We start from the raw sequence: 57,671 nt of genomic DNA on the forward strand, positions 1-57,671 counted from the left end.
TCTGGAGTCTCTGGAGTCTCTGGAGTCTCTGGAGTCTCTGGAGTCTCTTCTAGTGTGGTTTGTCGCTCTTGTTGAGCAAGCAAATCTTCTTCAACAATCGTTGGTTGTTCCGCACCAGATTCAGGGCGAGCCTGCTCTAATGGTGATTGCGCAGCCTCTTCAACCTGAGCTGGCTGCTCATCAACAGCGGATCCATTTTCGACTTCATCAATTGCTGACTGGAGCCAATCATCCTCATCATCGTCATCACTCTCAGGCAAAGGCGGTGACACCAACTCCTCATCCACCTGCGAGGATTGCTCGTCAGGCGTCTCTGGCAGCTCATCGACTTCACTGTCGAATGAATCGCTCTGAGGGTTCTCAACTTCATCGATCGCCGCACTTAACCAGTCATCATCTTCATCATCTTCTGGCTCTGGCTCTGGCTCTGGCTCTGGCTCTGGCTCTGGCTCTGGCTCTGGCTCTGGCTCTGGCTCTGCAAGCTGAGTATCTGAGTCTTGCGTTGTCGGCGCAACCTCTTGCTCAAAGGTCTCTTCTTGTAAGTCATCTAAATCAAGTTCATCGAGCAGCGGGTCGCCATCTGGTGCCGCGCTCAACATATCATCGATAAAGTCCTCGCTAACAAAGTCTTTATCTTCAATGTTTTGTGTTTCCTGCTCTGGTTGCTCTGCAATGGGTTCGTCGCTTTGACTTTCAATTTCAAGCAGTTCTTCAAACAAGTCCGTTGCATCATCACCTAAATCTTGTTCAGGGTCAGTTTCAACAACCTCTTCGAGTAAATCTGTGCTCTGTTCAAGCGAGATGTCAGGTTCAATATCAACACTATCGGAAAGCAACTCATCAAGCTCAGCATCAAGGTCGAACTCATCCTCATCTTCAACACCGACTACATCATCAAGCAGATCGGTGCTGTCCGCGTCGATTTCCTCGTCAGCAGCAATTAATTCATCAAAAACATCGTCGATTGGCTGACTAGAAGGCGTATCCGCGACTTTATTCTCTTCGAGAAGTTCATCAAGTAGTTCGGTGCTATCCGAGCTGAACTCAACATCGTCTTCCTCAAGCAGCTCATCCAGTAGTGCGGTATCATCGACCGCATTCGCTTCCAACGTTTCCAGATCAGCTTGTGCTTCCATCTGGGCAAAAATGTCATCTATATCGCTGTCTGAAGCAAAACCCGGTTCGGCAATGGGTTCACTGGGGTCATCACTTAAATCGAACGAGTCTTCGCTATCGTCTTGAGCTTGATTGAACAAATCATCCAGTAAAGACTGATCCAGTTCATCACTGCCAAGATCTTCCGCATCATCATCGCCAGCAAGCAAAGAATCGAAATCATCTTGAGAGAAGCCACCCTCATCAGAAAGGTCGAAGCCCTCTTCTTCGTCGTTATCATCGATAACCACTTCATCAAGCGCACGTTCCATCTCTTCAAGGCCAAGCGCTTTATCTTCACTATTAACGCTGATGCCATTTGAGCTCAGGTCACCATCAGCTAACGCTTCATCCAACTCGCCATCATCACCGATGCCAGCGAATGGGTCATCGTCATCTTCGCCCTCTAAATTGAAGTCAAGATCATCATCATCTAAACCAGCGAAGACATCATCTTGATCGGATTCACCGATACCATCTAACTCGCTATCATCGCCAAACAATAATTCACTGTCTTTATCTGACTCACCAAACAGGTCGTCATCTAGCAACAAGTCATCGTCAATATCGTTATTGAGTGCTTCTGGTGCTATTGGCACGACAGGCTGAACAGGCGCTTGCTCTTGCGGAGCTTGAGGTGCCGTGGTCTCTTTAGAGCGTCGACCAAGCAACATCACCACCATTAAGCCAATTAACAGGCCGGGGATAATCGCTAATGCTGCCAACAACCAAGTGTTAGAGAAAAGTTTATCCAGTTCTGATGGTGCGAGTTTTTGCTCTTCAGCCAAACGACGACGTTCCTCTTCGAGAAGCTTCTCAACTTCGCGGCGAACACGATCTTCGTCACTCAAGTCGTCTTTCAACACATCAACTTCAGACTGAACTTCCGCCAACATTAAACGTAATTTATGGTTTTTCTCTTCAAGTGCCATCAATTCACTTTCAGAGCTCTCCAATTGGTTTTCCAACGTTCGAACTTGTTGCTTTTTCTCACTATCAACGAGCGCTTTTAGATCATTGGCCACCGGAGGAGTGATGGTTTGCGGCGCTGGCGTCTCGCTTTGGGACGACGTTGATTGAGGCCGTGGTTTGGCAGTCGGTGCCAAAGTTTGCGTCGTCGTCGGTTGAACCGGTTGTTTTCCTAACCGCGCCTGGTGAGCTGCCATGACGTTAACAGCGTCTTGGGTTGAAACGCCACGCACTTGCTCTAACGACGGAATACGTAAATTGCTTTGTGGGATCAGTTCGTGAATATTTTGGTTGTCAAACGCCTGAGGATTGAGTTGAAAAATGGCATAAAGCGTTTGTTGAACCGTGACTGAGTTAGCAGGTCGAAGCTTGGACGCTATGGCCCATAAGGTTTCTTGTTCGGTCGTTGGTCCGTAGAAACGAGAAGGTTCTGCTGTAGCACGCGCGTTGCGGGAAACTGGCTCTGAGAATTGGGGAGCCGTTTGGATTTCGCCATTCGGCCCTTTAAGGCGAATGCTCTCCGCATTAACAACAGATGTTTGAATCACGGCAACCATTGCTAAAGGCAATAGTAGACGCTGTAGAAGTCGACGCATATAAGGCTCAGCTATGTGCTCAATTAATTAAAAATACAATGATCTGTTAAATATATCGGATAAACCCATCAAAACTATAGGTGTAGAGGCAAAAAATGTGTGTCCAACGCCATATTCGCATTAATCTCACACAATTTTTCTGAATTCGATTAAAAAAGCCTCACACTAAGGTGAGGCTCTACAGACTAAATCATTCGTTGTGATCAGTAGTAATCACGAATAAGAATTTCGGCAATCTGAACCGCGTTGGTTGCCGCGCCTTTACGAACGTTGTCTGCAACCACCCATAAGTTAATGCCACTGTGATGGCTGATGTCGTTACGAATGCGTCCAACCATCACGTTGTCTTTGCCACCAGCATCGCGCACTTGGGTCGGGTAGTCATCATTCTCGAACACTTGTATTCCATCGGTCTGCTCAAGAAGAGTTGTCACTTCTTGTGCATCGATTGGTGCACAGGTTTCTACGTGAATGGCCTCAGCGTGGCCGTAGAAAACCGGAACGCGAACACAAGTCGGGTTAACGGTAATACCAGGATCGTTCAAGATTTTTTGCGTTTCCCATACCATTTTCATCTCTTCACGGGTGTAGCCGTTTTCCATGAATTGGTCGATCTGTGGAATACAGTTAAATGCGATCTGTTGCGAGAAGTGTTCAGTGTCTGCCGGCATACCATTGAGCAACTTAGCCGTTTGACCCGCCAGTTCATCAATACCAGCTTTACCCGCCCCAGACACAGATTGGTAAGTAGAGACGTTAATACGCTCGATCCCCACTGCATCATGAATCGGTTTCAACGCCACCAGCATTTGAATCGTTGAGCAGTTCGGGTTGGCGATGATATTGCGGTTACGAAATTCGGCAATCGCTTCTGGATTGACTTCTGGAACCACTAATGGAATGTCAAATTCGTAGCGAAATTGTGAAGTGTTATCAATCACGATTACGCCTTCATCCGCCGCGATAGGTGCCCATTTAGCCGACAATTCACCACCAGCGGAGAACAGCGCAATGTGCACTTGCGACCAATCGAAATCTTCAACACTTTGTACTTGGATAGTTTTACCGTTGAAACGGTAAGCCTTACCTTCGCTGCGCTCACTGGCAAGCAAGAACAGTTCACCGACAGGAAATTCGCGCTCTTTCAGCACTTCTAAAATCGTCTCACCGACTGCACCTGTCGCACCTAAAATCGCAACATTATATTGTTGGCTCATTGACTTACCTCAATCTGAAAACCTAGTTTTTCTAGTGGCGACAAACGACATGTATGATCACCCACTATTGTGACAGCGCTGTACTCACGGCGATCCCAGTAATTTTTTCGCATCAGGTCAAAGGCGCCTGGCTTACTGATTTCACGACGAAACAGCGCATCGTCTCTACGCACATCATAGACAAGCTGCGTGATATTATGCAGTGTTGCTTCATCCCAATTACGATCCAGTTCCACACGTGGCACGGGCGCAGTTGGAAGCAGCTCACTGGCATGCGCAAATAAATCTTTATCTAAAAACTCGCAGTAATGATTAAATATCATCGTCGTCCCGCGCGCTTTACCCTCCAGACCATAGCCTGCAACATGAGGGGTGGCGAATGCTAGCAGAGGCAAGAGCTCCATATCAACCTCTGGTTCAAATTCAAACACATCGAGCGCGGCGGTAAAGCCATCGTTTTTCGCCAATCGAGCTTTTAACGCCTGATTATCAACAATCGGCCCACGAGCCGCATTGATTAATATTTGGTCACCGCGTAACGTATTCAGCACCTTTTCGTCCACTAAGTGATGGGTTGGATACTCACCATCTCGCGTGATTGGGGTATGCAAAGTAATAATATCCGCTTGTGAAAGAAGTTCATTCAGCGGAGTAAAACTTCGTTTGTCACCTTGAGCTTGCTTAGGTGGATCATTAATCAACACCTTAATGCCGATACCTTGCAAACACTTTTGCAGATAACTGCCCACCTGACCAGCGCCGATAATGCCCACTGTTTTATCAAATACAGAAAACCCATGCTGCTGCGCCAACACCATCATCACGCTAAATACGTATTCAGCCACACCGACCTTATTGCAGCCCGGGGCCGCGGTGAAATAGATGCCTTTTTGCGCCATTAAAGTTTGGTCAACATGGTCCATGCCCGCTGTCGCGGTACCAACAAATTTGAGTTTGTTGGCTTTGGATATCAGTTGCGCATTCACTTTGGTTACTGAGCGAATCATTAACGCATCAACATCAATAAGGTCATCGGCGGTTAATGTACGACCAGATTTTAAAATCACCTCACCGAGCTGGCTGAAAAGCTGCTCAGCATACGGCATGTTTTCATCTATCAGGATTTTCATCACAATATCGGCTTGAGTTTGAATTGGTTTGATTGTGCAGAAAAGCGCACTGGGTGTCGAGGACTAATCTGCCTTGCTCAGCGCAGTTAGAAAAATGCCCGACATAGCGCCGGGCAATAGTCCAGAACAAAAGGATCTTAACCCGCTCTCCAGGAGTTAAAGTCTGCGTCTGTTTGATTGCTCTTTAATACTAAAGATCAATCAGCTCTGGAAAACGGGACTGCAGAGTTCGTTGAACACTGCATAATCCATTAGCCTTGGTATTTTTTGATCACAAGCGTGGCGTTTGTGCCACCAAAGCCAAAACTGTTTGACATAACAGTTGTTAACTCGGCATCGCGCATTTCAGTCACAATATCAAGACCTTGCGCCGCTTCGTCGAGGTTTTCAACGTTAATACTTGGGGCAACAAAGTTGTTCTCTAGCATGAGGGTTGAGTAAATTGCTTCGTGAACACCGGCCGCACCTAATGCGTGACCTGTCATCGCTTTCGTCGCAGAAATTGCCGGGCTGTTACCACCAAAAACTTCTTGAATCGCACCAAGCTCTTTAACATCACCGACAGGTGTTGAAGTACCGTGAGTGTTCACGTAATCAACGCCATCAACATTTTGCATTGCCATCTTCATACAACGCACCGCGCCTTCACCTGAAGGAGCAACCATGTCGTAGCCATCAGACGTTGCGCCATAGCCAACGATTTCGCCGTAAATTTTTGCACCACGGGCAAGCGCATGCTCAAGCTCTTCGACAACTAACATGCCGCCACCACCAGAGATGACAAAACCGTCACGAGCCGCATCATAAGTGCGTGATGCTTTTTCTGGGGTTTCGTTGTATTTGGTTGATAGCGCGCCCATTGCATCAAACATCATGGTTTGAGACCAATCAAGCTCTTCACCACCACCTGCAAATACGATGTCTTGTTTACCCAATTGGATAAGTTCCATCGCATGGCCGATACAGTGTGCAGAAGTCGCACAAGCTGAACTCATTGAGTAGTTCACGCCACGAATTTTAAATGGTGTTGCCAGACACGCAGAGACAGTTGAAGACATAGTACGTGGCACCATGTAAGGACCGACACGTTTTACCCCTTTCGCACGCATCGTATCAGTTGCTACGGTTTGGTTTAATGCTGATGCACCACCAGAGCCTGCAACAATACCTGTGCGATCGTTTGAAACTTGGTCTTCAGCCAGACCTGCATCTTCAATCGCTTGCTGCATCGATAGGTATGCATAAGCGGCCGCATCACCCATAAAGCGCATCTGTTTACGGTCAATGTGCTCTGCTGGGTTAATCTTTAGATCACCCCAAACCTGTGAACGAAGACCGTGTTCTTTAAACTGCTCAGAGGCAGTAATACCAGATTTACCTGCTTTTAGAGACGCTAAAACTTCTTCGACGTTGTTACCGATACTTGAAACAATACCCATACCGGTGATTACGACTCGTTTCATTATGACATTCCTATAATTCAAAAATCCGCTAGATGATAACGAAGATAACGGGGAAAAGTGGTCAGCTTTCCTTTAAATCCGTACAATTGCAATCATAATATCGTTTCTTTACACACAAATCCGACACTATGACCTCGATAACCAATGCCCAGCTAGGCTGGAATGAAGCAGGTACCCCTGTTTCTGACCAGTTCGATGACGTTTATTTCTCTAACGTTAACGGCCTCGAAGAGACACGTTATGTGTTTCTTGAGCAAAATCATCTGCCACAAAGGTGGCAACATTATGACCATAGACGTTTTGTCATCGCTGAAACAGGGTTTGGAACCGGTCTCAATTTCCTAGCTGCATGGCAATGGTTTGATCAATTTAGGCAGCAACACCCCGAAGCGCCACTAAAAGAGCTTCATTTCGTGAGCTTTGAAAAGTACCCACTGAGTAAAGAGGACTTGATCAAAGCGCATCAAGCGTGGCCCGAGTTGGCTGACTATGCTGATAAACTACAGCAATACTACCCTATTGCCGTCCCTGAGTGTCATCGGATTATTTTAGCAGACGGTGCCATTACCTTAGATTTATGGTTTGGTGACATTAAAGATTGTCTGCCCAAGGTGCCTGTCACTGAGCAGGGCTTCGTCGATGCATGGTTTTTAGATGGCTTCGCGCCAAGCAAAAACCCTGAAATGTGGAATCAAGATCTGTTCAATGGTATGGCTCAATTAGCCAAACAAGAGTGCACTTGCGCCACTTTCACGGCTGCTGGCTTTGTTCGTCGAGGACTAATAGAAGCAGGCTTTAGTATGAAAAAGGTCAAAGGCTTTGGTACCAAACGCGAGATGATTGCTGGCTCACTCGATGATAAACAAGCCTACAGCAATATCGCGCCATGGTTCTACCGCCCGGCGAGTCAGTCGAGTGAATCGATCGCGATTATTGGTGGCGGCATCGCCAGCGCCGCACTGGCCAGAGCGCTGCGAAATCGACAAAAGAAAGTCACGCTATACTGCCAAGATGAACAAGCCGCCCAAGGGGCATCGGGTAATCGTCAAGGCGCAGTGTATCCATTACTCAACAGCGAACATAGCGGCATATCACGCCTATTCGCTCCGGCGTTTTTGTTTGCTCGTCAGTTTGCCGATCAAATCGCACAGCACGTCGAGTTCGATCATGATTGGTGTGGCGTGACCCAACTGATGTGGAATCAAGACGCACAAACTAAACTCGACAGAATGCTGAAAGGCAATTTTGACCCGCAGTTAATTCATCGTTTAGATGCCCAGCAAACCAGTAACGTAATTGGATTACCGCTTGATATGGCGAGTGTCCACTACCCGCTTGGCGGCTGGATCTGCCCTGCTCAGTTAACTCAAGGGTTAATCTCGACATTGAGTGAACATGAAGGGTTTAGCGCCAAATTTTCGACCAAGATTGAACGCCTTAGCTGGAATGAAAGTGAAAAACACTGGACGCTGCATAGCGCCAATGACACCTTTGTCCATGACGCGGTCATTGTCGCCAATGGTCATCAGTTCGCCGAACTCGCCCAGTGTGCTGATGTTCCGCTGGGGCAAGTAAAAGGCCAAGTCAGCCATGTTCCGACCACTGCCGAGCTCGAAAAGCTCAAAACGGTGCTGTGTTACGATGGCTATATGACGCCTGTCAACCCAAGTAACCAGCATCACTGTATCGGAGCGAGCTACGATAGGAACAACATCGATAATCATTTTGATGCCAATGCTCAGCAAGAAAATGGTGACAGACTACGTCGCTGTGTTGCCAACCAACCATGGCCAAAACAAGTCGATACTTCGACGAATCAATCACGCCAAGGAGTACGTTGTGTCAGTCGCGATCATCTGCCTTTCGTCGGCAGTGTTGGCGACTTGGCCAAAACAAAAGTGGTCTATCAATCACTGCAGAAGACTCGCGCCGAAGACGCTGAGCAAGTGCCTAGCTATCCGAACCTGTTTTGCTTGCTAGGGTTAGGCTCTCGGGGTTTAAGCTCTGCTCCGCTCGCAGCAGAGCTATTGGCATCGCAGATTTGCAATGACCCGCTGCCGCTGCCGACCGATGTTTTAGAAACCCTACACCCAAGTAGAATGTGGGTACGTAAACTGCGCAAAGGCAAAGCGATCTCTCAATAACCAAATCGAAAAAAGGGTTGCCGAAGCAACCCTTTTCTTTGCGATAACGCTGTTTGTTCTTAGACGTTATTGACTAACTCTAACCATAAATCATTGACGATGGTGCGATCGGCAGGCGTTAGCTCCGAACGAGCGACATCTAAGCTGTGCTGAATACGCGCTTTAAACTGTTCGATATCATTGATGCCTTCTTCTTCACATGCGGCAGCAGAAAGAGAGATATGACCACGTAAATAGCCACCTGCAAATAACTCATCATCCGATGCGGCTTCAATCCGTGCATCAATTAGTTCAAGTAGCTGTTCTTCAAATTCAATAATCATGTTGCGTTAGTGCCTAATCAGTTTGCATCTCAAAAAGAAAGCCAAGCTTCTCACATCAAGAAAAGCAACGCAAACCCTGTAACAACAAGGGGTAGATGCATATCATACAAAGTCATTCATCAAGATAATAAACGTACGTATTGTGCGTAACTGTAACCAATTTTGTTGTTTTACTTAACTTCAAACATTGAGTATTCGAGCTCAGGTGTTTGATAATATTCCCTTAATGCCTGCGATAACATCGCAACGCGGAGAGGAAGTCCCTTTGCTAAAATAGTGCCGACTTCTTGATGAACCTTAGTCATAAAGGCCAAACGATCCGGTTCAAAATCTCCATTGAGATTGTCGCAACTGACCGTAAACGCAAAGCCCGCACTCATGGATAAAATCCACTCATACGCTTGAGGTCGAATCTCAACCTGTTCAAATTGCGCTTGGACGGCTTCGGTACGGCCATCTGGCTGATACCAATAGCCAAAATCTTCCAATAAACGGCGCTCTGGCCCGGCAACACACCAATGACTGATCTCATGTAACGCCGAAGCGTAAAATCCACGAGCAAAAATAATTCGATGATGGTCGACGTTGTCATCAGCCGGCAGATAAATAGGCTCATCAGCACCAAGCTCTAACTTGGTATTGTAGCCCGAATAGAAGGTATGATTAAAAATACCAATTAAGTCTTGATATGCGTGGATCATGGTCAATTCGTTGAGAGTGAAATATCGCGCTCGGCATTCTCGCATTTTTACTCTCATTTGCAAATCCATACTGGCTGCATTGACATTAGATATTGTTATCCAACAAACGTTTTCGTCTTCACAAAATCTCATTCGTCACTGGTAATATTTCCGACTACACTCTCGGCTTAAAATTTGTCGTACCTGTGGGTCGTTAAACGCGTTTCTTGAGGATTCATCATGCTGCTCAGTGTCTTGTATATTATTGGTATTACAGCGGAAGCGATGACAGGAGCCCTAAGTGCTGGTCGTCGTAAAATGGACTGGTTTGGCGTTATGTTAGTCGCAAGTGCCACCGCGATTGGTGGCGGCACTGTGCGCGATATATTGCTCGGTCACTATCCCTTAGGCTGGGTAAAGAATCCGGAGTTTTTAGTCATCACGTGCATCGCGGGTGTACTGACGACTGGTCTTGCAAAATGGGTCATCAAACTGAAAGGGCTATTTATTCGCCTTGATGCACTTGGCCTGATTGTCTTTAGTATCATCGGCACCAAAATTGCGATGGCAATGGGCCACCATGCGCTTATTTGTATGGTGTCAGCTTTAGTGACAGGAGTATTCGGTGGTCTGCTGCGCGATCTAATTTGTCGTCAGGCGCCGTTAGTGCTCCATCAAGATCTATACGCTTCGGTCGCACTTGCCTCGTCAGGGCTTTACTTAGCTTTGCTAGAGCTAGGTATCAACGATGTGACCGCGACGGTTTCAACGCTGATCTTCGGCTATCTACTGCGCATGGCCGCCGTGCGCTTCAAATGGCGACTTCCTTCGTTCCAGTTAGAGGCAGAAAGTTCCGTTCACTAATCTAAATACAAAACGGCTTCCGATAGGAAGCCGTTTGATTTTACATCACCGATTACGATTAAATGTGCGGTGTTTCTGTTGTCACGCCATGGTTTTGACCACGATGACGCAACAAATGATCAAGCACTACAATAGCCAGCATCGCTTCTGCAATTGGCACCGCTCGAATACCGACACAGGGGTCGTGGCGACCTTTTGTGATCAGTTGAGTTGACTCACCTTGTCGAGTAATGGTGGCACCTGGCACAGTGATGCTGGATGTTGGCTTTAACGCAATGTTAGCCACAATATCTTGGCCGGTTGAAATGCCACCCAAAATACCACCAGCGTGATTGCTAGCGAAACCATCTGGTGTCAGTTCATCACGATGTTGGCTACCTTTCTGGCTCACAACATCAAACCCATCACCAATTTCAACGCCTTTAACGGCATTAATACTCATCAATGCATGAGCAATATCGGCATCTAGGCGATCGAATACAGGCTCACCTAAGCCGACAGGTACTTTAGTCGCCACCACTTGCAGTTTAGCGCCAACTGAGTCACCTTGCTTTTTCAAGTCACGAATCAGTTGATCAAAGGCGTCCACTTTGTCGACATCTGGACAGAAAAACGGGTTATTTTCAATCTCATTCCAATCAACTTTATCGATCGCTACGTCACCCATTTGTGACAAATAAGCGCGAATTTCAACGCCAAACTCTTGCTTGAGGTATTTCTTAGCAATCGACCCCGCCGCAACGCGCATCGCCGTTTCGCGAGCAGAAGAACGGCCACCACCTCGATAATCACGGACACCATACTTCTGGTGATAGGTGTAGTCAGCATGACCTGGACGGAATTTATCTTTTATTTCTGAGTAGTCTTTTGAACGTTGATCGGTATTTTCAATCAACAATCCAATAGAAGTTCCGGTGGTTTTCCCTTCGAATACCCCTGAGAGAATTTTTACCTCATCGGGTTCGCGACGCGCAGTGGTATAACGAGAAGTACCCGGACGACGGCGATCAAGATCGATTTGAATATCTTCAGCGGTGATTTCAAGACCCGGAGGACATCCGTCGACAATACATCCTAGTGCGATACCATGACTCTCTCCGAATGTCGTCACCCGAAAATGTTGTCCGATACTGTTTCCTGCCATTACTTCCTCAAACTTTGTTCGCTCATGCATACCTATCACATGTATACAGAGCTTTACACTTCAATTATTGGTAAATTCATAGTCGCTTTATTGCGGTTTGATGTAAACCCCTAAACACCATTTTACTCGCATAAAAAAGCCAAGCCCAACATCGAGTCGGGCTTGGCGATTATCTGCGCATTGAGAGACGTTGTGATTAGTCTATATACAAAGAGAACTCATCTTTATATTCAATCAGCTGCTCTCGGGTCAACATGAATACGCCATGCCCGCCATTTTCAAACTCAATCCAAGTAAATGGAATCTGTGGGTACTGCTCTATCATATGCACCATAGAGTTGCCCACTTCACAAATTAGAATACCGTTGTCAGTCAGATAATCCTCAGCATTGGCTAAAATACGGCGTACCAGTTTCAGACCATCCGTACCTGCCGCCAAACCGAGTTCAGGTTCATGAGTGAACTCGTCGGGCAAACTGTTCATATCTTCTTGATCCACATAAGGTGGGTTCGATACGATCAGGTTGTATTTCTCTTTCGGTAGATCACGGAACAGATCAGAACGAATAGGGAAAACTTGCTGTTCCATTCCGTGGTCTTGAACATTTTGCTCGGCAACTTGCAGTGCGTCGGTAGAGATATCAATCGCGTCCACCTCTGCATCAGGGAACGCGTAAGCACAAGCAATCGCAATACAGCCACTACCGGTACAAAGATCCATAATTCGTGTTGGTTCTTCGACTAGCCAAGGTTGGAATTCGGCTTGAATCATTTCACCAATCGGTGAACGTGGCACCAAAACACGCTCATCGACAAAAAACTCAAGACCGCAAAACCAAGCGCGGTTGGTCAAGTAAGCCACGGGGGTACGATCATTAATACGCTTAACAACACGCTCAACAATACGCATACGCTCGCTGGTTGTCAGACGAGAATTCAATACATGTGGAGGCACATCGATTGGAAGGTATAGCGTTGGCAGTACCAGCTGAACGGCTTCATCCCAAGAGTTATCCGTACCATGGCCGTAAAAAAGGTTCGCGGCGTTGAAACGGCTCACGGTCCAACGAATCATATCTTGAAGCGTGTGAAGTTCTGAAACTGCTTCTTCTACAAAAATCTTATCCAAAATTGCCTCCGAAAAGCGCTACAATACTGCTTATTATATTGTTCAATATTAATGAATAATCCCATGAGCAAAAAAGACACCGAGATGAATGATGACTTCGCCCTGTTTAGGGATGCAGTACAAGGCGTTAAAAAGTTGGCACAGGATACCATAGTCCGACAGCCAAAAAGAAACAGTAAGCAAAAAGAAATTCGCCGCGACGCCCGTGAAGCAAGCGATACAGAGTTCTATTTTTCTGATGAGTTTGTGCCATTGCTCAGCCAAGATGGGCCCACACGTTATGCGCGCGACGGTGTCTCTCATTATGAAGTCAAACGTCTACGTCGCGGTGTTTATGTTCCGGATGTGTTTTTAGATATGCACGGCATGACTCAGCAAGAAGCCAAGCGTGAACTCGGGGCAATGATCGCTTACTGCATTAAAAACGAAGTCAGTTGTGCGTGCGTACAGCACGGCATTGGCAAACACATCCTTAAGCAAAAAGCGCCACTATGGCTGGCCCAACACCCTGACGTAATGGCCTTTCACCAAGCGCCGTTAGAATATGGTGGCAACGGTGCTTTATTGGTCTTACTGTCTATTCCAGACAAATAAAGCACCAACCAGACAGGTAATAATCTAACTGCGAAAATCTGGAGGAATCGGTAGATCTGACGTTTTCAGATTTGGCCGTTGTCCACCGCGCTTACGATATTGCTTAAGCTGGAAAACATACGCAAGAATCTGTGCGACGGCAGTAAAGAGGCCATCTGGAATCTCTTGTTCGAGCTCTGTGGAGTGGTATAGCGCTCGAGCTAATGGCGGCGCCGGAACGATGTAGATATCGTGTTCACGAGCAACTTCACGGATTTTAAGTGCCATATGATCAGTGCCTTTGGCGACCACAATCGGCGCGCGATCACTGTCTTGCTTATAACGAAGGGCGACCGAAAAGTGCTCTGGGTTGGTCACAATCACGTCGGCTTGTGGGACTTCCGCCATCATGCGGCGCTGCGCAGCTTCACGTTGCAACATGCGGATACGCCCTTTGACTTCAGGCTTACCTTCGGTCTCTTTGTATTCGTCTTTGAGCTCTTGTTTGGTCATTTTTAACTGATCGGCGTGTTGCCAAATCTGAAATGGAATATCGATTGCGGCAACAATCAACAAGGTACAACTAATCAATAAAATAAAGTCGAGCAAAATATCAAGGGCGTGGAAAATGTTTTGCGGATAGACATCCATGCTGAGCTGAAACAGATCTTCTTTAGCAGCATTGATCAAATAGAACGCCATGCCCGACACCAAGGCAACTTTTAGTATCGATTTAAGCAGTTCGACCCAACTTTGCAACCCCACCATACGTTTGAGGCCACTAAGTGGGTTCATCTTCGACCATTTAGGCATCGCCGCTTGCGCTGAAAAGCTAACGCCACCCACGCCCGCAGCCCCAACCAAAGCCGCAACAAACAAAGTGATCAGAATCAGTAGCAGCGGTAACAGTAAGCTGCCTAACGAGCCGAGAGCAATATCATACAACTTAACTTGATCAAAGATTTCCTCACGCGACAGACTAAATAGCCGTCCCATCGCGTCAAAAAGTGCGCGTGCCAGCCCCTCACCAAACCACATTAATGCGATGGAACCGACCACTAATACCGACACCGACGCGAGTTCCTTAGACCTTGCAACCTGCCCTTTTTCACGAGCCTGTTGCAAGCGCTTGGGCGTCGCGTCTTCGGTACGTTCTTGACCATCTGACTCTGCCATTGCGCCTCCTAGCAGTTAAGCCTGATTAAGCGGCAAATCTGTTGCTCGCCTTGAACCCAAAACAGCTCATAATGACTATATAGACCACTAATGATGTACCAACAAATCAGCAAGCCAACCATAAGCGCAAACGCGAAACCGAGTGAAAAAATATTTAACTGCGGCGCTGCACGAGTCATCACACCAAAAGAAAGGTTTATCGTCAGTAGCGCGATAATGCCGGATAACGACATACTGAGCGCGACTTTAAACATAATCCCAAGCCAAAGCGCTAACTCACGAAAATCAACAGTTGTTAGCGAGCCCGAACCAATCGGTAGCGATTTGAAACTCATCACCACCAGCATGATCATTTTTAAATGGCCGTCGGTGGCAAGAAAAAACATCGTCGCCAAGAACATAAACAATTGACCGAGCAAAGGCGTATTCTGACCATTAGCCGGGTCGACCATCGAGGCAAAACCCAAGCTCGCTTGCATACCGAGTATTTGACCAAGGATAACAAAAGTTTGGATCATAAATTGGGTGACGGTCCCCATCGCAACACCAATGATTACCTGCTCAAGCAAGGTCATGAAACCTGCAAAAGAGAGCAGCTCGATGGTGTCGGGTACCGCAGGAATAGCAGGCATGACCGCAAAGGTAATTGCTAAACCTAAATAGAGTCGCACTCGGGTAGAAACAAAACGCGCGCCCGTCACCGACATAACCATTAACATCGCCGCGATGCGTGTATATGGCCAAAAGTAGTTGGCAATCCAATCGAGTACAATGCTAGCAGGATACTCCATAATAAGACCTAATAGAGAACCTGAGGTAAGCGTTCGACCATGCTAAAGAAAAATTCCATCAACATTTGTGTCATCCAGTGACCAAACATCATTAACGCCAGTAAGGTGACAATTAAACGTGGCAAGAAACTTAGCGTTTGTTCGTTGATCGAGGTAGCGGCTTGGAAAATCGCCACCACTAGACCGATCATTAAACTGGGAATAATAATCGCGCAGACCATGATAAGCACCATCCACAGTGCTTCACGAAACAGCTCGACAAACATCTCAGGAGTCATAGATTTTCTCCCGTCACAAGGCAAAGCTGCCGGCTAAGGTCGACAAGATTAAGTTCCAACCATCAACCAGAACAAACAACATTAGTTTAAAAGGCAGAGAAACGATCATCGGCGACAACATCATCATACCCATCGCCATCAGAACCGAGGCAACCACCAAATCGATAATCAAAAACGGTAAGAACAACATAAAGCCAATCTGGAAAGCCGTTTTTAGCTCAGAGGTGATAAAAGCAGGAATTAATACCGCCATTGAGACATCTTCTGGTGCGGTTGCGGTTGAGCCAGAAATATTGACAAAGGTTTCGAGGTCTTTGACTCGAGTCTGCTTGAGCATAAAGTCTTTCATTGGTACTTGAGCAACATCAAAGGCCTGCCTAGCGCTTATTTGCTCGTTGATGTAAGGCTGGATTGCGTCATCGTTGATTTTGTTCAGGACCGGCGACATGATGAAAAAGGTTAAGAAAATGGCGATACCGATAATGACCTGATTAGATGGCGTCTGTTGTAAACCCATCGCTTGGCGCAATATCGACATCACCACCACAATACGCGTAAATGACGTCATCAAAATGACCATGGCAGGCAAAAAGCCGAGCATGGTCATGAGCGCTAAGATCTGCAGATTAATCGAGTAATCTTCGGTGCCGTCTGGATTGGTTGTCATGGTAAACGCAGGAATACCCGATCCACTGCCAGCAACAACGCTGCTCGACGTGGTTCTTGATGCGCCCTGATCACGCTCCATCGCCGCCACCGTTACCGAATCAGCCGGAGCAATATTTGCCGGAACTGGCGTCTCTAGCTCTTGCTGCGCCGATGACATGGTTGCAAACAGAGCGAAGGCTAACGCTAGCAACAGCGTTACAAAATTAGTGGTTTTTATCATTCTTCTTTAACAGCTGAGTCAGTTGACTTGAAAACGGACTGGCAGCCAGCTCCTCCTGAGACAGTGGTTTTTCCAGCTTTGAAATCAGTTGAATCGACTGGGCAGTGACACCAACTAAGAACTGCTCTTCTCCCGCCTGGACAATCATGATTCTTTCTCGATGCCCAACGGGCATTTGACGAACAACATGTAGCCCTTTCTGGTTGATCAAAGCTGGCACGCGCATCCGCTTAAGTAACCAAGCCAAAAACAAAATAAAGGCAATAACGAACAAGAGCGACCCAAAAGTGGTCGCCCAGTCTAACTGGCTACCTGTCGAGGTAGCCATTGCGGTTGGTGAAAGTAGGAAAAGCGCTAAAGGTAAGTACTTCCTAACTTTTAAAGTCATACAAAACCTTACTTTATCTGAGTTTCTTAATCCGCTCAGTTTGACTGATCACATCAGTAAGACGAATACCAAACTTATCGTTGACCACCACCACTTCACCGTGAGCAATCAAGGTTCCATTGACCAACACGTCAAGCGACTCACCCGCTAAACGCTCAAGCTCGACCACTGAACCTTGGTTAAGTTGTAGTAAGTTACGGATACTAATTTGCGAACGACCCACTTCCATCGAAATGGTGACCGGGATATCCAAAATCGTATCAAGTTTACGACGCTCATCATCAGTAATTGGCGATCCAGTGTCTTTTAATTCATCAAGTTGCGCCGACATCACTTCATCAACATCAATCTCTGGCGCTGATGGGTCTTCGCCAAGAGCCGCAGCCCATTCATCCGCTAATTTTTGGTCGTCACTCGGTTCCATACCAGTTACCTATTTTTGTTTTATTCATCCATATCACCTTCATCGTCTTCGAGGTCAGAAATGACGTCTTTACCGAGGAAAGCAATATCGGTTTTAACGACATCGGGACGCTTAATCTTTTCAGAAACTTGCACTGCGAGCTTTTCTCCCGAACGACCCATTTTCACTCGGTAGGTCGGCAGCTCTTCGACAAACATTACCGCATGCTCTGGCATATTAATCGGAATAATGTCTCCCGGGCGCAATTCCATCAAATCACGTAACGAAATATCTTGTTCAAGTAAATCGACGCGGAAGTTAACTGGCACATCCATGATTTCCTCACGTAGCGCCGAACTCCAACGAACGTCGGTTTCCATCTTGTCTGATTGAACACCGGCATCCAACAGTTCACGAATTGGTTCAACCATCGAATAAGGCATCACCACGTGAAAGTCGCCACCTCCCCCATCGACTTCGATGTGGAATGAGCTGACAACAATAACCTCTGTCGGGCTAACAATGTTGGCCATACTCGGGTTGACTTCAGAGTCTAAGTATTCAAACTCAACCCCCATCACCGGAGACCAAGCTTCTTTATAATCTTCAAATACAATTTTTAGTAGCAACTGTACGATTCGACGTTCCGTTGGGGTAAATTCACGCCCCTCGATACGGGCGTGGAACCGACCATCACCACCAAAGAAGTTTTCCACCAAGATAAAGACCAAACGCGCCTCCATCGTGACAAGGGCGGTTCCTTTTAACGGTCGAAAGCGCACCATATTCAAACTGGTTGGTACGTAGAGCGTATTTTGGTACTCACCAAACTTCATCATCTGTACGCCGTTAATCGATACTTCGGCGGTTTTTCGCAGCATATTGAATAAGCTGATGCGTAAATGACGTGCGAAACGCTCGTTGATAAGCTCGAGCGTTGGCATCCGACCACGGACAATGCGGTCTTGGGACGAGAAGTCAAACTCAACGGCACTGGTGTCCGTGCCAACATCATCATCTTCTACCTCATCGACATCATCGACACCATGCAAAAGCGCATCGATTTCGTCTTGGCTTAGTAGATCAGTCACAGGTCACCTATTGCATTACAAAATCAGTAAACAAAACACGTTCGATCACTGGTTGACCAACGGCACGATTCAAGCTGGATTTTATGTCGTCTGTCGCCTTGTCACGCAATTCAACACGACCATTGGCGGTTCTTAACTGATCAACACTAGCCGAAGCAAACGTGCTCAGTAACGAACTTTCAATCAATGGCGAGTGGTAACGGGCCAAGTTTTCATTTTCACTGCCTCGCACCATGAGCTGCACTTTAATCTGGACTAAGCGATCTTTATTATCGCCAGCAACGTTAAACAGAAACGGCTGCGGAATATTTACATACGCCACAGGATCGATCGGTGTCGCCGATTGTTGTGACGCGGTTTGGGCGCCTTGCGACGCGTCATCCGACCCGAGCAAGAAAAAGGCAGCGCCACCACCACCGACGAGCAACACCACCACCGCAATAATGATGATCAGTAATTTGCTTTTTCCCTTGGGGGCTTCTTCTGTTTCGATTTCTTCAACTGCCATAGCTTAACGTTCTCTATTTGTTCATTTTTATAGTTTAAGCGTAATAACTAATTCCATCACGCTTTGCCGCGACATTCAAATCAAGATTGATGTCTGGTTCAAGGTTTTCTTCACCTTGGAAGCCACGACCGCTGCCTCCTTGAGCAGAATTCCCCTGCCCACTGTCAGCATAGCGCTTTTGTTGCTGACCTGAGGCTTGTTGCTGAACCGAACTGTCCCCTAATTGTACACCTTGCTGAGCAAGCATTTCGCGCAATCTTGGCATTGATTGTTCAATCACGTCTCGGGCTTGCTGATTCGCCACGGTAAAGTGTACCGTTGCGCCATCACCATTCATGCTCATTCGAATCTGCATTCGACCTAACTCTGGCGGATCAAGGCGGATATCAATGTTCTTTAAGTTCTTCGACATCATCATTTGTACACGCTCTGCCATCTGCTCACCCGCGAGATCTCGACTGAGTTGTAGCGGAGCTTGCGCCGCTTGCTCTGCACGTGCTTGAGTCAGTGAGTTCATCCCTTGCTGGCCTGCGGCCTGAGAGAGTTGTTGAGCAAAACCACTACTGCTATTTTCACTGCCTGGCTGCGCTCCCTCTTTGCTCCCTGAGGCTAATTTACCGAGCGTGCCTACCGCCTTAGCACCCAACGCCGCTTTTAATAACGCTTGGTCTTGGTTTATTGGTGTCGTGGTTGCTGCAGCGAGTTGTTGTAACTGGCTCGCGGCCAATTCATTAGACATTGAAGTAACTTGAGTATTTGATGCTTGCTGAGCTTGTTGAACCATTTGCGCTTGCGACTGCTGATTAACCAACGCCTGATGGACTGATTGCGCTACTGCCGCTTGTTGCGATTTTGGTTGGTGTTCAAGTTTGACTTTACCTTCATCAGTGATGACCTGCTCAGAAGCCCCCCATGGTATCGCCGCAGACACTGTGGCTGAGGTAACATCTGGGGAGGCATCAGCCAGCTCTTGGCCTTCGATCTTAATGCTGCCAATGGTCGCTGTGACTGGCGCCAACACGGCTTCAGCAGCCTCTTCACCAGCCTGAGTTGCAACCGTTGACGTTGTAGCGCCTCCAGTGGCAAGGCTAGCTGTCGCTGCCGCAGTCAGTGCCACGGCGGCGGCCTCTTCACCAAGCTGCTCCTCAATAATGGCATGTTCGCCTTGAGTGACAACCATTTTGGGCTCATCCACTGCGCTATGTTGCTGCGCTGAAGCGGCGGCTAATTTTTGCGACTGCGCGTCAATGGCTTGGTTTTCACTCTGATTGTGTTTGATGGCAGCGGCGGCAACGATCGCTTGTTCCGTCAGCGGTTGCGACGCTGAAGACTCACTCTCACTTTGACTTTGCTGAATAAAACGCTGCGCCGATGGTGGAATCACTGGCTGGTCGCTTTCAGCGGTTGGTGTCTCGCTCACGTTCTGTTGACGATTAACCATTAACGCTTCAGCTTCTTTAGGCGTCAACTTTTGCTCTGCTCCCGCGCCAAGCTTAGTGTCCGAAAGGGTTGTGCTAGTCTGAGTACTCTCACTGACTACTGGCTTATCATCTGTTAATTGCTCACTCGAAACCGACTTGACACTATCTTCTGCAAGCACTCTCGGTTGTTGTGGCAACTCTTTGCCGTCTTTTAGTGGTAACGCTTTATTCGATTCATCTAAGCGCTGCAATACTTGATCACTGTCAGAAACAATTTTCGATGCATCAGGCGCGGGTGACGATTCACCACCTTTGCTAACAGCTTTAGCCTCATTGCTTTCGAGCGCTTCGGCCTCGCTCTCTTCAAGTAAGCTATCAGTTGATTGGTTACCACTGGCTTGCTTAGCTGCTTCGGGCTCGACTTCGCCTTCTCCGGTCACTTCAATATCGACGTCAGACGTGACGGACGTGGCTTTCTCACCACTGACTTCCTTACCCGTTTCGCCTTTGATTAGCGCCGTAAGCTTGGCAAAAAAACCACCTGACTCAGAAGCTTCCGTCGCCGCTTCACCACCCTCGGGGTTGGACTGGGTCACTTTTTGGCTGTCAGATACCGATGACAAGTTAATATTCATACGAGCTTCACTCACTGTAATACGCACTGTTAGGCGATAGATGGCGGAGACGCGGCTAATAACCAACGCTGTTGATTTCTATTGCGTGCTATGTCGTTTCTGTTACATACAATCCAATGACTGCAAATAACGCTTTGTAAGAAATAAGCTGCAAGAAATAAGCCAAAGACTGTAAGAAGTAGCTAAAGGCCACCAGAAGTGAGCCAAAATGCAAGTGAGGCGCGCAACACAAACGATGCGAGATGAAATTAATTGAAACGACGACGATTGAATTGCAGTGTGGAAAATTCGTCCATCTGCTTTTGCTCGCGCTGATGCTGTACGCGTTGCTTTTCATTGTGTTTCTTTTCAATCAACCATTCGTAAGAACGGCGATTTTTGCGACTCTCAAACCAGTTTTGCTCGCAATTAGTCACCTGATCTTTGAAGTGTGACTCGGCTTGTTTTTGCTTAGACAGCGTTTCGTCGAGCGTGGTCAAGAAGCGATTTAAATGGGCGTATTGACTGGCATTTAACCCTTTTTGACCACGGTCTACCAACTGATGACAATAATCAAGCCGATATTTTTCGATTTGTTCGAGCTGCTGGTAATATCCTTCAAGCTCACTACGAGCTTGGCCGAGCGCTAAAGCGGCTTGGTTTTCGCGCTCTTTCGCTTGTTCTAATAGAAACTCTAATGCATTTTCCATCGCAGGTTACTCCCCTTGCAATAAGTTACGCAGCATGTTGACGCACATATCGTAAGGCACGGTCTCTTTCATACTCTGTTGCAAGTAAGTGTCTAACTTAGGTTTGAGGGTAAAAGCACCATCAATCGCAGCATCGGTTCCGGGCTTATAAGCCCCGATTGAGACTAAATCTTGATTCTTACGGCAAATCGACAATACCTGACGAACCGCTTTAGACATCAACATATGTTCATCTGACGTAATTTGCGGCATGACACGGCTGACCGATTTTTCGACGTCAATCGCAGGGTAGTGACCAGCATCGGCCATTTCGCGCGACAACACCACATGTCCATCAAGAATCGCGCGTGATGCATCGGCTATCGGATCTTGCAGATCATCACCTTCGGTCAAGACAGTAAAGAAAGCCGTAATTGAACCTTGTTCAGAGCTGCCATTCCCTGCACGCTCTACCAATGCAGGCAGCTTTGCAAACACTGAAGGTGGATAACCTTTGGTTGCGGGAGGCTCACCGACCGACAGGGCAATCTCACGTTGCGCTTGAGCAAAACGAGTTAAAGAGTCCATTAACAGCAGTACATCAAGCCCTTGGTCGCGAAAATACTCCGCGACGGTCAGGGCGGTTTGACACCCTTTTAAGCGCATTAACGGCGAGGAGTCAGCAGGCGCCGCAACCACAACCGAGCGTTGACGGCCATCGACACCTAAGATCTCTTCAATAAATTCTTTGACTTCGCGGCCACGCTCACCGATCAGCCCGACAACAACAACTTGAGCCGTTGTGCCTCGCGTCATCATCCCTAAGGTGACCGATTTACCGACACCAGAGCCCGCAAATAGACCAATACGCTGGCCTTTGCCCACCGTAAGCAGACCATTGATCGCTTTGATGCCAACATCAAGTGGCTCAGAGATCGGTTTTCGGGCAAGTGGGTTAATCGGCTCTGCGTTAAACGGAGCGCGCTGGTCGGTATAAATAGTACCAAGTCCATCAAGTGGGTTACCAACCCCATCAATCACACGGCCCAATAACTCCATCCCGACCGCTAAACCCGTTTCACTGGTCAATGGGGTGACTTTGGCGCCCGGTAAGACACCCGTGATCTGTTCACTTGGCATTAGGTAGAGATTGTCACCAGAGAAACCGACCACTTCGGCTTCCATTTCGCCTTGCATGGTTTCCACACTGCATAAGCTACCGATTGGCGCTCGACATCCTGTCGCTTCAAGCGTCAAACCAACAACCCGGACTAATTTGCCAGATGCAACGGGACGGCAGGTCAACCCTTGGGTTTTGTACTGCGTGAGGCGTTGTGCTAAAGCAAGCACTATTCACCACCTTGGTGACGATTCACCCCACAAAAGCTCTGAATAACACTACGAATGCGATCTTCCATGCGGTAGTTGACGCTCGACTCACCAGCTTCAATCTGAACATCACCACGGTTTAATGCCGGTTCACTCATCAAGGTCCAGTTACGAAAATCCAGCTGTTCTTCACCATAGGAAGAGCGAATGATCTCAACATCATCAGGATGAAGCTTCAAAGTGATGGCATGGCCTGAAATAGGCAGCGATTCAACCGATTGTTTGATGGTATCAAGGATGACTTGAGGGTTGGTTTGAACTTCGACATGTACCACCTCTTTGACCAAAGTCAGTACCATGTCGACGAGTTGTTTCTCGACCTGAGCATTCATCAACTCAAGTGGTTGGGCAAATTGATTGGCTAAATTGACAAAGGTTTGTACTTGCTGCTGGATAAACTCTTGTCCAGCGGCCACGCCTTCGACTTTGCCCGTTTCAAGCCCCTCGGCATGACCTTCTTCTAGGCCTTGTTGTTTGCCTTTTTCGTAGCCTTGCTTGAAGCCCGCTTCCTGACCTTGATGCAAACCTTCCTGATGCGCTTGCTGCTTGATCAGTTCGATTTCTTCTTTAGTCAGTTCTTTAGGCGCTTCTTCTTTAACGGGTTCCGCAACAGGAATCCAACTTGGGTCGTAGTTCAGCGCCGTTTCTTTTGCTTGCTTGTGGCTCTCTGCCGTGTAATCAGGCATCCCCCAACGCTCTGGTTTTTCGACCAGTTCATCATCGTCAAGACGCAAAAAACCGCGTTTTCTTTCCCCAGACATAGACACCTTTACTTAATTGACTTATAGGAATTCGTCAGCGCCGCCAGCCAGCATCAACTCACCAGAGTCAGCCATGCGCCTTGCAATTGCCAAGACTTCTTTTTGTGCAGCTTCTACGTCAGAAACCTTAATCGGCGGCATCGCCTCAAGGTCATCACGCATCATTTCAGCAGCACGTTTGGACATGTTCTTGAAGATCTTGTCACGCAATGCATCGTCGGCCCCTTTCAAGGCACGTTGCAATGCGTCTTGTGGAACATCGCGTAGCAGTTTTTGAATGCCTTGATCGTCGACTTCGATAAGGTTCTCGAACACGAACATAAGATCTTGGATCTGTGTCGCCATGTCTTCGTCTTGATCGCGAATTTGCTCCATCAAGATACCTTCGACGTTGTTGTCCATGTAGTTCATGATTTCGGCCGCCGCTTTCAGGCCACCAATCTTGGCCGCTTGCGCCCCCGCTTGACCCGCGAACTGTTTCTCCATGATTTCATTCAGCTCTGCTAATGCAGAAGGTTGAACTTCTTCTAGGTTCGCAATACGCATCATCAAGTCAAGGCGATCACGCTCAGCAAACTGAGATAAAATCTCTGCCGATTGGTCAGGCTCAAGGTATGAAAGTACGATGGTTTGAATCTGGGGGTGCTCGTTGATAATAATGCTGGCAACCTGACGAGGATCCATCCATTTGAGCGAGTCGAGGCCTTTAGAGCCCGTTCCCAATAGGATTTGATCAACAAGATTACTTGCTTTGTCTTCACCCAGAGCCGCAACCAAGGCGTTGCGCATAAAGTCTTCACTGCCCATACCAATATTGGTGTACTTCTGAATGTCTTCTAAGAAGGCTCGATGTACTGCACCGACTTTATCTTGACTTAAGTCGGTAGCACGCGCCATGGCGCTACCCACTCGTTGAACTTGTTTAGGTTCGAGATGACGAATAATGCCTGCAGCATCTTCTTCATTTAAACTAAGAAGAAGAATAGCCGCGCGCTCTTCACCCGGAATGGTTGATATATCCACGGTGTTATCTACTACCTCACCGCCCTCTCCTTGAGGCACTATTTCGTTAGGCATCCTGCATCCAATTCTTCACAACTTGTGCTGCCAGCTCAGGTTCGTTAGCCACCAGTGCACGAACCGCTTTCAACACATCTTCGTCTTTATGTAAGTTAGGCAAGTCAATACTTGAGCCAAACTCAAATAACTCACCACCATCTAAATCGCCACCAATTAGGCTTGTTTCACCATCAGCACCGATTGGCAGGCCATCTGGGCCATACAACTGATCTTCATCATCCGATGCAGGGTTGAGCAGTTTCTTCATGGCTGGACGGACCAATACCACAATCACGACAATGATAACCAACGCACTGGCAAACCAACGAATCCAATCGTTGAAGTTCGGATGTTCCCAAATAGGGACGTCTGCAACGACTTCCATTTCTGGAGTAGCAAACTGCATACTTAGTACATTGAGTAAATCACCACGCGCTTCGCTAAAACCAACCGTGCCGATCAACATCTGTTTAATAGAGTTTAGCTCAGCATCAGAAATTGGCTCGTAGCTGGTTTCACCCGTCTCTGGATTAACTATCGCACGATTTTTCACCGCCACTGCCACCGTCTGACGATTCACAATACCGGTTTGTCGACGTTCATGACTGATGGTGGTATCAATTTCAAAGTTTCGTGTTGCTTCTTTGTGCACAGAACCTTGGCCCAATAGACTGCCGTCTTTCATCTGCGCCACATCTTGTGGAATTGAGGCATCCGCTGGAGGCTGATTACTTAACGCGCCGGGGACGCCAGCAACAACGTTGCCATTGTTGTAATCTTCGAGCGTATATTCACTGCGAGTCGCTGGGGTGTTAGGGTCAAAACTTTTGCGTGTTTGCTCAATAGCGCTGAAATCGAGTTCGATATCGACTTGGGCTGTGTAATTACCAAAGCCCAAAATAGGGATCAGGACAGAGTCAATTTTTTCACGCAGTGCTTGTTCTTGCTTACGTTCAAGCTCGTGTTCTTTGCGGCGCGCTGTAGAAGCTGCGTCTTGAGAGCCAGAGCTCAACAGGCGACCATGCTGGTCCGTTACCGTAATACGGTTTGGCTTCATGCCTGGCACGGCGCTGGCGACCATGTCAACGACCGAATCGACCTCTTCTTGTTTAAGATTGGCACCCGTTTTTAGAGTCAAGAAAACCGATGCTGACGCTTCTTGGTTATGGCGAACAAACACGCTCTGTTTTGGCAATGCCAACAACACACGTGCTTTACGTACTTGCTTCATCTCTTCGATGGCTTTAGATAACTGACGCTCACGGCTGAGTTTTAAGCGCTCTTGCTCAAGACGCTGAGAAACACCAAAGCCCATGTCTTGCAATAAGATTTCATCGCCTGCTTGCTTCTCTTGATTAAGGCCAGCACGGACCATATTGAGCTTTAAGCTGTTGTATTCATTGGCTGGAACAAGGATGGTATTACCATCAAGTTTATAATCGAGTTTTTGCTGATCGAGGTAATCTAGGACAGGGATTAGCTCTTCAGTTTCATACGCGCCTAACGGACGCATTTCTGGCTCTTTAACCCAGAAGAACAACATGACAATCAAGGCAACACAGATAGAAATGGACAGGACTAACACCACCTGACGCAGCAAATCGAGGTCACCGACTGCCATATCAAATTTTGAACTGCTCTTCTCATCCAAATCAGGATTTTGCGAACTGGTATCGAGATCGGTTGCAGTTAGCATTGCGCTGTCTGCGCCGCCATCTGCAATTGCCAGATCCGTTGATTGATTTTGCTCTGCCACAGACTGTACCTAACTACTTAAACCGGCATATTCATCAATTCTTTATACGCTTCAACTAACTTGTTACGTACTTGAATTGTTGCTTCAAAAGCGACGCTGGATTTGTTTCGGGCGATCATTACATCAGAAAGAGAGACATCGGCATCACCGCGATCAAAGCGCATCTGCATATTACTCGATGTTTTAGAGAGACTATTAACGTTGTTAATAGCGCTGTTGAGTAGCTGGCCAAAATCTGCGCCAACAGCTTGACCGGTTGCTCCAGGCTTGGTTCCCGTAGCTTCGAACATCATCGCTTGCATTTCGCCTTGAAAACCATCAACTCTCATCAAAACCTCGGTTGTCAACTCTTTGACATAAACATGTGCTGGACTTATGACGCTGCAATCCTTGTGCCACGTCGCTCGTTACAGGAAAATAACACGTTAGTTGGGAATATCAATCCCGGCATCACGCATTTTTGCTAACTTGTAGCGCAAAGTACGCGGGCTTATGCCCAATTTTTCCGCCATCTCTTTGCGTCGGCCGTGACACTCTTCCAACGTTTCAAGAATAATCGCAAACTCTTGATCTCTAAGCTCGCCACCCAAACCGACGCTCGACGTCAAATTTTTCGTCATTTCAGCAACTGGCTTAATGTCTGGAGCCACCATGCTATCACTGCTTTCAACCGCAACTTGTAAACTTGAAGCATCTTGCCAATCTAGACCCTCGAGCAGAATATGCTCGCCACCAATATTGTCATTTTCACTTAAAATTAACGCGCGTTGTATAACGTTATCAAGCTCACGGACATTACCTGGCCACGAGTAAGACAAAAGTTTATTCACGGCCTGAGCCGACACGCTTGGTACTGGCATTCCCAGTTTTTGACAATGGCGTTCAACTAGGTGATTCGCCAGTGGTTCAATGTCGCCTTGGCGCTCGCAAAGTGCAGGCCAAGCTATTGGAAATACATTAAGGCGATAATATAAATCTTCGCGGAAGTTACCTTGATTGACGTACTGTTTTAGGTCACGGTTACTGGTCGCGAGTACGCGAACATCTAGTTTAATACTCTTGCGACTGCCAAGACGTTCCACTTCGCGCTCTTGCAGTACGCGCAGGAGTTTAGCTTGTAGATTCAAATCCATCTCACTGATTTCATCAAGCAAAATAGTTCCGCCTTGCGCCTGTTCAAACTTGCCTGGGCACCCTTGTACCGCTCCGGTAAAGGCTCCTTTTTCATAACCAAACAAGGTCGCTTCTAACATGTTGTCAGGAATCGCCGCGCAGTTAATTGCGACAAATGGTCCATCTTTACGATTAGACGCATTGTGAATATAGCGAGACATCACCTCTTTACCTGAACCACTCGGCCCAAGCACCATGACACTGGCGTCGGTTTTGGCAACTTTCTCTGCCAAGGCAAGTAGCTTAATACTCTTTTCATCAGCGACCACAGCGTCGCCATTATCGTCCGACTTAACCGGAGCATAACGGCTGACCATATTGAGCAAGACTTCAGGCGCAAAAGGCTTAGCCATGTAATCAATCGCCCCGTCTTTCATCGCCGATACCGCATCTTCAATATTGGCGTACGCGGTCATTAGCAATACCGGAAGATTTGGCCAGTGCTGTTTAATGTTACGCAGTAAGGCTAAACCGCCCATACCGGCCATTTGCACATCAGATACCACAATATCGACACTGTTTGACTTAAGCTTGACCAAAGCGTCTTCTGCGCTATCTGCTTCGAGCCACTCGTAGCCTGCCAACGCTAACGTATCGACGAGAGCCTCGCGTAGACCTTCATCATCTTCTACTATCAGGACCTTGCTTTGAGCCATTGTCATTCTCCAGTCATTGGTTCTTGGTCAACATCAGGGCGACGTTCAAGCGGAATACACATCGTAAAGCACGCCCCTTCCCCCTGCGGTGAAATAAGTTCTAACCTTCCGTCATGCGCGCGACATACCATCTGTACCACGGCCAGTCCTAGCCCAGTACCTTGCGAACGTGTAGTGAAAAAAGGTTCCATAATCTTGTTTTGCAGTTCAACTGGAACGCCTGGCCCACTGTCTTGCACCGATATTTTTAATTCTCCATTAACCGCACGACAGAAAATATCCAATTGTGACCCTTTACCTGCAATTTGAATCGCATTTAACGCGAGGTTGCTCAGGGCTGATGCTATCGCATTGGCGTTGCCTAATAACTGAGTCTGTTGCTGCTCAACTTCGAGATGGTAATCAATTTGGTTGGTTTTTACCGCCGTTTCAATCATCGGTGAGAACTCTGCCATTAACTCTTCGACGGTGAATGGTTTAACGACTTTATTGTCGCCACCTTTGGCAAACAACAACATATCATTGACCTGCTTTTCTAGATCGTGCAGACGATCCATCAGCTTAGTCTGAAAACGGTCCTTAGTCGCAGGAGGTAAGTTCGGCGCACCAAGGTTCGAGGCATATAGCATCGCGCTAGAGAGCGGGGTTCTGACCTGATGCGCCAACGAGGCCACCATCCGTCCCAATGAAGATAAACGTTGCAAGTCACTGATACGTGATTGCAATAAGCGCGTTTCGGTTAGGTCTGTAATCAAAATTAGCTGACCCGTTGCTGACGCAGAAATCGCCAAACGAACTTTACGACCATTGCGCAGCGATATTTCGTGGCCGTCATCTTCACGTGGTGAAAACGCTTGTTGAATCACCTCAAACCACTTTTCACCGACCAGTGGCACTTCAAGTAAACGCCGCGCTTCTGGGTTGGCTTCTTGCACCATACCTTGAGTATCAAGCAGTATTACTCCTGCTGGCATCACATCGAGCACTTGTTGATAACGAACGACTTGTTGTTCAAGTGTGCCGAGCGGATTTGGGCTATCTATCGGTGGTGTTGAATGCATGACGTATTTCTGCCTTAAAAACTACAATAGCCTGTAATGCAAAAAGCACGCCAGGCTATTTATTATATTTTTCAAAAACTTAACAATAAGTCGAAAAATTGACAGTCAATATTTGAGCACTTTATCGTTGCAAATTGTACTTTCGCATCTTCTCTACCAGCGTGGTACGACGCATACCAAGCATATCTGCAGCTCTTGCAACCACGCCACCTTGAGCGTCTAAGGCTTGGTTGATCATATTGACTTCCAAATCAGCGAGCATCTCTTTCAAGTTGACCCCTTCCGGTGGCAAACTTTGCGGCGCATTGTCATGCTGCTGGAAAATATCATTGGACTCGATACTGAAGTCTTCTGAGAAAATATCCTGCAGAGCATCGCGTTCTTGCTCTTCGACTGAGCCACGGTGATTATATTCTGGTTGGAACTCAGGAATATCACTGTAACGATATTTGGTCGGTAAATGATTCACATCCACCAGACTATTAGGATAAAGAATGATCATACGCTCGACTAAGTTAGCCAACTCGCGCACGTTACCATGCCATTCATGTTCCATTAACGAATTAATCGAACGTGGAGTAAAGCAGATCGGCAGTGCCCCTTCCGCCTCCATACGCGTCATTAATTCCTGCAGTAGCAATGGGATGTCATCTTTACGATCGCGCAGCGCTGGCATTTCAATCGGAAACACGTTCAGACGGTAGTAAAGGTCTTCACGGAAGGATTGATCCTCAATCATCGATTCTAAATCACGGTGAGTTGCCGCGATCACGCGCACATTGACGCGAATCGTGGTATTGCCACCCACCCGCTCAAAACTGCGCTCTTGCAACACGCGCAGAAGCTTAACTTGCATCGGCATTGGCATGTCACCAATTTCGTCCAAGAAAAGTGTGCCACCTTCAGCCAATTCAAAACGACCTTTGCGTGAGGTTATCGCTCCGGTAAAGGCGCCTTTCTCATGACCAAACAGTTCACTTTCCAACAGATCCGGCGGAATAGCCCCACAGTTGATCGGCACAAAAGGACCATTACGGCGCGCCGAATGATAATGGATATTACGTGCAACGACCTCTTTACCAGTACCTGACTCGCCCAAAATCAATACATTGGCTTCTGTGCCAGAGACTTGCTCAATTAAATGACGGACATCTTTAATGCCCATGCTCTGGCCAACTAAACTTCTAAACAGGGTGTTTTTACGTGACGACGCAGCAACGTTGACCCCTTTACGTCCCAAAAAATCTTTGCAGTGACGTAGAGCCTCACTCAACTGCGGATAGTTAAGAGGGTATTCGAGCTCACCAACATAGTTAGTTAACTCATCAACAGGGTATGAATGCTTGCCAGCGATTAATAGCGGAATATGGTTAGCTTGGGATAATTTGCTACTCAGCTCAGCAGAAAATTGATTGCTGTCCAAAGAACCCAGAATACAGCCAGCCCACACCTGAGACCAATCTAGATCGTCAAGCTGATGCGAAGATATCGCCTCACACTGTTCTCCAACAAATTCTAAAATATTACTGAGACTGGTCCGCGCCTGCGCATCATCATCAATCACGAGTAGTTTTGCTAAACCTTGCATAGGTGAGAATGTTTGCCTTTATTATGAAACGTTGTGGCTGGATTATGTTTCTAACGATTGATATTGATAACTATAGTTCAGATAGCTCGCTAGACAATGTAGAAATTTCAGCAACAAAAAAAGCCACTAGGCTAGTTAGTGGCTTCTATTCTATTTGATAAAAAAAATATGGCAACCAAGCAATTACTTGATGTGATGTTAGCCCAAAGCAATTTGGCTCACACTTAGTATATTGCTTATTAATCAATCACTTTATTGGCGATTGGTTATAAACCTACATCTTCCGCAGTCAAATTGTGGTATTCATTTGGAATCTGATCCCACGCGGATTTAATTTCTCGGATGATCTCGATCACATCATCAATCGGTTGAGGGTTATTTTGATGATTGGCTTCTGTGATCTGAGTGATCATAAATTCATACAATTGATCGAGATTTTGTGCGATATCTCCACCATCATCCATTGAAAGACAGCTACGCAAGCTGATTATAATATCTAGTGCTTTGCCAAAACGTTCACCTTTGACAGGAATATTTCCCGCCATCATCGCCGCTTTACCTTGAATCAAACGTTCAATAGCACCGGCCATTAACATTTGAACAATTTTATGCGGGGAGGCCGCACTGAGCTGGCTATCAACCGATACCTTCTTGTAAGCCTGAAGTGAACCACGCATAACAAACCTCTTTATTTATAAAAACTTCTGATACTGCTGAACCGAGCGCTTACCACGACGGTATTTTTGTAGTGCTTGGCCAAACTCAGCAGTTTTATCTTGCATTAATTGCACAACATTGACGGTTCGTTTTACCGCATCTTGCCACTGTTGTGATGTTTTAAGCTCTGGTTGAACTTCAATTGCACTAAGTAAACTTTGCAATATCTGTTCCCTTGTATCGACAAGTTGTGCAATATCTTCAACACTTAGTTCTTCGCCGACGATAGCCTGACTTATTTTGTGATCTAGATCACCAAGAAAGGCTAAATCACGCGTAAATTGGTTATCAAAGGGCATTCATCATCCCTGCCAACTGAGACTGCATTTTACTGGTGGCATCTTGCATCGCCGTAAATTTGGCGTGAGTTCGATTTTCTAAGCTCTCCATGCGGCGATCCAGTGCCGCCTGATCATCTTGAAGTCGATAATTACGCTCAATCATGCTCCGTTCACGGTTACGGATCGAACCCGTTACCCCAGTAAGACCTTGGATTGCATCTTCAACCTTTTTAGCAAAACCTTGGTTGCCCCCAAAAAAATCAGCTAACTTGTTGAAGTTATTGTTGAGCTGCTTATCGAGCATGTCATAGTTGATTTCTAAGTCGCCTTGTCGAGTTGTGGTGACTCCAAACTCAGTTAATGACTTTAAGTCTTCAGGTGCAGGCTCTACGCGAGAAGAAAATACCGATTTTAAGCGAGAATCTGCACTGCGAACAATGCTATCGCCCGAGAGCGGCCCCGCCATCCCTGTGGTTGGATCGACACTCGAGAGCTCTTTTGTCACTCGATAAAACTGATTATAGGCTGCAACGAACTGTTCGATGTCTTCTCGCACACCCTGACGGTCATATTCGATATCAATTTCTGATGGGGCTTTACCCGGCTGAGAACGGCCTTTGAGGGTCAAGTCGACGCCATCAATAGCATCTTCAATAATATTATTGCTACTCGATAACTGGGCGACCCCATCGAGCAGCACTTTGGCATCTTGTGCTGACTGAACTTCGGTCATACCATGATAGGTATCAAACGACAGTTGAGCAGCATCGAGATCGCGCTGAGCTTGATCGATGCGCTCTAAATATTCACGTTCTTTTTGCGGTAATTTAGCCCGCTCCATTTGCTTGGCCTGTTCAGGCGTAAGCTCACCCGCTTCAACTCGCTGAGCCAAACGCGCTTTTTCGTCCGCGACTTGCTGTTCAAGGTTGGCTTTTGCAGCCTCCAACTTAGCTTGGGCTTCTTTAGGTGTTACGTAAGAATCGGTCAGCGTTCCCGAAGCGGTATTGCTCCAGCCAGGCACATCAGATGATTTTTCCAAAGCTTTGTTATCGAGCTCAGGGTCTGGTTCCCAGTATGAGTCGAGTAAGGTCCCCGACGCCGTCTCACTCCAACCCGGAATACGTTCTTCAGGCTTGAGGTATTTATTGGCTTGTATTCCCGCATTAGCGGCTGCCGCTGTCGCTGCATTAGACAGTTCATTACCAGGCGTCGCCTCTTTAACGGCGTTAGGATCGGCATTAATCGCCGCCTGTTTTGAGGTTTCGGCAATCTCTTGATCGACAACTTTTGCCGCATCGATGATTGTTTGCGCGATTTTATCGGCAACTTTCTTTTCTGCCGGGTTTAGCGGAGAAATCAACTCTTGAGCGGCCGCACGGGCGCGTTCGAGATCTTTCACTCGTTGCTCAAGGGTTTTGTATTCGAGTTTTTTGAGCGAGTCGCCTGGCTGCGCCTCGACGCGCATCGAGATATCGTTGTCTCCTCCAGATACATTGGAAGCAACGATCAAACGCGGACCCTCGACGTCGTTAATAACGGCGGCGCGAACTCCCGGATTGGATTTACTGTTGTTGATACCTCGAACGATATCAACCAGTTTCGAGTCTTGCTGCAAGTTGATGGAAAAGTTTTTATCACCCAGCGAAATCTGCAGCTTGCCCGGGCCAAATTTTGCGTCTTGCGGAAGAACATCCGACGCAATTTTGTGGCTTTGGGCAAGCTGCAACACATCGATAGCATATCGACCAGCGATAGCTTCAGTGGTTGCCGTCGCGGATACAACCGTTTCATCCGTAGAATCCACGGTTCTTGCGGCGAATGCTTTCTCTTGACGAAAGCTCGCCATCAAGTTTTTCATCGTATCCAGCGACTCTCTGAGTCGACCATAGGCACTGATACTAGAATCAATCTCGGCCCGCTCATTCTCAATGCGTTGCTGTTTAGGAACACGCTCCGCATCAACAATTTTGCTGACCATAGAATTGATATCCATGCCAGAATTCATGCCTATAGGCCCAAAACTCATCTAACTACTCCAAGTACGATTACACCATTTGGTTTACAAGACCAGACGAATAGCGAGCGGTTTGCTCCCTTAAACGCCGTAAAATCTCCAACATTTCCTCATCGGGTATCTGACGAATTATATCGCCAGTATCCGCTTCGTATATCGTCACAACATCTCTGCCCGATTCTTCGTCAACACGAAATGACAAGCCTTTATTGATCGACGAGATGAAATCATTCATCTGTTGAACAATCCTTTCACGCTCAGCTCGATTTAGCTTTTCACGCTCTTGCGAGGCTTCTATCGCTTTTTCTATCGACTGACTCGTTTTCTCACTTATCTCAGCGGTAGAGACTTGCTCCTTGGGTGAGGAAACTTGCTGTACACCATCGTACTTTGAAGCAAGTTTAGTGCCACTTTCTGAGCCATAAGGCTGGATGTTCGATGTGTAGGATGGTATTTCCATAACGATCTCCCTTCCACCTTAGCAGGTCACAACATAACGTTGTACCAATAAGCTCCAATCGAACCTATCGATTAACCTAATAAGCTAAGAGCTGCCGACGGAGACTGCTTAGCTTGCGCTAGGACAGAGGTACTCGCTTGCTGAAGAATCTGCGACTTAGTCATCGCCGTCGTTTCTTTGGCATAGTCCGTATCAACAATCCGGCTACGGGACGCATTAACATTTTCGTTAATGTTGTCTAGGTTACTGATTGCATGGCCAAAACGGTTTTGGAAAGCACCCAGTTCTGCGCGCTGACTATCCACCGATTTCAGCGCACCATCAATGACAGAGACTGCCAACTGAGAGCCCGCAACCGAAGTAACGTCGACATCCGCCACGGTTCTGTCTTGCGCAGCGCCGAAACCGATTTCACCACCTAATCCACCACCAATAGTGACGTCTGTTGCAACCTTGTTTGTAGATGCAAACAGTTGCAATTTACCTTCCTCACCCACAGACGCTTTCACGTCCTCACTTTGACCGTTAATGTAAGTGGCAAGTTGCTCCATATCATCGCCAGCTTTAGCGTTGATCGTTAGCTCCTTAGCATCACCATTAACATCAGTATAGTTGAGAGTTAAGTCGGTTGTCCCTTCTGATACCACCCAATCAGCCGCTTTACTTTCTTGAGCAACATACGCTTTACCACCCATATCCATGGTGTCAGAACGCATACTTCCCATTGAAAGCTGAACCGCTTCACCCGAACTGGCACCAATTTGGAAAGATTGGCTGCCGAAGGTACCGTTAAGTAGTTTGTTACCACCAAACGATGTGGTTTCAGCAATACGGTTGAGCTCGTCATTTAACGCAGTCACTTCCTCTTGGATAGCAATACGTTCAGAACGAGAGTTAGAGCCGTTAGAAGATTGCAACGCCAAATCACGCATACGTTGCAGAATGTTGGTGGTCTCATTCATCGCACCCTCAGCGGTTTGAGCGATAGAAATACCATCATTGGCATTTTTTACCGCCATGTCTAAACCACGGCTTTGTGAGTTCAAGCGATTTGAGATTTGAAGGCCAGCTGCGTCATCTCGGGCACTGTTGATCTTGTACCCCGAGGATAGACGCTCCATCGATTTCTGCATGCCATCAGTCGCACCGTTAAGGTAACGCTGAGCAGTCATCGCAGACACGTTTGTGTTTACGTTAATTGCCATATTTGATCTCCTTAGGCATTAGGGCGATGTGTATCAGCGTCTCTCACCTCACTTCAACACATCTCATTTCTCTCAATCCTTTAACGGCCCTGTAGAAAATACCTTTAGAAAAAAATAGTTCTTTTTTGCGCTTTTTTTGACTTGATGGATATTTAGACAATAAGATCAATTAGTTAGCAGAAACAAAAAAATCCAGCCGAAGCTGGATTTTTTTCGATAGACGGTTAATTAACCGAGTAGGCTGAGTGCCGAGTTTGGTGCCTGCTTCGCTTGAGCAAGAATTGAGCTTGAAGCTTGAGAAAGAATTTGCGTTTTGGTTAGCGCGGTTGTTTCTTTCGCGAAGTCGGTATCTTTGATACGGCTCTTCGAAGCGTTCACGTTCTCATTGATGTTGTCCAAGTTGCTGATAGCGTGGCTGAAGCGGTTTTGGAAAGCACCGAGTTCTGCACGGTGGCTATCTACATATTGTAGTGCTGCATCAACAATCGCTACCGATTCTTGCGCGCCACCAACCGACGTTACGTCAATCACATCAACGGTTACGGCTTTACCTTCACCCATGTTTAGCTCGCCCGCTAAGCCACCAGCAAAAGAAACGGCGCCGTCAACTTTGTTTGCACCAGCAAACACTTGTAGCTGACCATCTTCGTTTACAGACGCTTTAACCATGTCTGTTTGACCGTTGATGTATGTGGCAAGTTCTTCAATATCATCGCCTTGTTTTGCATTGATATTAATGGTTTGCTCTTGACCGCTTTTGTCAGTCAAAGTGATGGCAAGGTCGTTTGCACCTGTTGCAACTGTCCAGTTTTTATCTTTACCTTCTGTTGCTTGGTAGCTAGTACCACCCATGCCAACGTTGTCTGAGCGCATGTCATTCAGGGTCAGCATTACTGCTTCACCGTTGTCGGCACCAATTTGCATAGACTTGGTTGTGAACGTACCGTTAAGTAGCTTGTTACCACCAAATGATGTGGTTTCGGCGATACGGTTAAGCTCATCATTTAGCGCTGTGACTTCTTCTTGAATCGCAACACGCTCAGACTTAGAGTTTGAACCGTTTGCAGATTGTAGCGATAGGTCACGCATACGTTGAAGAATATTGGTTGTCTCATTCATCGCGCCTTCAGCAGTTTGCGCGATAGAGATACCGTCGTTCGCGTTACGTACTGCAACGTCAAGACCACGGCTTTGTACGTTTAAGCGGTTCGAAATTTGTAGACCCGCTGCATCGTCTTTTGCACTGTTGATCTTGAAGCCTGATGACAAACGCTCCATTGATGCTTGTTGAGCGTTGTTCGCACCGTTTAGGTAACGTTGTGCTGTCATTGCTGCTACGTTTGTATTTACATTAACTGCCATGGTGATTTCTCCGTTTGATTTTCCGATATTTCCGGTTTCCGACGTCTCGGAAAACCAAAGTAGTTCTCTCAAAAGTTACATTTATTAACGGCACGCTTTGCGAAACCTTGAGTAATTTTTTGAGAATTTTTTAAAAAAAGTTCGTTTGGAAGAGAAAGCGTGACCAACAAGGAAAAACATTTAAAAAAGCGTATTTTTCGCTAAAGATTTATTTTTTCCTGTCGATACCATTCTCTTTTTTGAGAATTACCCCAATAAGGTCAAAGCTAAGTTAGGTTGCTGCTTGGCCTGCGCAAGAATAGAAGTACTGACTTGCTGAAGAATTTGCTGCTTGACCATTTGCGTGGTCTCTTTGGCATAGTCGGTATCTTTAATCCGACTATTCGATGCCGACAAATTCTCATTAACGTTCGACAAATTGTTGATCGCATGATTAAAGCGATTTTGCATCGCCCCCAGTTCTGCGCGATGACTATCAACATACTTGAGCGCGGTATCAATAACCGACACCGCTCTCTGAGCCCCACCAACTTTAGAAATATCTAAGTTATCAACCGCTTCATAACCTGATAGGCTGAGATTCAGCTGGTTGGCAAGGTTGCCTGAAAACGAAATCGTGCCCGAAGTTTGCTCACCAGCCATGAACAGTTGCAGCTGTCCCTCTTCATTGACCGAAGCCGACACTTTATCGGTTTGGCCATTGATGTAAGTCGCCAACTGTTCAATATCGTCGCCGATTTTGGCCGTGATATTGATGCTCTCTTGCTGCCCCTGAGCATTGGTGTATTGCATCACCAATTTATGACTGCCCTGCGTGACTTGCCAATTGCTGTCGGTCTTAGCCGCCGCAACATAACTGAATCCACCCATAGCTACACTGTCTGAACGCATGTTTTTCAGCGCCACTTGGACCGCTTCGCCAGAACTTGCCCCAATTTGAAAAGATGAGGAAGCAAATGAACCATTGAGCAATTTTCGACCACCAAAAGAGGTGGTTTCAGCAATTCTGTTCAATTCATCATTTAAAGCTGTCATTTCTTCTTGTAGGGCATCACGTTCAGCACGACTATTTGAGCCGTTTGCCGATTGCAACGAGAGATCACGCATCCGTTGTAAGATATTTGTGCTCTCATGCATCGCGCCTTCAGCGGTCTGCATGATCGAAATACCATCGTTGGCATTTCTCATCGCAATATCTAGACCACTCATTTGCGACTCAAGCCGATTAGATATTTGTAACCCGGCAGCATCATCTTTGGCACTATTAATGCGATTCCCTGAAGAGAGTCTCTCCAGAGATTGGTTCAACAAATCGGTCGCATTGGTCAAGTGACGCTGCGCAGTCATTGCAGAAACATTAGTATTCACAGTAATGGCCATAACAAATGCTTTCCTCCATGGGGTACTCTCTGTATCGGCTCAAGCTGAATTTCTTTAGTCGAAAAACAAAAAAGCCGAGCGGTTAGGCTCGGCTGGCTATTTGTTCATTTACGACACGCGTGATTAACTCACTTGCAAAGCGCGCAGCATCTCACTTGACGGCGCAAAGAAATACGCCCCCGTCACCGCTCGCGTAAAGCGCAATAACTGATCGGTTTTACTGTCGGTGGCACCATACATACTCTCAAGCATGGTTTTAAAATTGTGCAGTCGATTGCAGTAAGCGATAAATAACAGACCGTGATCACCTGATACGCTGCCATACGGTAAGCTGTGGCGAAGGATTTTCAGCCCCTTACCGTCTTGTTTAATGTCGACACGGCCCACGTGGGACGCAGCAGGCACATCGTCTAATTCAACCGAATCCGGTTTGGTGCGGCCAATCACTTTTTCTTGCGCCGATACATTGAGTCGATTCCACGCTGGTAGGTTATGAATAAAGCGTTGCACCATGACATAGCTGCCACCAGCAAACTCACCTTCTGGAATGATCGCCACTTCTTCACGCTGCGCCGCTTTCGGGTTTTCCGTCCCATCGACAAACTCGGTCATATCGCGAGAATCAAGATAACGATAGCCATATGTTTCATCTACAACCGTAACGTTGTCGCTGATGTGTTCAAACAGCTTACGCAGTAAATAGAAATGGAGGTCATGACGATTAGAGTGACAGTGAATTAACACATCAACTTCTGTACTTGGTGCCACGACGTCCCCTTCACCTAACGCTGGAAAATCAATCAACTCATCTGGGATTGGTTGATTGAGCTGCTGCCAAAAGGTTTTACTGAACGCGAGTGATAACGTTAGTTGCGCGCCAGGTTGCTGGGCATTAAGATCTTCGACCAAGGTTGGCAATGCTTGCAATTGCTCTAGCACTGCTTGCGGATTTTGCTTGACCTTAAGTAAGGTATATTGAGCAAAGGGCCCCGATTCAGGAAGAATGGCGCTTTGAGACTGTGACATGATTACTCCTCACTATTATTATTTTTGGCTCAGTGTATTGGGTTTTACTTACCATGCATTGACACCGATCATCGCTACTTTGATCACTGTGTAGGGGGCGCAACAAAACTGTCTTTCACACTGCGGCTATTGGCAACATAAAGAATAAACCACAGTAAGAGCAACATCACGACGCCATTAGTCCAACTGAATGCACCATGAAGCAAATAGACGTGATAGATAGATTGAGAGAGTTGCGCTAACGCGGTGACCAGTGTAATGGTTTTTCCCCACGCCACTATGTGGTTTACCCAGTGCCTATCTGGGCTGCGCAGGCCGAAAAGCCACAACAGTAAAATACTGGGGACGCCCATCGCTAAACCGAGATATAGCATGGTATGATCCGGATAGACTATCGCAAGAATCTTACTGCCACTCTCTCGACTGGCACCTGCCACGACAAAAACGACCCAAGCTTTGGCTAACAATAACCAACCTAACCAAAGTAGCTTTGGGGCTTTTAAAAAGCCATGTTTATCATATTGATCTATTGCGTAACGCACTGAAATCTAACTACTGTCTATTATCAATCCATTACTTTAACTCAATAAGCACAATTTTCTATCAGAATATTGTCATCTTGTCTGAGACTAGCAGGCTAAGTTAGCGGCTGATTGCGCTGACGAATCCGCCATACAGAAAAAGTAACAAAAACAACTAACAATATAATCGGAGCCAACCAGAGTAATGAGTTAGCCAAGCTAAACTCCGGCTTATAACGAACAAACTCGCCATAGCGTTGCGTCATGAAATCAATAACCGCTTGGTCACTCTGTCCTTGGTCAATCATTTGATAAACAATAAGCCGCAAGTCTTTGGCAATCGGCGAATTGGACTCAACTAAGTTTTGATTTTGACATTGTGGGCAGCGTAATGATTTCGCCAGTTCGATGGCTTGCTGCTGCTTCTGTGGTGACTGAAACTCAAATAACTCCACCTGCACCTGTTGTTCATTGGTAACAGCAACGAACAAAGTCTGCTCGGCAGCATTAAGCTGAGTCGCCATTAAACCAGCCACAAAAAAACTTAGAACTAGGGTCACCAACGATCTATTCGTTTTCATCCATTGGCTCCCTTAACGAAGTAAGCCGCAAAATGTTGTTGCCATACCCGCCCATCAAGTGCACCTAAGTGCTTATAAATTATCTCACCAGCTTGGTTCACTAAGTAGGTTTCAGGGGTACCAACGACACCCAAATCGAGGGCTAGTTTTCCTTTTGGGTCAAATACAATATGTTGATATGGGCTGCCTAAGTTGGCGATATAGTTGAGAGCGGCAGAGCGTGTGTCGCGATAGTTAAGACCGATAATCGTCACCTGCTGCTCAGCCAGCAGGTTAAGATAAGCATGTTCTTGACGGCAAATACCACACCACGAGGCCCACACATTGACCAACTGATATTGCTGTGTAAACAATTCATCGCTTGACTGATGGCTAGCATTATCTGGTTCTAGCAGTTCAACTGAAGTGATGGGGAATTGGCGCACCACTAACTGTGATTGTGGCCCCATTTGTTGGGTCTTTAAGCTGACGACAAGGATTACGACAAAACAGAGTAAACCAATAACAAACAACGTAATTTTAAACTTGCTCGACTGTAACATAACGGCCTCTACTTACTTGCCACTTAACCAAAGACATCAGCGCGCCGAGAATTGCAACAATCGCCCCACCCCAAATCCAGCTCATGTAGGATTTATATTGTATTTTAACTGCATACGAGTGTGTATCGACTTTACTGCCCAATGTGATGTAGTAGTCACCGTGCCAAAAGGTCTGTATTGCCGGTTCACTCATATTCATCACTCGAACCGGATAATGGCGTCGCTCGGGGGTAAGCTGATAGCTTTTGTTCGCTTGTTGAAGCGTTAACACTGCTCGCTCGGCAGTATAATTGGGACCAATCACCCAATCAGTACGCTGATAATTTATTTGACCATCAGTAAGTTCCACCACTGAACCCGGTGACATCTTCCGGTTCAATTCAAACGAATGCTCGGCATGCATCATGGCGCCAACCGCGCTGATGGCAAGCCCAATATGAGCCGCCACCATAAAAGATAACCGAGTTTGACGAAGAGCGAGTAAACTATGGCTCCCCAAAACCCAGATTGCTAACCCCCAAGTGAGCGCAACCGACAGTGAGAAGTTTGCGACTTGGAACCAATACAGTAGCGCACCGATTGACAGACAAACGGCAAACAATGCAGCCATTTTTATCGTGCTAAAATAGTTTCCATGCTGCCATTTAAGGAAAGGAACCGCTCCCATTAAGCTTAAAGCTATCAGCGTCAGTGGCGTAAACAGGGTATTAAAATATGGCGCACCAACAGAAATTGCCCCCAAGCCGAACAGCTCGTATAACATAGGATAGAAAGAGCCCAGAAAGACAGTAAAACTGGCAACGATCAACAACCCAACCGCACTTAAAGTCAAATAATTTCGACTTACAATCGAGACAATTGGTCGGCTAATGATTTGTTCAGCGCGCATAAACAGTAAACTAAACCCTGCAATCAAAGTTACCACCATGATCGCAAGCAAGGTAATACCCTTACCCGGGTCAACCGCAAAGGCATGCACCGAGGTCAATACACCAGAACGAACAATAAAAGTGCCGAGAATACTCAGGCTAAAAGTTACCAAGGCTAATACCAAGGCACAGAACCTCTGTTGTTGTTGATGATTTGCAGCGACTAACGCATGAAGCAAAGCGGTTCCAGTAAGCCAAGGTAATAACGACGCGTTTTCAACCGGGTCCCAAAACCACCACCCGCCCCAGCCTAGCTCATTGTATGCCCACCATGCACCCACCAATATACCTAAGGTCAAAAATGCCCAAGCCGATACTGCCCACGGCCTAGCTAACGCGACCCAATGCTGATTGATTTGAGGCTGCATTAACGCCGCTAGGGCAAAGGCTAATACCGTTGAAAAACCAATGTACCCAAGATAAAGCAGTGGTGGATGAAATATCAAACCAACATCCTGCAACATTGGATTGAGATCGCGCCCCTGCTCTAGCCAAACTTGAGAGTAAGTAAACGGGTTAGAGGTGACTAAAGTAAACCAAGCAAACACACCAACAAAGAGCCCCATGATCCAGAGTACATCTTGTAAGTAGGCTTTTTTAGTCCGATGAAGACAGCTAATAAAAGCGGACCACAATGCTAAGGTAAACACCCAAAACAACATCGAACCTTCATGCCCTCCCCAAACAGCAGCAATTTTGAAGGCCAATGGCAAGGCTGAATTAGAGTGCGAGGCAACATATTGAAAGTGGAACTGATCAGAGATAAACAGATAAGCGAGAAGCACCAAACTCAACAGCGCAACGGCACCATTGAGTTTAGCGAGAAAAGAAAGCGAGAATGGGCGTTGACGAATATGCCACTTTTGCCAAGCGTACAAGGTCGAGCTAATACTGCTCGATATCGCAATCCACACCAGTGCAAAATGCCCTATCTCTCCGAACATAATTATATAACCGTCATCTGTCCGGCATAGAGGATAAAGGTACGCAACATCAATACGCCAACTAAACTTAAACTTGTCACCATAAAGATATAACCACCATTATGACGTGTCTCTTTTGAAGTCAAAGCATTAAGCGTAAGTGGAAGCACCATCCCTATCAGTACGACACCGAACCAGAACCAGTTGGACCAAAAGCCCCCACCGATGGCATTCCAAGCCGCAACTTCATTTTGTCCGCCACTAAAAATCAGCCCGGTAAAGAAGGTGACTAAGACAAACAACTCAAACATCACAACAGGTCGTTCAAAGCTATGTACCCAAGCTACGCTTGGACTGGATGCTGGCTCTTTAAACACTAAAATACCAAACATCAAGCACGCCGCTGCACCCGAGGACAAACTTGAGAACAAAAATAGTATCGGAAGCACTGGATTATTGAGCATTGGGTAGGTTTTCAAAGCCGAAAGTAGAAATCCAGTATAAGCAGCCAGCACAATGGCAAGAAAGCCCAAGAATAACTCAATCGCGTTGGTGAACTTGCCAGATTTAAGTAGCACACTGTCGATAAAATCAAGCAACTTGCTTGGCAACAAACCTTCGCCAAACTTAGTGATTTGATGGCGGAATAAAATACCAATCCAGACAAACAGTACCAGCATGTAAACTTGGAACAAAATGACCCCCATCGACATCACTGAACTCGGGTTGAAATAGATCATTATTTTCCAAAATTCCAACGGTTTGGTTAAGTGAAAAATCAATATCGTCAAGCCCGAGATAATGCCAAATGGTGCCAGCCATGCCATCGCCTTCAAAATTCCATTGTTGGCAGGATCTCCCTCAATAACTTTACGTTTCAAGTACAATGCTATCATTACCGCACCAGCAGACATCCCAGCCAAAAACAGATAAATAGCGATTATCCAGTCCCATACCAAAGCGTCGAAGTGAAATGCAGATTCAAAACCATTCATGATCATATCTCCCCTTTTTGGTGAGGTACTTTATACAACTTAGGCTTGGTGCCAAGGTGCGCTTTGTCTCGATAAACCACCTCGGTTTTAAGGACCTGATTTATCTCACTGCTGGGATCGTTCAGATCACCAAAAATCAGTGCTTTAGTTGGACAGGATTCAACACAGGCAGGAAGCTTACCTTGCGCTAAATTGGTATCACGACAGAAGTTACATTTGTCGGCAGAGTGATCTTCCGGATGGAAAAAGCGCACTTGGTAAGGACACGCAGCTAGGCAATAGCCACAACCAACACACTTTTCTTTGTGCACATCGATAATGCCGGTTTTCTCATCTTTATAAGCCGCTCCCGTCGGACAAACATAAACGCAAGGTGGGTTTTCACAATGTTGACAAGATTTGCGAGTAAAACGGTAATCAACATCCGGAAACTCACCTTGAGGTTCACTGCGAATAATTTCTAGGCGTGAAACGCCCTCTGGCACGTTATTGACTTCACGGCACGCCTCAGTACAAGCCGTACAACCAATACAAGCGGTTTCATCGTGGATCATGCCATATAACTTATTGCCATCTTGCTCTATATTTGCCAAGGATTTACGACTATTGAGCACAGCTGTCCCTGCTACACCAGTGGTAAAAATCACGGCACCAGCACCAGTTAAGAAGTTTCGTCTTGAGCAACTCATGCTACTTCTCCTTTTTTAGGTGGTTAAAGTCAGAGTGACAATCAACACAGAGCTTAATACGCTGCTTGTGCTCTAACCCAAGAACCTTGGTTTTGCTCGCGTGGACATCATGACAGTTAGAGCAAGTTAGATTTTTGGCATGAACATCATGTGTCCAGCTACTTTCACGCAAGGGTTGTGGTTGGTGACAATCGACACACTGACTATTGGCCTTGAGAATCGCTTGGGGATCGAGGAACACTTTATCGGTCCCCAATTGCGACTGGGCGCTTGAGTATTTGGTGACGATTGACGCACCTTCGCGATGGTCTGGGCCGATATTGTTATGACATTCAGTACAGTTGACTTCACGACCAAGAGCTTTGTGAGCCTCTTCACCATGAGAACCTGCGAGGGTTTGTTTGGCATCCTTATGACATTGAATACATTTGTAATCCTTGTCACGGATAAATGTGACTTCATGACGCGCTAACGGTTCTTCAGACTGCAGTGTTGAAGTATCGGCAACGGCATGAAGAGAATAACCATAGAGGCAAAATGCTAGAAGAGATTTCAGCATTATGACCATGGCCAACTTTATATTGCCCATATTATCCTTTCCTTATACTCGCCCTCATTATCGAATTAACAACAAATAAAGGACGGTTAAAAATTAAAACCCTTTGATATGTAAACAACAGATCAAATGAGATCAATTCTTATTCTGGATAAGCCACAACGCTATTGGTTAAATATTACTCCTGTTACACTTAGGGAGTAGCTCATGATGGTTAAATTTCGATCTCCATCACCTTATTTTTCGTCAGGCAAATAATCCTAACTCATTGATGATAATAAGTTTCATTATGAAAAAAACACACAAACTAATACCCCTAAAGGGGTATATGCAAATGAACATGAACTAGATCACCTAGTAAAATTGATCTAAAACAATTAAGACTTATTGCTAAGTTATTTATTTTATTTCTATTTACTACAATATATTTCAGTTTCTCCAATTCTTAGTTTGGAATACGCCAGTTCACAACGCTGCTTATAAAAACAGAATACGGAGATAACACTGTGAATACACTTCATTGGATAGCAAAATCTGCGGTAGCGGTCGTGGCCAGCTCTTTATTGAGCACCACAAGCTTTGCTGCTTCTGAAACCAAAGAGTTGATAGACCCGCGTAATCAGGGCTATGAACAACAACACCCTGACCAATACCATTCATGGCAAGCAACCTCTGAGAGTGAACATATTGAAGATGCCTTAGCAGAAGATCCCAATATGGTGATCATGTGGGCTGGGTATGGCTTCGCTAAGGACTACAACAAGGCTCGCGGCCACTTCTTCGCGCTTAATGATGTGCGTCAAACTCTACGTACAGGCGCGCCTCAAGACGAAAACTCTGGTCCTATGCCTATGGCGTGTTGGAGCTGTAAAAGCCCCGATGTTGGTCGTGTCATTGAAGAACGTGGTGAAGATGGCTATTTTCAAGGCAAATGGGCGCGTTTAGGCAACCAAATTGCCAACCCGATTGGCTGCGCAGATTGTCACGATACGCGCAGTGAAGGTTTCAAAAATGGTGAGCCTGCATTAGCTCTGACCAAGCCCTATGTTGAGCGTGCTTTCCAAGCCATCGATAAGCCTTTTGAAAAACAATCTCGTCTTGATAAACAAGCCTCAGTCTGTGGTCAATGTCACGTAGAGTATTACTTTACTGGGCCAAACAAATCGGTCAAGTTCCCGTGGGACATGGGCACCACCGTTAACGATATGGAAGCCTATTATGATGCGCTTGGCTTTAAAGACTGGACACACAAGGTATCAAAAGCGCCCATGCTTAAAGCTCAGCACCCTGGTTATGAAACTTGGCGCGATGGTATTCACGGCAAAAACAAAGTCTCTTGCGTAGACTGCCACATGCCAAAAGTAGCCAAAGAAGATGGTACGGTTTACACCGACCATAAAGTAGGTAACCCATTTGATCGCTTTGAAGATACTTGTGCAAACTGCCACACACAATCCAAAGACCAACTTAGAGATATTGTCTCCACTCGAAAAGCTCAGGTCCTAAATATGAAGCTAACGGCTGAGAAACAGATCGTTGCCGCGCATTTTGAAGCCGGTGCAGCTTGGGATGCAGGGGCAACTGAACAAGAAATGAAAGACATTCTGCAAGATATTCGTCACGCTCAATGGCGTTGGGACTACGCTATCGCGTCACACGGTGTCCATATGCATGCTCCTGAAGTGGCATTGGAAGTACTCGGTACCGCGGTCGATAGAGCTGCAGACGCTCGAACTAAGATTGTCCGCTTGCTCGCGAAAAAAGGCATCACAGAACCAATTGAAATCCCAGACATTTCTACCAAAGCGGCGGCGCAAAAAGCCCTCGGTATGGACATGGACAAGATGAATGCTGATAAAGCGCAATTCCTCAAAACCGTTGTACCAAAATGGGAAAAAGAGGCGCAAAAACGCGAATCGACATACTAGTCTGTTACGTTTAAAACCAGTCTAATAAGTTAAAAAATCGGCACTCTATGTGCCGATTTTTCTTACTGATTACTAGGTAACATTGCTTTGGCTTGATTAAGGGAATGAATAACCGCTGCACGGTCGAGTTCGCTGTTTGCTGAATTAAGTATTTGCGTCCAAGTATCAATTGCTTGTTGATAACGAAAACTAATAAAGTGATCACTGGCAAGTAAAGACAGTGCCGTTAAATTATTGGGTTCAATGCGTAACGCACGATCTAAAAGCGCTTGTACGGGCGTGGTCATACGCTGTTTTTCGACATAATAGAGCGCCGTCGCCTTCGCCGCCAACTGATTGGCCGAAGGAACATCAGTTAAACGCTGAGCATAGTCAAAACAAGTCAAGGCAGAGGAAAAATCCTGCAGGTCTAGATAACCCTGACCCAATTGGAACCACAGCTCGGCTTGATTCGGGTCTTGCGTCAATTGCTGCTGAATTGATTCCATCCACTGTGCGTGTGTTGGCGGAGTGTCAAGTAGTGCGCTTGGTTGTGGCTTCTGACCTTGGAACCAGAAGTAAACTGGCACCGCCAGCACTAAACTAGCGAGTAGCGTTCGTTTCATCACCATACCTAGGTTAATGTCCATCTTTAAACGATTATATCGTGTTAGGATATTGGCATCTTTGATTTAACAAGACTTTTTATTATGAAGAATAAAGTCGTTTCCTCCCCAGAAACTCAACAAGAAGCGATGAAAATTGCCAAGGCGACACAAAAGCCGGCTCAAACCAAAGAGCAAACTAAACTCATTGCCCAAGGAATCGAAAAAGGCATTGCGCTGTACAAAAAGCAGCAAAAAGAACGCGCGAGACAGACTGACAAAGCAAAGAAAAAAGCGCAAAAGAGCAAGCAAGTGGTGCAGACACCTGTTGACATCAACAACGAGTCTCCTGCGGTTGCTGAACGCTCCACCAAGGCGCCTGTTCTACCTTGGATATTACTCATCACAAGTTGGATAGGATTTATCGTTTATGTTAGCCAAAGTTAATCGCCTATTTACTATCGCTATCACCATTAGTCTCGTTGGCTGCACGTCACCCTATACCAAGGTTGACCCTGACGCGACTAACGTCCATCTCAGAATGGATGCTCAATTCGATGCTAACGATTGCCAATGGTTAGGCGAAGTGACTGGCAGCGAGGGCCATTGGTACAGCTATTTATTGTTTCCTAATGATGTGATGGTACGTGGAGCATTTAACGACATCAAAAATCAAGCCCACACTCTGGGGGGCAATACCGTATTTTTGGTCCACCCACAAGATTTTGTCACTTCATTCACTGTGATGGGCAATGCGTACCTTTGCACTACTAAGTAGAGCCGAGCGCATAAAAAAACCTAGCGATAAACGCTAGGTTTTATGGTCTGTTGCCTTGCGCTATGCGCTAAAGCCTAAACTGGCGGCGATCGCGGTTTTTCTCTCGATAACCCACTGGCTATCAAAAGGCCCCCAATCTGACAATTGATAGTAGCCATCATTATGACGTCGACCATCTTGAACAAACATCAGCTCAATACCGATTCCCGGCAAGGCCTTAATGACGTCTTGAATCGTGCGACGGGGCCAACCCGTCTGCTCGATAAGTTTTGGCACATTTGGTCTTTCTAAATTTTCAACAAGCAGTGCAAGATACAAGCGCCTCGCAAAAACAGGACTCAATTCCATTGATACCTCCTATAAATTTCTAGGGTCATTATTTCTGTTTTGCGCAGCTATGTGTTGCGTTTGATCAAAAACTCTACAATCGCTATGGTTTGATAGCGATTTTTTTTACTCGTTGAAATATATACATCACACTTTTGTCTCGTTGTTCACTTCCTGCTAGGATGCAAAAAACAGAAATAAAAAGTCACTTGTAAAGGTTTCACTATGACAATCACCATGTACGGTATTCCCAACTGCGACACGATTAAAAAGGCCAAGAAATGGCTTGATGCGCAGAGCATCGACTACCAATTTCATGATTACCGCAAACAGGGTATCGACACTAAAATGGTCGAAACTTTCTGCCAACAGCTTGGGTGGGAAAACGTACTTAACAAACGCGGTACAACCTATCGCCAACTGCCACAAGAGCAAAAAGACAATCTTAACCAAGACAATGTCATCGCGCTCTTGGTTGAGCAGCCTGCAATGATCAAACGCCCGATTCTCGTATCAGGTGACGAGTACCATATTGGTTTTAAAGCGGATCAATACGCCGCTCTTTTTTCATAAATTTTTCGTAAGGATTTCAAGGATGACAGACAGCCCTACTCTGGCTCTGGCAAAAGATTTAATTAGCCGCCAATCGGTAACCCCTGAAGACGCGGGTTGCCAGCAGGTGATGATTGAGCGATTGAAAGCGCTTGGTTTTGAGATAGAAGTCATGGTGTTTGAAGATACCACCAACTTTTGGGCACGACGCGGCAGCGAATCGCCACTGTTTGCTTTTGCAGGTCACACCGATGTAGTTCCTGCTGGAAACTTAGATCATTGGCACACAGCTCCTTTTGAACCCACCATTGTCGATGGTTTTCTCTACGGACGTGGCGCCGCTGATATGAAAGGCTCATTAGCCAGTATGGTGGTTGCGGTAGAGCAGTTCATTACTGATCACCCAAATCACAAAGGTTCGATTGGCTTTTTGATCACCTCAGATGAAGAAGGTCCATTTATCAACGGCACAGTGCGTGTGGTTGAAGCATTAATGGCACGCGGTGAAAACATCGACATGTGTATTGTCGGTGAACCTTCCAGTACCGAAGTGGTTGGTGATGTTGTCAAAAATGGCCGCCGAGGTTCGATCACAGGTGATTTGACCGTGAAAGGAATTCAGGGCCATGTCGCCTATCCGCATCTGGCAAAAAATCCGGTTCACCAGTCACTTCTCGCGATACATGAACTGGCAACAACCGAGTGGGATCAAGGCAACGATTATTTCCCGCCGACCAGTTTCCAAATTCCAAACGTGCACGCTGGCACGGGGGCCTCTAACGTGATTCCGGGCGAATTTAAGATTCAGTTCAACCTTCGATTCAGTACCGAGCTCAATAACGAGACCATCATGGCGCGTATCAACGACATTTTGGCTAAGCACGATCTTGACTATGATCTGCACTGGACTTTTAATGGCGACCCATTCTTAACCGATACAGGCGCTTTGCTTGATGCCGTTGTTGGTGCAGTCGATAACGTTAACCAAACCAAACCTGCGTTGCTTACCACCGGTGGTACGTCTGACGGTCGCTTTATTGCTCGTATGGGGGGTCAAGTTGTCGAACTTGGACCTGTCAACGCGACCATCCATAAAGTGAATGAGTGCGTCAAGGTTGCCGACCTGGAGAAGCTCACTGCTATGTACCAAAAAAACCTTGAGAACTTGTTGGCGCAGTAATGACTCCAGAGCAGCTTACCGGCCAAGTCACCAGCCACTTAGTTGACACTGTGGTGGGGCAAAAAGCATTTTTGGTTCACCCTAGTGTGAGCCAAGATCTGCTGATGCTAAAACAAGCCGCAGCCGAGGCTGGCTTTACTCTTAATATCGCCAGTGGCTTTCGCGATTTTGAACGTCAAGCGACGATTTGGAATAATAAAATGGCGGGACGCAGTGTGATACTCGACAGCCACAGCCAAGCGTTAGCAAGTGACACCCTCAGTGACGAACAGAAGGTTGAGGCGATATTGCGTTGGTCAGCGCTTCCGGGAGCCAGTCGCCACCATTGGGGAACGGACTTCGACATTTTTGCTCGAGATCGTTTGCCTGAAGGCGACACACTAAAACTTGAGCCATGGGAGTACTTAACGGGCCATCAGCATGAGTTTTATCTGTGGTTACAGACCCACCTGAGTGAATTCGGGTTCTTTTTTCCCTATGCGCAAGATTTAGGTGGCGTCGCTCCCGAGCCTTGGCATATCAGCCACAAGCAGGTCAGCCAAGGTTGTTCAGAACAACTCACTTTGCCAGTTTTGCGACAAGTCCTGCAGCGCTCGCCTATTTTAGGTCAACAAGTGGTATTAGCTAAGCTCGAAACGATCTACAATCAATTTATACATAATATTTACCAGTAGGTATCGTCATGATGGACTTTCTAACCAACCCTTGGGTGATTATCGCGATTGTCCTTAGTGTCGTTATCGGCAACATCGCCGCCTTAAAGTACACCGCCAATATGAAATTTGGTCGGACCGATAAAAAAACGCCATCGGCTCAAGACAACGACAAAAATCCCTCAGACCAAAACGACAAAGACCCGCAATAGTGCGAGTCTTTGTCTTTGTTATCTCGGTGTAAACCAGGAATCCATCGCGACATCTGCCTTACTTAAGGTGATCCCACGAAATATTCGACACAATTCGGCATGGTTCGCACTTAAAATAGAAGATATCGTGGACAGGCTCATCAAGTAACCAATCACCACCACATTTAGGGCACTTTCGCGCTTTTTCAGCGGCTAAGTTCTGGCCACCAACCCGATATTGGTAGTAGTAAGTGGGGATCTGGCTAATGTACTCAATACGTCCACGCAAATCCCACCCTCGTTTAAAAAGTACACTATCGACATCACAAATTTCATGCAGCGCCGCATGCTCGGCGCGACATCCGCCCGCCATCTGAATTTCATCACACGCTTGCCACTCTGTTTGCCATTTGATCACCGCCTTATGATCCCCGTTGAGCGTCGGTCCATTTCGATACAGTGGAATCGGTAATAAGGTTTCACCGCTGCGCAGCGGAGAGCAAGTATGAACATACGTGGTGTACAACACTTGCCAACTTGGCGACGTTGACTCTGCGGCCTCTTCTGAATTGAGGTCTCGCCCAAGCAAACGCATTTTAGGTGCCAATAGACTGGCATCGGTTAAGCGGTTTAAGCACACGTTGACAAAATCGGAGTGATAACTTGGATGAAGACTGTCTTGCTCGGGGCACACGACGCGAACAAAAAATTCACCATCGCCCATAACAATAGGAAACTCACGCCCCAAAACCTGACCGTTATAACGTAAAGCGTCCATCAAACCGTTGATCGCTTTGTCTACCGCAGAGACGGTGGTGTTATCGAAACATTCAAATTGCAGTTCAACAACGTAACCCATAAGTCTAATTCACTACATGATTAATTGTTATTGGGGCTATTATAGAGATAATTTTTACATATATCTTGATAAATAACATATTTGACACAAAGCGTTACGAGACATGACATGAAACGATCTTTGAGTAGATATAAGTTGATTGCAATTGGACAAGAAGGCACAGTTGTTGGGCATCCACGCCAAGTTAACGTTAAAAATCAAAATTTCGTCTAATGAAACGTCCAGTCTAACTTCTGGTTCAGATCACGTATTAGCCGAAGTCAATACGAATACAAACCGTTTAATTCGTTCTAGGAATAGAAAATGAGGAAAGACTTGAATAATTCAAATGAGAACTTAGAAAAGGTATTAGTGAAAGCATTTAGTACTTCATTGATACGATTCGCAGCAATTACGCTTATTGTGATTGTCTGTTGGTGGGCGTTTTTACCATTTTTACCTATTTTACTTTGGGCGCTGGTATTGGCTATTGCACTTTACCCTCTTAAGTTGGCTATTGAACGTAAACTGGGCTTAAGATCTAGCCGATCGGCTACTTTAGTCGCGGTGATTGGCGTGCTTGTACTTGGAACGCCTACCGCTATGGTTGGTAACTCATTTGCATCTAAAACGTTAGAGGCACTCGATTCTTATCGAAATGGCACACTAGCCGTGTCGAAGCCAACTGACAACGTAAAAGAATGGCCATTAGTCGGGGAAAAAGTATATGCAGCCTGGGATGAAGCCGCTGTCAATCTGCCTGTTTTCATAGATAAGCATCAGCCTCAAATAAAAAACATTTTCGGTTGGGTGTTCGATAGTGCGGCTGGCGCAGCTAAGAGCGTATTTGTCTTGATAGGTGCGGTGATCATTGCTGGGGTAATGTTAGCTTGGGCTGAACCCGCATCAGCATCAATACGTAAAATTTTTATAAGTTTTACAGACCCGGTCAAAGGACCCACGCTGCATAAATTAACAACAGCAACCCTAAGGCAGGTCGCTGTAGGCATTATTGGAATCGCATTTTTAACAGCAATGATATTTGGTGCTGTCGTAACGTTAGCAGGCGTTCCTGCGGCTTCTCTGTTTACGTTAATCGCCTTAGTTTTTGCTATCGTTCAGCTCCCTGTGACCGTCGTGGCTCTGGTCGCTGTTGCGATATTGTGGTCAGGAGATAGTGGAACAGCACACAATGTTATCTTCACAGTATTAATTATTGCTGCAAGCTTGATAGATAATTTCTTAAAACCGATCATTCTTGGAAGAGGGTTGGATGTCCCAATGCCTATAATACTCATTGGTGCAGTGGGTGGGGTTATGTCTGGGGGAATACTGGGTATGTTCGTTGGTGCGGCATTTTTAGCTGCAGGATATCAAGTTTTTATGCAATGGGTAGAATCAGAAAGCAAGCAAGTCTGAGAGATCGTTGAAAATTCGAAATCGAAATATAAAGGCGCTAGTGAGTCATGTTTTATTTGAGTATAAAATTGATATCTGCGTTTTTTAAGGTTGGTGTGAAACCAGCTAGGTAAAAAGAAGGGCTTCACAGCGATGAAAGAAAGTGAAAGCAACAATCTGGCCTATGCCAGACGTATGATGATACACAGGGACGCCCACATGGTATCGCTATTCAAGAGTATGACGTCATCAACGGGGCCCTCCTTTTTTGAAACAGATCATTCCCTTGAAGCCTATCGTGGTAGCCAAGGATGTAGCCTCGAATATCAAACAGTCCTTTCACAGCAGAGTTGAGTCTATCTAACGTAATCGATGCCGAAGTGTTCCCCTACTTGCTTAAGCAGACACGTCGTAAAGTCATTGAGATATAGGGTGATCGAGCTTATGACACAAGGAACTGCCATGATGCTATACGAATCAAGCGAGCAGTTCCGCTCATTCCGCCACGAGAAGGGGCAGTCTTCTGGGAGCAAGGACATCCTCGCAACTTAGCAGTAGGAGGCTGACAGAAGCTGTACGGCTCCAACAAGAAGTGGAATAAGCGGTATGGCTATCATAAGCGCTCGCTATCAGAGACAGCAATGCATCGAGTGAAACCGTTGTTGGGTGGAAAATTCAGCCTCCGAAATTACAACGCTCAGGTTGGTGAGACTTACGCAATGATTAAAGCGCTGAACAAGCTTACAGGACTTGGTATGCCTGAAACTCAGTATATTGTCTAAAAGCTGCTCAACGTTGGGCGGTTTGGTTTCTCGTCTGAATTACGCAACAAAGCCTTGACAATGTTAATATTTTATCTTGTCAACATTCCAGATGTACATTACTGCACCACGACGTCAAGTTGGTTGATAAACTGGCCGAGATTGTCCGCCAATACGTCACGCTTATCGGTACCAAGACGTTCTAACACAACGTTACCAGTTAAATTACAGATAGAGATAACATCCATCTCTGTATCTGTCGCGGCGATAAAGACCGTCGGTTTTAATTTCAAACGACGCTGAGTCACTAAGTGACCAAGAATGTTCTCTTGCAAACGAACAAAGTCCTCATCACTCCATACTTGCAGCAACGACAGTGGGTTACCTTGCCAGGTCGCTTCCATATCGGCGCTATACTGGGTGCCGTAAAAGAGTTTGATATCATCATGGAGCACGAGTTCAATCCCGTTCTCAACGTTGGTAAAATCGGCTGCAACCTCACGTTGGCAGGCTTGCCATTCGACCGCTTGATCGGTCTTTTTCTCCACACATGGAGAGACAAGATCAACCAACTCTGCGCTTTTCGGTAAGTGTCCCAAAGCATCTAAGTGTGCTTGGCGGTATTTTGCACTGAATGAGAGCAACGCTTGTAAGGCATTATCAGTCATTAGATTCTCCAACATGAGTAGTCGCTTTTAATGGCAGGATTGCGTAAAATTCTCGACATTCTAATAGAAAACGAACAAAAAGTATGAGCAAATATTCTGATGCGAAAGAGTTAACTGGCCTAACCTTGGGGCAGAAAACCGAGTATGCAAACCAATATGACCCAAGCCTGCTGCAACCTGTACCTCGTAGCCTCAACCGCGACGACCTCAATTTAGGCCAAGATCTGCCTTTCGTAGGTTGCGATATTTGGACTTTATATGAGCTCTCTTGGCTAAATGACAAAGGTTTGCCACAGGTGGCGATTGGTGAAGTGTCAATTCCAGCCACCAGCGCCAACTTAATCGAATCAAAATCATTTAAGCTCTATCTCAACAGTTTTAATCAAACCCGTTTTTCAGGCTGGGATGACGTTGAAAAGAGACTGATCAAGGATCTGTCAGCCTGCGCGGGTGAAACAGTCGATGTGACCTTGCGCTCAGTTGACGACTATACCGATAGCGTGATCGTCACGATGGATGGTGACTGTATTGATGCTCAAGATATCGAAATCACCAGTTATGATTTTGACCGTAATCTATTAGCGGGCGCCGCAAGCGGTGAGTGGGTCACAGAAAGTCTTCATAGCCATCTGCTAAAATCCAACTGTCTTATCACTAACCAGCCTGATTGGGGTAGTGTTGAGATTCACTACACGGGTAAACAGCTCGATCGTGAAGCGCTACTGCGTTATATCGTCTCTTTCCGCGAACACAATGAATTCCACGAACAGTGTGTGGAACGCATCTTTACGGACATTACGCAGTTCTGCCAACCTCAATCCTTAACCGTTTATGCGCGTTATACACGTCGTGGTGGACTCGATATTAATCCATATCGCTCAAACATCAGCAGTCAGCCTAACCACAACCAACGTATGGCTCGTCAATAAGGAACACATCTCTATGGTGAAAGTACGCTGCATGCGCATTGTTGGCGCATTGTTGTTACTGCTCGCTTGGCCATTGATGGCCAACACGATTTACGCATCAGCAAGCTTAAGTGAAGCGAACAACTTGGTTAATGTCGTGCCGCATCAGGCCAAACAACTGGTCAGCGACTACCTCGAGCAGCGTACTATTTCGGATAAGACCGAGCAAAGCCCATCGGCGATGTCACGTGATGAAGCCGATAGTCGTATTCGTACTCCCGGCAGTACCATAGATGCTCTGCGCATTCTTGCTCAAGCAGAATATAACTTAGGCAACACCCTTCAAGCGTTGAAGCATTTACGTGAAGCGCACATTATCGCTGAAAGTTATCATCTTCCATATCTGTCTATTAGTGTCGATTTGCAGCAAACCGAATTAATTTGGCTTATCGATCACGACAGTGATAAAGCACGTAACAAATTGGCTCAACTAGAAAATAGTTTCTCTAGCATTGAAAACCCGCAACAATTGTTACGTGGACTCGGCTATCGGATGTTGATGTTTAAAGCGCGTATTGCATCAAAACAAGGCAACATTGCTTTGGCAGACGAGCTTTATTTACAAGCCAAAGACTATGTTGACAGTACCGATACCACTTCTATCTTTATCGACTACCACACCACGGTCGGCCAACACCTACTGGCGAACAAACAATACAACCGCGCTTTGTCTGAATTACTGATCAGTTATTGGAAGGCGATAGAGAAAGACTCCGCCAATCAACTAGCACAAGTCAACCGCCTACTCGGTCAGCTTTTTTACGAACGTAAGGTGTTAGACAAGGCCAATGACCACTACTCACAAGCCGCCGACTACTACGATAATTATCAGGGCTCACCTGCGCTGCCACCAATACTAAAAAGTATGGGCGACATTTATTACCATCAAGGCAAATACAATCTCGCCTTGGTCCATTACTTCAATGCCATGGATCACGACCGGCTCAACAACAATATCGATAATATTATCGAATTGCATATCGCTCTTGCCTCAACTTACCTTAAGCTGGTCAACTACCCTTTGGCCGAACAATATCTAGAGCGTGCCCAAGAGCTACTCCAATTCGCCAACATTCCGCGCTTAAAGTCTTATGCGCTATTACTTGAAGCTGAGTTAGCCCAATATCAAAGTCAACCACAGCAAGCAATCGACCGAGCCAAACAAGCCCTTAACATTGCGCGTGAAGAGCAAGATGTGAGCCTCGAAAAGATGGCCTACAAGATGCTCTACTTGGGCTATGAATTAGACAACCAGTATCAACTGGCTCTTGAGAGCCTAAAGCAGTACGACTCACTAGCAACCATTGAGCAACAAGAACTCGACTTGATCAGTGAAGATGCTTTTCGTCAGCAGAAAGAGTTTGTCGAGCAAACGCTGCACTTAAATAGTCAAAGACAAGAACTTGAGCAGACACAAAGCGACCACCGTAAGTTTCAAAATATTACCTTAACGCTGTTTATCCTCAGTGCGATTTTATTTCTTTTCCTGATGAGACGTGGCCATATCATCGGTTTGCAAAATGAAGAACTCGACGCACTCAATGAAGATCTTTACACTCACTCGCGTTCAGGCTTAAAGAACTTAC

Annotated in this window: 58 protein-coding genes and 1 pseudogene (1 of these 59 running past the window's edge); 14 read left to right on the forward strand and 45 right to left on the reverse strand. The window is 46.4% G+C overall.

The features are described 5' to 3' along the window. The 4 genes from BS19_RS17385 to fabB form a co-directional block, all read right to left on the reverse strand. Window positions 1-2,720, reverse strand: a 2,720-nt coding sequence (locus BS19_RS17385; RefSeq protein ID WP_281170147.1) for a FimV/HubP family polar landmark protein, incomplete at its 3' end; no start/stop codon positions are given. 203 nt (window positions 2,721-2,923) lie between these two features. Beyond that, on the reverse strand, window positions 2,924-3,937 hold the full coding sequence (locus BS19_RS17390; RefSeq protein WP_038177056.1) for an aspartate-semialdehyde dehydrogenase: 1,014 nt from the start codon (window positions 3,935-3,937) through the stop codon (window positions 2,924-2,926). Continuing rightward, a complete protein-coding gene (locus BS19_RS17395) occupies window positions 3,934-5,067 on the reverse strand; it encodes a 4-phosphoerythronate dehydrogenase (RefSeq protein ID WP_038177058.1) in 1,134 nt (377 codons plus the stop codon). Before BS19_RS17395 ends, BS19_RS17390 begins: the two co-directional genes overlap by 4 nt. Before the next feature lie 251 nt (window positions 5,068-5,318). Continuing rightward, window positions 5,319-6,530 carry a beta-ketoacyl-ACP synthase I gene (fabB, locus tag BS19_RS17400; protein WP_038177059.1) on the reverse strand — a complete coding sequence of 404 codons (1,212 nt, stop codon included), beginning with the start codon at window positions 6,528-6,530 and terminating at the stop codon, window positions 5,319-5,321. Window positions 6,531-6,658: 128 nt separating this feature from the next. Here fabB and mnmC point away from each other — a divergent pair, with 128 nt between their 5' ends. Continuing rightward, on the forward strand, window positions 6,659-8,674 hold the full coding sequence (mnmC, locus tag BS19_RS17405; RefSeq protein ID WP_038177060.1) for a bifunctional tRNA (5-methylaminomethyl-2-thiouridine)(34)-methyltransferase MnmC2/FAD-dependent 5-carboxymethylaminomethyl-2-thiouridine(34) oxidoreductase MnmC1: 2,016 nt from the start codon (window positions 6,659-6,661) through the stop codon (window positions 8,672-8,674). A gap of 59 nt (window positions 8,675-8,733) precedes the next feature. On the opposite strand, the gene BS19_RS17410 is transcribed toward mnmC, so the two are convergent. Both BS19_RS17410 and BS19_RS17415 read right to left on the reverse strand, forming a co-directional pair. Continuing rightward, on the reverse strand, window positions 8,734-8,997 hold the full coding sequence (locus BS19_RS17410; RefSeq protein ID WP_038177062.1) for a YfcL family protein: 264 nt from the start codon (window positions 8,995-8,997) through the stop codon (window positions 8,734-8,736). A 170-nt stretch (window positions 8,998-9,167) separates the two neighbouring features. Next, on the reverse strand, window positions 9,168-9,698 hold the full coding sequence (locus BS19_RS17415; protein WP_038177064.1) for an elongation factor P hydroxylase: 531 nt from the start codon (window positions 9,696-9,698) through the stop codon (window positions 9,168-9,170). A 219-nt stretch (window positions 9,699-9,917) separates the two neighbouring features. Here BS19_RS17415 and BS19_RS17420 point away from each other — a divergent pair, with 219 nt between their 5' ends. Further along, window positions 9,918-10,541, forward strand: coding sequence for a trimeric intracellular cation channel family protein (locus BS19_RS17420; RefSeq protein ID WP_038177066.1), 624 nt, complete (start codon window positions 9,918-9,920; stop codon window positions 10,539-10,541). 58 nt (window positions 10,542-10,599) lie between these two features. Here BS19_RS17420 and aroC read toward each other — a convergent pair whose 3' ends face one another. Further along, on the reverse strand, window positions 10,600-11,685 hold the full coding sequence (aroC, locus tag BS19_RS17425) for a chorismate synthase (RefSeq protein WP_038177068.1): 1,086 nt from the start codon (window positions 11,683-11,685) through the stop codon (window positions 10,600-10,602). Between the two features lie 196 nt (window positions 11,686-11,881). After that, window positions 11,882-12,814 carry a 50S ribosomal protein L3 N(5)-glutamine methyltransferase gene (gene prmB, locus BS19_RS17430; RefSeq protein ID WP_038177069.1) on the reverse strand — a complete coding sequence of 311 codons (933 nt, stop codon included), beginning with the start codon at window positions 12,812-12,814 and terminating at the stop codon, window positions 11,882-11,884. Window positions 12,815-12,877: 63 nt separating this feature from the next. Here prmB and smrB point away from each other — a divergent pair, with 63 nt between their 5' ends. Further along, complete coding sequence (gene smrB, locus BS19_RS17435; protein WP_038177070.1) at window positions 12,878-13,408, forward strand: endonuclease SmrB; 531 nt, start codon at window positions 12,878-12,880, stop codon at window positions 13,406-13,408. Window positions 13,409-13,432: 24 nt separating this feature from the next. Here the strand turns inward: smrB and flhB are convergent, their stop codons facing one another. The 33 genes from flhB to nrfB form a co-directional block, all read right to left on the reverse strand. Further along, window positions 13,433-14,563 carry a flagellar biosynthesis protein FlhB gene (gene flhB, locus BS19_RS17440; protein WP_038177071.1) on the reverse strand — a complete coding sequence of 377 codons (1,131 nt, stop codon included), beginning with the start codon at window positions 14,561-14,563 and terminating at the stop codon, window positions 13,433-13,435. Between the two features lie 8 nt (window positions 14,564-14,571). Beyond that, complete coding sequence (gene fliR, locus BS19_RS17445; RefSeq protein ID WP_038177072.1) at window positions 14,572-15,354, reverse strand: flagellar biosynthetic protein FliR; 783 nt, start codon at window positions 15,352-15,354, stop codon at window positions 14,572-14,574. Between the two features lie 8 nt (window positions 15,355-15,362). Further along, on the reverse strand, window positions 15,363-15,632 hold the full coding sequence (gene fliQ, locus BS19_RS17450; RefSeq protein ID WP_038177074.1) for a flagellar biosynthesis protein FliQ: 270 nt from the start codon (window positions 15,630-15,632) through the stop codon (window positions 15,363-15,365). A 13-nt stretch (window positions 15,633-15,645) separates the two neighbouring features. Then, window positions 15,646-16,521, reverse strand: a complete 876-nt coding sequence (fliP, locus tag BS19_RS17455) for a flagellar type III secretion system pore protein FliP (RefSeq protein ID WP_038177075.1) — start codon at window positions 16,519-16,521, stop codon at window positions 15,646-15,648. Next, a complete protein-coding gene (gene fliO / locus BS19_RS17460) occupies window positions 16,505-16,909 on the reverse strand; it encodes a flagellar biosynthetic protein FliO (protein WP_038177076.1) in 405 nt (134 codons plus the stop codon). Before fliO ends, fliP begins: the two co-directional genes overlap by 17 nt. Before the next feature lie 13 nt (window positions 16,910-16,922). Then, the gene (gene fliN, locus BS19_RS17465) at window positions 16,923-17,333 is read right to left on the reverse strand and encodes a flagellar motor switch protein FliN (protein WP_038177077.1); all 411 of its coding nucleotides are present in this window, start codon (window positions 17,331-17,333) and stop codon (window positions 16,923-16,925) included. Between the two features lie 20 nt (window positions 17,334-17,353). After that, window positions 17,354-18,403, reverse strand: coding sequence for a flagellar motor switch protein FliM (gene fliM / locus BS19_RS17470; protein WP_038177078.1), 1,050 nt, complete (start codon window positions 18,401-18,403; stop codon window positions 17,354-17,356). A 7-nt stretch (window positions 18,404-18,410) separates the two neighbouring features. Beyond that, complete coding sequence (fliL, locus tag BS19_RS17475; RefSeq protein WP_038177079.1) at window positions 18,411-18,911, reverse strand: flagellar basal body-associated protein FliL; 501 nt, start codon at window positions 18,909-18,911, stop codon at window positions 18,411-18,413. 34 nt (window positions 18,912-18,945) lie between these two features. Beyond that, the gene (locus tag BS19_RS17480) at window positions 18,946-20,967 is read right to left on the reverse strand and encodes a flagellar hook-length control protein FliK (protein ID WP_038177081.1); all 2,022 of its coding nucleotides are present in this window, start codon (window positions 20,965-20,967) and stop codon (window positions 18,946-18,948) included. A gap of 248 nt (window positions 20,968-21,215) precedes the next feature. Beyond that, window positions 21,216-21,656, reverse strand: coding sequence for a flagellar export protein FliJ (gene fliJ / locus BS19_RS17485; protein ID WP_038177082.1), 441 nt, complete (start codon window positions 21,654-21,656; stop codon window positions 21,216-21,218). 6 nt (window positions 21,657-21,662) lie between these two features. Further along, window positions 21,663-22,985 carry a flagellar protein export ATPase FliI gene (gene fliI, locus BS19_RS17490; protein WP_038177084.1) on the reverse strand — a complete coding sequence of 441 codons (1,323 nt, stop codon included), beginning with the start codon at window positions 22,983-22,985 and terminating at the stop codon, window positions 21,663-21,665. Further along, the gene (gene fliH, locus BS19_RS17495) at window positions 22,985-23,785 is read right to left on the reverse strand and encodes a flagellar assembly protein FliH (RefSeq protein WP_038177086.1); all 801 of its coding nucleotides are present in this window, start codon (window positions 23,783-23,785) and stop codon (window positions 22,985-22,987) included. The genes fliI and fliH overlap by 1 nt, the downstream gene beginning before the upstream one ends. A gap of 21 nt (window positions 23,786-23,806) precedes the next feature. Next, window positions 23,807-24,862, reverse strand: coding sequence for a flagellar motor switch protein FliG (fliG, locus tag BS19_RS17500; RefSeq protein ID WP_038177089.1), 1,056 nt, complete (start codon window positions 24,860-24,862; stop codon window positions 23,807-23,809). After that, window positions 24,855-26,600: a flagellar basal-body MS-ring/collar protein FliF gene (gene fliF / locus BS19_RS17505; RefSeq protein ID WP_038177091.1), complete on the reverse strand. Its 1,746-nt coding sequence runs from the start codon at window positions 26,598-26,600 to the stop codon at window positions 24,855-24,857. The genes fliG and fliF overlap by 8 nt, the downstream gene beginning before the upstream one ends. 17 nt (window positions 26,601-26,617) lie before the next feature. Continuing rightward, entirely contained in the window at window positions 26,618-26,929 is a 312-nt protein-coding gene (gene fliE / locus BS19_RS17510; protein WP_038177095.1) for a flagellar hook-basal body complex protein FliE, read from the reverse strand. 96 nt (window positions 26,930-27,025) lie between these two features. Beyond that, on the reverse strand, window positions 27,026-28,429 hold the full coding sequence (locus BS19_RS17515) for a sigma-54-dependent transcriptional regulator (protein WP_038177097.1): 1,404 nt from the start codon (window positions 28,427-28,429) through the stop codon (window positions 27,026-27,028). Between the two features lie 2 nt (window positions 28,430-28,431). Beyond that, window positions 28,432-29,490, reverse strand: coding sequence for a sensor histidine kinase (locus BS19_RS17520; RefSeq protein ID WP_038177098.1), 1,059 nt, complete (start codon window positions 29,488-29,490; stop codon window positions 28,432-28,434). 121 nt (window positions 29,491-29,611) lie between these two features. Continuing rightward, entirely contained in the window at window positions 29,612-31,078 is a 1,467-nt protein-coding gene (locus tag BS19_RS17525) for a sigma-54 dependent transcriptional regulator (protein WP_038177099.1), read from the reverse strand. Window positions 31,079-31,344: 266 nt separating this feature from the next. Next, window positions 31,345-31,755 carry a flagellar export chaperone FliS gene (fliS, locus tag BS19_RS17530; protein WP_038177100.1) on the reverse strand — a complete coding sequence of 137 codons (411 nt, stop codon included), beginning with the start codon at window positions 31,753-31,755 and terminating at the stop codon, window positions 31,345-31,347. Window positions 31,756-31,770: 15 nt separating this feature from the next. Further along, window positions 31,771-32,094 carry a flagellar protein FliT gene (locus BS19_RS17535; protein WP_038177101.1) on the reverse strand — a complete coding sequence of 108 codons (324 nt, stop codon included), beginning with the start codon at window positions 32,092-32,094 and terminating at the stop codon, window positions 31,771-31,773. Then, the gene (gene fliD, locus BS19_RS17540) at window positions 32,084-34,102 is read right to left on the reverse strand and encodes a flagellar filament capping protein FliD (protein ID WP_038177102.1); all 2,019 of its coding nucleotides are present in this window, start codon (window positions 34,100-34,102) and stop codon (window positions 32,084-32,086) included. Before fliD ends, BS19_RS17535 begins: the two co-directional genes overlap by 11 nt. A gap of 19 nt (window positions 34,103-34,121) precedes the next feature. Then, window positions 34,122-34,550: a flagellar protein FlaG gene (gene flaG / locus BS19_RS17545; protein ID WP_038177103.1), complete on the reverse strand. Its 429-nt coding sequence runs from the start codon at window positions 34,548-34,550 to the stop codon at window positions 34,122-34,124. A 71-nt stretch (window positions 34,551-34,621) separates the two neighbouring features. Further along, on the reverse strand, window positions 34,622-35,755 hold the full coding sequence (locus tag BS19_RS17550; protein WP_038177104.1) for a flagellin: 1,134 nt from the start codon (window positions 35,753-35,755) through the stop codon (window positions 34,622-34,624). Between the two features lie 228 nt (window positions 35,756-35,983). Then, window positions 35,984-37,117, reverse strand: coding sequence for a flagellin (locus BS19_RS17555; protein WP_038177105.1), 1,134 nt, complete (start codon window positions 37,115-37,117; stop codon window positions 35,984-35,986). A gap of 246 nt (window positions 37,118-37,363) precedes the next feature. Then, complete coding sequence (locus BS19_RS17560) at window positions 37,364-38,497, reverse strand: flagellin (RefSeq protein ID WP_038177106.1); 1,134 nt, start codon at window positions 38,495-38,497, stop codon at window positions 37,364-37,366. 123 nt (window positions 38,498-38,620) lie between these two features. Next, a complete protein-coding gene (locus BS19_RS17565; RefSeq protein WP_038177107.1) occupies window positions 38,621-39,523 on the reverse strand; it encodes a Dyp-type peroxidase in 903 nt (300 codons plus the stop codon). Window positions 39,524-39,606: 83 nt separating this feature from the next. Beyond that, window positions 39,607-40,065 (reverse strand): DUF2919 domain-containing protein, encoded by a 459-nt coding sequence (locus BS19_RS17570; RefSeq protein WP_038177109.1) that lies wholly within the window; start codon window positions 40,063-40,065, stop codon window positions 39,607-39,609. A 95-nt stretch (window positions 40,066-40,160) separates the two neighbouring features. After that, window positions 40,161-40,625: a heme lyase NrfEFG subunit NrfF gene (nrfF, locus tag BS19_RS17575; RefSeq protein WP_038177111.1), complete on the reverse strand. Its 465-nt coding sequence runs from the start codon at window positions 40,623-40,625 to the stop codon at window positions 40,161-40,163. Then, window positions 40,622-41,167 (reverse strand): DsbE family thiol:disulfide interchange protein, encoded by a 546-nt coding sequence (locus tag BS19_RS17580; RefSeq protein WP_038177112.1) that lies wholly within the window; start codon window positions 41,165-41,167, stop codon window positions 40,622-40,624. The genes nrfF and BS19_RS17580 overlap by 4 nt, the downstream gene beginning before the upstream one ends. Then, window positions 41,145-43,040: a heme lyase CcmF/NrfE family subunit gene (locus BS19_RS17585; RefSeq protein WP_038177114.1), complete on the reverse strand. Its 1,896-nt coding sequence runs from the start codon at window positions 43,038-43,040 to the stop codon at window positions 41,145-41,147. The genes BS19_RS17580 and BS19_RS17585 overlap by 23 nt, the downstream gene beginning before the upstream one ends. Before the next feature lie 2 nt (window positions 43,041-43,042). Then, a complete protein-coding gene (gene nrfD, locus BS19_RS17590) occupies window positions 43,043-44,014 on the reverse strand; it encodes a cytochrome c nitrite reductase subunit NrfD (protein WP_038177256.1) in 972 nt (323 codons plus the stop codon). Between the two features lie 2 nt (window positions 44,015-44,016). Further along, complete coding sequence (nrfC, locus tag BS19_RS17595; protein ID WP_038177115.1) at window positions 44,017-44,703, reverse strand: cytochrome c nitrite reductase Fe-S protein; 687 nt, start codon at window positions 44,701-44,703, stop codon at window positions 44,017-44,019. Between the two features lies 1 nt (window position 44,704). After that, window positions 44,705-45,292, reverse strand: a complete 588-nt coding sequence (gene nrfB / locus BS19_RS17600; RefSeq protein WP_038177116.1) for a cytochrome c nitrite reductase pentaheme subunit — start codon at window positions 45,290-45,292, stop codon at window positions 44,705-44,707. 473 nt (window positions 45,293-45,765) lie between these two features. On the opposite strand from nrfB, the gene nrfA reads away from it, so the two are divergent. Further along, complete coding sequence (nrfA, locus tag BS19_RS17605) at window positions 45,766-47,187, forward strand: ammonia-forming nitrite reductase cytochrome c552 subunit (protein ID WP_038177117.1); 1,422 nt, start codon at window positions 45,766-45,768, stop codon at window positions 47,185-47,187. A 62-nt stretch (window positions 47,188-47,249) separates the two neighbouring features. Here the strand turns inward: nrfA and BS19_RS17610 are convergent, their stop codons facing one another. After that, complete coding sequence (locus BS19_RS17610) at window positions 47,250-47,792, reverse strand: TPR domain-containing protein (RefSeq protein ID WP_038177257.1); 543 nt, start codon at window positions 47,790-47,792, stop codon at window positions 47,250-47,252. Between the two features lie 84 nt (window positions 47,793-47,876). Between BS19_RS17610 and BS19_RS17615 the strand changes: the two genes are divergently transcribed. Then, the gene (locus tag BS19_RS17615) at window positions 47,877-48,218 is read left to right on the forward strand and encodes a DUF2956 domain-containing protein (RefSeq protein ID WP_038177118.1); all 342 of its coding nucleotides are present in this window, start codon (window positions 47,877-47,879) and stop codon (window positions 48,216-48,218) included. Beyond that, complete coding sequence (locus BS19_RS17620) at window positions 48,202-48,549, forward strand: DUF4156 domain-containing protein (RefSeq protein WP_038177120.1); 348 nt, start codon at window positions 48,202-48,204, stop codon at window positions 48,547-48,549. Before BS19_RS17615 ends, BS19_RS17620 begins: the two co-directional genes overlap by 17 nt. A gap of 60 nt (window positions 48,550-48,609) precedes the next feature. Here the strand turns inward: BS19_RS17620 and BS19_RS17625 are convergent, their stop codons facing one another. Continuing rightward, window positions 48,610-48,897, reverse strand: a complete 288-nt coding sequence (locus BS19_RS17625; protein ID WP_038177123.1) for a winged helix-turn-helix domain-containing protein — start codon at window positions 48,895-48,897, stop codon at window positions 48,610-48,612. A 204-nt stretch (window positions 48,898-49,101) separates the two neighbouring features. Here BS19_RS17625 and BS19_RS17630 point away from each other — a divergent pair, with 204 nt between their 5' ends. The 4 genes from BS19_RS17630 to BS19_RS17645 are packed head-to-tail and all read left to right on the forward strand — an operon-like array spanning window position 49,102 to window position 51,473. Continuing rightward, window positions 49,102-49,449, forward strand: a complete 348-nt coding sequence (locus BS19_RS17630) for an ArsC family reductase (RefSeq protein WP_038177125.1) — start codon at window positions 49,102-49,104, stop codon at window positions 49,447-49,449. A gap of 22 nt (window positions 49,450-49,471) precedes the next feature. Beyond that, window positions 49,472-50,608, forward strand: a complete 1,137-nt coding sequence (gene dapE / locus BS19_RS17635) for a succinyl-diaminopimelate desuccinylase (RefSeq protein ID WP_038177128.1) — start codon at window positions 49,472-49,474, stop codon at window positions 50,606-50,608. Beyond that, on the forward strand, window positions 50,608-51,282 hold the full coding sequence (locus tag BS19_RS17640) for a M15 family metallopeptidase (protein ID WP_038177129.1): 675 nt from the start codon (window positions 50,608-50,610) through the stop codon (window positions 51,280-51,282). The genes dapE and BS19_RS17640 overlap by 1 nt, the downstream gene beginning before the upstream one ends. A gap of 11 nt (window positions 51,283-51,293) precedes the next feature. Beyond that, a complete protein-coding gene (locus BS19_RS17645) occupies window positions 51,294-51,473 on the forward strand; it encodes a DUF2897 family protein (protein ID WP_038177132.1) in 180 nt (59 codons plus the stop codon). A gap of 58 nt (window positions 51,474-51,531) precedes the next feature. Here the strand turns inward: BS19_RS17645 and BS19_RS17650 are convergent, their stop codons facing one another. Beyond that, window positions 51,532-52,311 carry a Zn-ribbon-containing protein gene (locus tag BS19_RS17650; RefSeq protein WP_038177136.1) on the reverse strand — a complete coding sequence of 260 codons (780 nt, stop codon included), beginning with the start codon at window positions 52,309-52,311 and terminating at the stop codon, window positions 51,532-51,534. 315 nt (window positions 52,312-52,626) lie between these two features. On the opposite strand from BS19_RS17650, the gene BS19_RS17655 reads away from it, so the two are divergent. Beyond that, on the forward strand, window positions 52,627-53,709 hold the full coding sequence (locus tag BS19_RS17655) for an AI-2E family transporter (protein WP_051686576.1): 1,083 nt from the start codon (window positions 52,627-52,629) through the stop codon (window positions 53,707-53,709). A 323-nt stretch (window positions 53,710-54,032) separates the two neighbouring features. Continuing rightward, a pseudogene (locus tag BS19_RS17660) lies at window positions 54,033-54,470 on the forward strand (transposase); the annotation flags it as partial. A 98-nt stretch (window positions 54,471-54,568) separates the two neighbouring features. Here the strand turns inward: BS19_RS17660 and syd are convergent. Next, window positions 54,569-55,117, reverse strand: coding sequence for a SecY-interacting protein (syd, locus tag BS19_RS17665; protein ID WP_038177137.1), 549 nt, complete (start codon window positions 55,115-55,117; stop codon window positions 54,569-54,571). Window positions 55,118-55,200: 83 nt separating this feature from the next. On the opposite strand from syd, the gene queF reads away from it, so the two are divergent. Together queF and BS19_RS17675 are read left to right on the forward strand one after the other, a co-directional pair. Beyond that, a complete protein-coding gene (gene queF, locus BS19_RS17670; protein WP_038177140.1) occupies window positions 55,201-56,046 on the forward strand; it encodes an NADPH-dependent 7-cyano-7-deazaguanine reductase QueF in 846 nt (281 codons plus the stop codon). A 13-nt stretch (window positions 56,047-56,059) separates the two neighbouring features. Next, a protein-coding gene (locus BS19_RS17675; RefSeq protein ID WP_038177141.1) for a tetratricopeptide repeat protein crosses the window boundary here: on the forward strand, window positions 56,060-57,671 show its 5' portion. It continues 659 nt past the right edge of the window; the window shows 1,612 of its 2,271 coding nt (coding positions 1-1,612); the start codon lies at window positions 56,060-56,062; its stop codon lies beyond the right edge, outside the window.

This window comes from Vibrio pacinii DSM 19139, from assembly GCF_000711795.1.
Taxonomy (GTDB): domain Bacteria; phylum Pseudomonadota; class Gammaproteobacteria; order Enterobacterales; family Vibrionaceae; genus Vibrio; species Vibrio pacinii.

Excerpts from the sequence above, each read along its gene's own strand:
- BS19_RS17390 (WP_038177056.1), bottom strand. The coding sequence starts at position 3,937 with ATGAGCCAACAATATAATGTTGCGATTTTAGGTGCGACAGGTGCAGTC.
- BS19_RS17395 (WP_038177058.1), bottom strand. The coding sequence starts at position 5,067 with ATGAAAATCCTGATAGATGAAAACATGCCGTATGCTGAGCAGCTTTTC.
- fabB (WP_038177059.1), bottom strand. The coding sequence starts at position 6,530 with ATGAAACGAGTCGTAATCACCGGTATGGGTATTGTTTCAAGTATCGGT.
- mnmC (WP_038177060.1), top strand. The coding sequence starts at position 6,659 with ATGACCTCGATAACCAATGCCCAGCTAGGCTGGAATGAAGCAGGTACC.
- BS19_RS17410 (WP_038177062.1), bottom strand. The coding sequence starts at position 8,997 with ATGATTATTGAATTTGAAGAACAGCTACTTGAACTAATTGATGCACGG.
- BS19_RS17415 (WP_038177064.1), bottom strand. The coding sequence starts at position 9,698 with ATGATCCACGCATATCAAGACTTAATTGGTATTTTTAATCATACCTTC.
- BS19_RS17420 (WP_038177066.1), top strand. The coding sequence starts at position 9,918 with ATGCTGCTCAGTGTCTTGTATATTATTGGTATTACAGCGGAAGCGATG.
- aroC (WP_038177068.1), bottom strand. The coding sequence starts at position 11,685 with ATGGCAGGAAACAGTATCGGACAACATTTTCGGGTGACGACATTCGGA.
- smrB (WP_038177070.1), top strand. The coding sequence starts at position 12,878 with ATGAGCAAAAAAGACACCGAGATGAATGATGACTTCGCCCTGTTTAGG.
- flhB (WP_038177071.1), bottom strand. The coding sequence starts at position 14,563 with ATGGCAGAGTCAGATGGTCAAGAACGTACCGAAGACGCGACGCCCAAG.
- fliR (WP_038177072.1), bottom strand. The coding sequence starts at position 15,354 with ATGGAGTATCCTGCTAGCATTGTACTCGATTGGATTGCCAACTACTTT.
- fliQ (WP_038177074.1), bottom strand. The coding sequence starts at position 15,632 with ATGACTCCTGAGATGTTTGTCGAGCTGTTTCGTGAAGCACTGTGGATG.
- fliP (WP_038177075.1), bottom strand. The coding sequence starts at position 16,521 with ATGATAAAAACCACTAATTTTGTAACGCTGTTGCTAGCGTTAGCCTTC.
- fliO (WP_038177076.1), bottom strand. The coding sequence starts at position 16,909 with ATGACTTTAAAAGTTAGGAAGTACTTACCTTTAGCGCTTTTCCTACTT.
- fliN (WP_038177077.1), bottom strand. The coding sequence starts at position 17,333 with ATGGAACCGAGTGACGACCAAAAATTAGCGGATGAATGGGCTGCGGCT.
- fliL (WP_038177079.1), bottom strand. The coding sequence starts at position 18,911 with ATGGCAGTTGAAGAAATCGAAACAGAAGAAGCCCCCAAGGGAAAAAGC.
- BS19_RS17480 (WP_038177081.1), bottom strand. The coding sequence starts at position 20,967 with ATGAATATTAACTTGTCATCGGTATCTGACAGCCAAAAAGTGACCCAG.
- fliJ (WP_038177082.1), bottom strand. The coding sequence starts at position 21,656 with ATGGAAAATGCATTAGAGTTTCTATTAGAACAAGCGAAAGAGCGCGAA.
- fliH (WP_038177086.1), bottom strand. The coding sequence starts at position 23,785 with ATGTCTGGGGAAAGAAAACGCGGTTTTTTGCGTCTTGACGATGATGAA.
- fliG (WP_038177089.1), bottom strand. The coding sequence starts at position 24,862 with ATGCCTAACGAAATAGTGCCTCAAGGAGAGGGCGGTGAGGTAGTAGAT.
- fliE (WP_038177095.1), bottom strand. The coding sequence starts at position 26,929 with ATGAGAGTTGATGGTTTTCAAGGCGAAATGCAAGCGATGATGTTCGAA.
- BS19_RS17515 (WP_038177097.1), bottom strand. The coding sequence starts at position 28,429 with ATGGCTCAAAGCAAGGTCCTGATAGTAGAAGATGATGAAGGTCTACGC.
- BS19_RS17520 (WP_038177098.1), bottom strand. The coding sequence starts at position 29,490 with ATGCATTCAACACCACCGATAGATAGCCCAAATCCGCTCGGCACACTT.
- BS19_RS17525 (WP_038177099.1), bottom strand. The coding sequence starts at position 31,078 with ATGCAAGGTTTAGCAAAACTACTCGTGATTGATGATGATGCGCAGGCG.
- fliS (WP_038177100.1), bottom strand. The coding sequence starts at position 31,755 with ATGCGTGGTTCACTTCAGGCTTACAAGAAGGTATCGGTTGATAGCCAG.
- BS19_RS17535 (WP_038177101.1), bottom strand. The coding sequence starts at position 32,094 with ATGCCCTTTGATAACCAATTTACGCGTGATTTAGCCTTTCTTGGTGAT.
- fliD (WP_038177102.1), bottom strand. The coding sequence starts at position 34,102 with ATGAGTTTTGGGCCTATAGGCATGAATTCTGGCATGGATATCAATTCT.
- flaG (WP_038177103.1), bottom strand. The coding sequence starts at position 34,550 with ATGGAAATACCATCCTACACATCGAACATCCAGCCTTATGGCTCAGAA.
- BS19_RS17550 (WP_038177104.1), bottom strand. The coding sequence starts at position 35,755 with ATGGCAATTAACGTAAACACAAACGTGTCTGCGATGACTGCTCAGCGT.
- BS19_RS17555 (WP_038177105.1), bottom strand. The coding sequence starts at position 37,117 with ATGGCAGTTAATGTAAATACAAACGTAGCAGCAATGACAGCACAACGT.
- BS19_RS17560 (WP_038177106.1), bottom strand. The coding sequence starts at position 38,497 with ATGGCCATTACTGTGAATACTAATGTTTCTGCAATGACTGCGCAGCGT.
- BS19_RS17565 (WP_038177107.1), bottom strand. The coding sequence starts at position 39,523 with ATGTCACAGTCTCAAAGCGCCATTCTTCCTGAATCGGGGCCCTTTGCT.
- nrfF (WP_038177111.1), bottom strand. The coding sequence starts at position 40,625 with ATGAAAACGAATAGATCGTTGGTGACCCTAGTTCTAAGTTTTTTTGTG.
- BS19_RS17580 (WP_038177112.1), bottom strand. The coding sequence starts at position 41,167 with ATGTTACAGTCGAGCAAGTTTAAAATTACGTTGTTTGTTATTGGTTTA.
- BS19_RS17585 (WP_038177114.1), bottom strand. The coding sequence starts at position 43,040 with ATGTTCGGAGAGATAGGGCATTTTGCACTGGTGTGGATTGCGATATCG.
- nrfD (WP_038177256.1), bottom strand. The coding sequence starts at position 44,014 with ATGAATGGTTTTGAATCTGCATTTCACTTCGACGCTTTGGTATGGGAC.
- nrfC (WP_038177115.1), bottom strand. The coding sequence starts at position 44,703 with ATGAGTTGCTCAAGACGAAACTTCTTAACTGGTGCTGGTGCCGTGATT.
- nrfB (WP_038177116.1), bottom strand. The coding sequence starts at position 45,292 with ATGGGCAATATAAAGTTGGCCATGGTCATAATGCTGAAATCTCTTCTA.
- BS19_RS17610 (WP_038177257.1), bottom strand. The coding sequence starts at position 47,792 with ATGAAACGAACGCTACTCGCTAGTTTAGTGCTGGCGGTGCCAGTTTAC.
- BS19_RS17615 (WP_038177118.1), top strand. The coding sequence starts at position 47,877 with ATGAAGAATAAAGTCGTTTCCTCCCCAGAAACTCAACAAGAAGCGATG.
- BS19_RS17620 (WP_038177120.1), top strand. The coding sequence starts at position 48,202 with ATGTTAGCCAAAGTTAATCGCCTATTTACTATCGCTATCACCATTAGT.
- BS19_RS17625 (WP_038177123.1), bottom strand. The coding sequence starts at position 48,897 with ATGGAATTGAGTCCTGTTTTTGCGAGGCGCTTGTATCTTGCACTGCTT.
- BS19_RS17630 (WP_038177125.1), top strand. The coding sequence starts at position 49,102 with ATGACAATCACCATGTACGGTATTCCCAACTGCGACACGATTAAAAAG.
- dapE (WP_038177128.1), top strand. The coding sequence starts at position 49,472 with ATGACAGACAGCCCTACTCTGGCTCTGGCAAAAGATTTAATTAGCCGC.
- BS19_RS17640 (WP_038177129.1), top strand. The coding sequence starts at position 50,608 with ATGACTCCAGAGCAGCTTACCGGCCAAGTCACCAGCCACTTAGTTGAC.
- BS19_RS17645 (WP_038177132.1), top strand. The coding sequence starts at position 51,294 with ATGGACTTTCTAACCAACCCTTGGGTGATTATCGCGATTGTCCTTAGT.
- BS19_RS17650 (WP_038177136.1), bottom strand. The coding sequence starts at position 52,311 with ATGGGTTACGTTGTTGAACTGCAATTTGAATGTTTCGATAACACCACC.
- syd (WP_038177137.1), bottom strand. The coding sequence starts at position 55,117 with ATGACTGATAATGCCTTACAAGCGTTGCTCTCATTCAGTGCAAAATAC.
- queF (WP_038177140.1), top strand. The coding sequence starts at position 55,201 with ATGAGCAAATATTCTGATGCGAAAGAGTTAACTGGCCTAACCTTGGGG.